Origin of the sequence: Luteibacter jiangsuensis (assembly GCF_011742555.1) — a bacterium.
Classification (GTDB): Bacteria; Pseudomonadota; Gammaproteobacteria; order Xanthomonadales; family Rhodanobacteraceae; genus Luteibacter; species Luteibacter jiangsuensis.
In genome coordinates this window covers 1-56,183 of the sequence record NZ_JAAQQR010000006.1, presented here as the reverse complement: position 1 = coordinate 56,183, position 56,183 = coordinate 1, and the positions used below count along the sequence as shown (strand labels likewise).

Here is a 56,183-nt window from a genome sequence, read left to right as displayed (position 1 = left end):
GCTGGCCGATTTCGGCATCGACCCGCAGGGGCTGGAGCGCGACGACTGGCTCGACCTGCTCATGACCCATCGCATCCAGCCGGCGTTCCCGCCCGACCGCATCACCGTGGTGTCCGACTACCCGGCAAGCCAGTGCGCGCTGGCACGCATCCGCCCGGGAGAACCGCCGGTGGCGAAGCGCTTCGAGGTATATGTCGGTCCCTACGAACTGGCCAACGGCTATCACGAACTCAACGATGCGGCCGAGCAGCGCGAGCGGTTCGAACGGGACAACGCGAAGCGTCGTGCGCGCGGCATGCCGGCGATGCCGATCGACGAAAACCTGCTGGCCGTGCTGGATCGCATGCCCGATTGCGCGGGCGTCGCGCTTGGCGTGGAACGGTTGCTCATGGTGCTGGCACGCACGGACGCCATTGCCGACGTGCTCGCCTTTCCATTCGCGGAGGCCTGACCTGGTGCTCGAAGCCATCCATCATGTGGCGCTGATCTGCTCCGATTACGAGCGGTCGAAAGCGTTCTATACGGAAGTGCTGGGGTTGAAGGTAATCCACGAGGCATACCGCGAGGCACGCGATTCGTGGAAGCTCGACCTCGAAGTGAGCCCCGGCGTGCAGCTGGAACTGTTCTCCTTCCCATCGCCGCCGAAGCGGCCGTCGCGACCGGAGGCACAGGGGTTGCGTCACCTGGCTTTTTCCGTGCGCGACATCGACGCTGTGGTGGCGAAACTGGCGGACCGTGGTGTCACCTGCGAGCCCATTCGTGTGGACGAGTACACGGGGCGACGGTTCACGTTCTTCGCAGACCCGGACGATTTGCCGATCGAGCTTTACGAACGGTAGGAGCGCGCCCTGCGCGCGACATGTGTTGAGGCCGTGACCTGGAGCTGGCGCGCAAGCGTGGAGACTGGCCCGAAAGGATGTCGTACCCGACGCGGGCATAAACGCGCAGGGCGCGCTCCTACGCTGGGCGTGCCCTCAAAACTCCAACTCCTGCGCCGCACACAGGTAATCCACCATCGGCGCCAAACGCTTGAAATTGTCCACCACGAACGGAAGCAACTCGGAAGAACACGCCAGAGCCTCGTCGAAATCCTGCCCGGCCGCGAAGTTCTTTCGCTTCAGATCCTCGATCAGCTCGTGGTTCGCGTCGAAACCGCGCGGCGGTCGCGACAGGCTCTCGCCCCAGAACGTGAAGCGCTCCACGAACGCCTTCGAATGCGTGGCGCGCTTCCACGCCCCCGGATTGTCGGCCAGGAACTCCCGCAGTTTCTTCAGCACGGGCGGCTCCGGATGCCACATGCCGCCACCCACGAAACATTCGCCCGGCTGGATGTGCAGGTAGAAGCCGGGCGCCTGGATCTCGTGGCGGCGCTCATGGAAGAAGCGCGAGCCCTGCCAGCCCTTGTACGGCTGCTTGTCGTTGGCGAAACGCGTGTCGCGGTGGATGCGGTAGAGCGATCCGCCCACCTTGCGCGTGTCGGCGCGGAAATGCGGGCTGATCTTCTGCAACGGCGCGGCCAGATCGCCGATCAGGGCCAGGAACGGCTCGCGCACGTGGCGCTCGTAATCGTCCTTGTGCGCCTGGAACCATTCGCGGTTGTTGTTGCGAACCAGCGACTTGAAGAAGCGGAAAGTGGAAGGCGTGAAATAGGTCTTGGGCATGGTCGGTCAGCGCAGTTCGCGGCCCCAGGCTTCCAGCTCGTCGAGCAGGGCGAGCGGGGCGCCCGGAAGGGCGCGCAGGGCGGCGAGTTCGTTGTCGTAGTCGTCGAGGGTGAGGGTGGTGAGGGGGCCGTGGCGGGTCAGGCGGTCCGTGCGGAAGGCTTCCCAGCGCTGCTGCTCTTCGAGGCTGAGCGTCTGCGGCCAGTTGCGTGCCCGGTAGCGGAACAGCAGTTCCGGATAGCGCGGATCGCGGAAAGGAAAGGCGCGGCTGCCCAGTTGCTCCGGCGGCGTGGCACGCACGTCGGCCAGCAGGCGGCGGTCGGCGTCGGGCAGGAAGCCACCGTAGAGCGCGAGTTCGGGATCTTCGGCCGGCGGCATGTCCCCGGCGCGCGCGTAGATCCGCCGCAGCTTCTCCGCAAGCCCGCTGGCATGCCGCAGCGCGCCCAGGTGCCGCTCCACAGCGTTCATGTCGAGGCCGAGCCGGGCATGGTCCACGTCCTTCAGTACCGACAACGGCGCCAGGGCCGGGGCGTGGTTCGCGCGGACGGTGCGCAGCGCGATGCGCTCCACGCCTTCCGGCAGATCGGCGCGCGAGGTGAAGACGCGATCCGCCACGTCCTCATCGTCCAGCGCCAGCAGATCGGCCGGATCGGCGGAGAGGTCGTAGACGATCACTTCCGCCGGACGCGAGGGGTGCGCGGCGAGCGGCACGATCACCGCGAGGCACTGCCGGCTGGCCGGGTAGCGCGAGGACACATGGACCACGGGCGTCATGGCCGCCACGTCGAGCAATTCGAACACCCGCTGCTTGCGGCGCAGGGCGAAATACCAGTCCCATAGCTTGGGCTGCCTGCCGCGGATCAGGCGGGCCAGGGCGATCAGGGCTTCGACGTCGGACAGCGCATCGTGCGCGCGCTCCTGCTTCAGGCCGTTGGCCGTGGCCAGGTGCTCCAGTTTGAAGCTGGGCGTGCCGTCTTCGCGCGTAGGCCAGACGATGCCTTCCGGCCGTAGCGCCTGGCACATGCGCACGAGGTCGATGAGGTCCCAGCGCGAATTGCCGTTCTCCCACTCCCGCCCATACGGATCGTAGAAATTGCGGTACAGCAGGTGACGGGTGAACTCGTCGTCGAAGCGAAGCGAGTTGTAGCCCACGGTGCAGGTGCCGGGGAGGGCGATCTGTTCGTGGATCGCGGCCGCGAAATCCGCTTCCCGAAGGCCCTCGCGCTCGGCCAGCTGCGGGGCGATGCCGGTGATCAGGCAGGCCGCCGGCTGCGGGGGCATGTCCCGCGGCGGCTTGCAGTAGATCATCAGCGGCTCGCCCACCACTTCCAGGTTGGCATCGGTGCGGATGCCGGCGAACTGGCTGGGACGGTCGCGGCGCGGGTCGGCACCGAAGGTTTCGTAGTCGTGCCAGAAGAATGTCGGTTCGGCCATCCCGCCATGTTCTCACGATACCCGGGCAGGTTAGACTCCCTTGACAGAAGGGAGTGCCCATGACGCCTGCGAACGACGACAACCTCATCTGGATCGATCTGGAAATGACCGGTCTGGACACCGACAACGATTCCATCCTCGAAATCGCCACCATCGTGACGGACAAGGATCTGAACGTGCTCGCCGAGGGGCCGGTCTTCGCCATATCGCACTCGGACGCCCGCCTGCAGCAGATGGATGCCTGGAACCGCAACCAGCACATGCGCTCGGGCCTGTGGGGCCGGGCCGTGGAGTCGGACACCTCGCCCGAACAGGCCGAGGAAGCCACCATCGCCTTCCTGCGCGAGTGGGTGCCCGTCGGCAAGTCGCCCATGTGCGGCAACTCCATCTGTCAGGACCGCCGCTTCATGCACCGCGAGATGCCGAAGCTCGAACGCTATTTCCACTACCGCAACCTGGACGTGTCCACGCTGAAGGAGCTCTCGCGGCGCTGGTCGCCGGAGATCGCCCGCGGGTTCGCGAAGGACTCGGCGCATACAGCGCTTTCCGATATCCGCGATTCCATCGACGAATTGCGCTATTACCGGCGTTTCATGGGCGCGATCGGCGGGCAGCAGCCGGGTTCGGCATGAATTTCGATCCGTTCGCCACGGTGCTGGACTGCAACGGCCGCTCGCTCGCCCTCGACCGTCCGCGCGTCGTCGGCATCGTCAACGCCACGCCCGACTCGTTCTCCGACGGCGGGCAGCACGCCTCGCTCGAAGCCGCCTATGCGCATGCGATGAGGCTGGCAGAAGAGGGAGCCGACATGCTCGACGTCGGCGGCGAATCCACGCGCCCGGGTGCCGAAGAGGTTCCGGTCGAAGAGGAGATCCGGCGGGTCGTTCCGCTCATCGAGCGCCTGGCGGCAGCCACCACCCTGCCGATCTCCGTCGACACGTCGAAGCCCGAGGTGATGCGGGCCGCTGTCGGCGCGGGCGCGGGCATGATCAACGACGTGTACGCGCTGCGCCGCGAAGGCGCGCTGGATGCCGCGGCCGAACTTCGCGTGCCGGTGTGCCTGGTGCACATGCTGGGCGAACCGCGCACGATGCAGCAGGCGCCCGAGTACGACGACGTGGTCGGCGAAGTCCATCGCTTCCTCACCGACCGCCTTTTCGCCTGCGAACTCGCCGGCATCGAGCGGCGACGGGTGCTGGTGGATCCGGGGCTGGGTTTCGGCAAGACGCTGGAACACAACCTCGCGCTGCTGCGCGCCACGGCGCGCTTCGCCGAGCTTGGCGCGGGGGCCTATGTGGGCGCCTCCCGCAAGGGCATGATCGGCACGCTCACGGGGCGGACCGAGCCGGCCGCCCGTGTCCACGGCTCCGTGGCGGCCGCCATGATCGCGGTGCAGCGCGGCGCGCTGATGGTTCGCGTCCACGACGTGGCCCCGACCGTCGACGCCCTGGCCGTCTGGGCCGCGGTGAAGGCGGGGGACACCGCCCCCCGCAACGACAAGCCGGCCATGCCCCGCTGGCCCGACGACGATTGAAATCCTTGTGTGGGAGCCGCTTCAGCGGCGATGGGTGCTCGCGCGACGTTGCCCGCTGCCGCGGGATCGCCGCTGAAGCGGCTCCCACAAGGCTGGCAATCGCACTTAGGCAGGCTAGCTAAGGCGTCGGACATATCCGGCCCGTTCACCGTGCCGGAGTATCCTCGGCGCACTCCGGAAGGAACGAATCAAGACCATGAGCGAACGCAAGTATTTCGGCACCGACGGCATCCGCGGGCATGTGGGCACCTATCCGATCAGTGCCGACTTCATCCTCCGCCTGGGCCGTGCCGCGGGTGCCGTGCTGGCGCGCAGGCGCGCCGCCGACCTTCGCGGTGCCGGCGCCGGCGTGGACCGCCGCGATCACACCCGCAAGGTCACGGTGGTGATCGGCAAGGACACCCGCGTGTCCGGTTACATGTTCGAATCCGCGCTGGAAGCCGGACTCGTCGCCTCCGGGGCGAACGTGCGCCTGCTCGGCCCGATGCCCACCCCCGGGGTGGCGTATCTCACCCGCTCCCTCCGCGCGGATGCGGGCATCGTCATCAGCGCCTCGCACAACCCGCACCAGGACAACGGCATCAAGTTCTTCTCCGGGCAGGGCGAGAAGCTGGACGACGCCCTGGAAGCCGAGATCGAGGCCGAACTCGACGCCGAATTCGCCACGGTGCCCTCCGAGGCGCTGGGCAAGGCCAGCCGCGTCGAGGACGCCGTGACGCGGTACGCCGAGTTCTGCAAGTCCACGGTGTCGGACGATTTCTCCCTCGCAGGCATGCGCCTCGTGCTGGACTGCGCCCATGGCGCCACCTATCAGGTCGCGCCCAAGGTCTTCCGCGACCTCGGCGCCGACGTGTCCACCATCGGCACCGAGCCGGACGGTCTCAACATCAACCGCGGCGTCGGTTCCACCGCTCCCGAGGCCCTGGCCCGCGCGGTGGTCGAGCGCGGCGCCGACCTCGGCATCGCCTTCGACGGCGACGGCGACCGCGTGCGGCTGGTGGACCGCGACGGCACCGTTACCGACGGCGACGACATGCTCTACGTGATCGCGCGCCACTGGAAGAAACGGGCCTCGCTTCCCGGGCCGGTGGTCGGCACGCTGATGAGCAACTACGGTCTCCAGCGCGCCCTGAAACAACTGGACATCCCGTTCGTGCGTGCCAACGTGGGCGACCGCTACGTGCTGCAGCAGCTCAAGGAATACGGCGGCGTGCTGGGCGGGGAAACCTCCGGCCACGTGCTGTGCCTGGACCGCTTCACTACCGGCGACGGTATCGTCGCGGCGCTGGCCCTGCTCGAAGTGTTGGCCGAGTCCGGCGAGACCTTCGCCGAGGCACGCGCGGGCCTGGTCAAACTGCCGCAGACGATGGTGAACGTCCGGGTCGAGGGCGCCAAGGCCGCGCTCGGCACGGAAACCGTCCGCCAGGCGCTGGCGGAGGTGGAAGCTGCCCTCGACGGGCGGGGTCGCGTGGTGCTGCGCGCCTCGGGCACGGAGCCCCTGGTGCGCGTGACCATCGAGGCCGCCGACGCGGCCGAAGTGGATCGGCTGGCGGGGCAGCTGGCCGACGCCGTAAAATCGGCGGCCCAGGCCGCGGCCTGAACCACCAGCGACGGGTTGCGGCGCGCCCCGCGCGCCTGCTCCGTCACGCCTCCCTGCAGGAAACGCCATGAAGAAGGTTCCCACCCTCGATATCCGCCGCTACGACACCGACCGCGAGGCCTTCGTGGCCGAGCTGGGCGCGGCCTATCGCGAATTCGGCTTCTGTTGCATCAGCGGCCATGGCATTCCGAAGGAAGCCATCGACGGCGCGTACGACGCTTTCCAGCGCTTCTTCGCGCTGCCGGACGAGGTGAAGCGCAAGTACCACGTTCCCGGTGGCGGCGGTGCGCGCGGGTATACGCCGTTCAAGGTGGAAACCGCTAAGGACAGCAAGTTCGCCGACCTGAAGGAGTTCTGGCACATCGGCCGCGAGATTCCGCGCGACTCGAAATTCGCCGACGTGATGCCGCCGAACGTGTGGCCCAGCGAAGTGCCCGATTTCAAGGAAAAGGGCTATGGCATCTACGAGGCGCTGGACCAGCTCGGCGCGCGCGTGCTGCGGGCGCTGGCCCTGCACATCGACCTGCCGGAGCACTTCTTCGACGACAAGATCGATTCGGGCAACTCCATCCTGCGTCCGATCCATTACCCGCCTATCGAGCAGGCCGACGTACCCAACGTGCGCGCCGGTGCGCACGAGGACATCAATTTCATCACGCTGCTGGTCGGCGCCAGTGCCGCGGGCCTCGAGGTGCTTACGCGCGAAGGCGAGTGGTTGCCGATCACCACCGAAGGCGATGCCATCGTGGTGAACATCGGCGACATGCTGCAGCGGCTCACGAACCACGTGTATCCGTCGACCACGCACCGCGTCACGAATCCGCAGGACGACAACGCCCGCAAGCCGCGCTACTCGGTGCCGTTCTTCCTGCACCCGAATCCCGATGTGGTGCTGGATGTGCTTCCGTCGTGCGTCACGCCGGACAATCCGAAGCGGTACCCCGAGCCGATCACGGCGCACGAGTACCTGCAGGAACGCCTGCGCGAAATCAAACTCATCTGACGCGCTTTTAGCGGGTTCTTCACCGGGAGGGTCGGAGCATCGACCCTCCCGGTTCCGTTTCCGGAGTTTCCCAGTGAATCCTTCCAGCCCGCCTTCGCGAGCCAGGCGCCCGTCGCCCGGCAAAAAGCCCGCCACCCGCTCCGCCGCCCAACGCGCCCGCCGCCAGCGCACGATGCGCGCCCGGGGTCGCGCCTGAGCTAAGAGTCGTCTCTGCAGGAGCCGCTCCCACACGGAGCAGCCTTGCTTTGTGTGGGAGCCGCTTCAGCGGCGATGGGTGCTCGCGGCGAGTTTGCCCGCTGCGCGGGATCGCCGGCATAGCCGGCTCCCACACAGAAGTTGGTCAGGGCGCGACCAGATCCGCCGGTTCCGCCTTCTCCCCGCGATGCAGCCAGGGATGCGCGAACACGGCGAGCAGGATGATCGTCACGCCCACATAAAACGTCCAGCCGAGTTCCCGCTGTTCCCCGAGTAACGGAATGGCGAGCACGATCGCGTAAACGGGTTCGAGGTTCGTCACCATCTGTGTCGCGAAGGCGGAGAGATGGCGCAGCGCCGCGAGGGCCAGCGCGAACGGCAGCAGCGTGCAGCCATAGGCCAGCACCAGCAACAGCGCACCGTCGTGGAGATCGGGCAGCGGAAACGCCGGGGACGCGAACAACGGCGCCAACAGGGTGAGAAAAAGCGTACCGCTGCCCAGTTCCACGCAGGTGACCGTGAGCGAATCGGCCCGGTCGACGAGCCGCTTGTTCAGCGCGCTGAAAAACGCCACGAACACCGCGGAAAGCACGCCCACGGCCAGGCCCAGGCGCATGTCGCCCGGAAGCCCGCCGGCCACGAGCGCCACGCCGGGAACCACGGCAGCGCCGATCAGGAGTTCGCGCGCATCGAAACGACGCCCGGCCACCCACGGTTCCACCAGGGCGAGGAAGGCGGGACACAGCGCGATGCAGGTGGCGGCGACGGATGCGTTCGCGAGCTTGATCGCGGCATAGAACGTGAGCCAGTGCAGCGACACCAGGACGCCGATACCCGCGTAGGCAACCAGCAGTCGCGGCGGCATGGCCCGCAGCCCGCGCCACACGCGCGGCACGCAGAGCAGGGTGGCCGACACCAGCAACATGCGCCACCACACCAGCGGCAACGCCGGCAAGGCGATGAGTTTGCCGAGAATGGCGGTGAAGCCCCAGAGCAGGACGCAGAAGTGGATATGCAGGTGGGCTTTGCGGGAAGGCGACATGCGGCGAAGCTTGCCCGAAGCGGCGCGGCTTGTGTACCGCCTGCGCGATCGGTCCGCGCTACTGTGGGGGCCGCTCTATGTGGGAGCCGCTTCAGCGGCGATGGGGGCTCGCGGCAAGATTGCCCGCTGCCGCGGGATCGCCGGCACAGCCGGCTCCCACACAGGCTCTCAGATGGGAAAGCTCTCTCAAGGCAAGCGTCAGCCCCGGCTCTTGCCGGCCGGCGGCGCCTTCGGCGGGTTCTTGCGCAGGTCGTCGAGCAGCGGCTTGCATTGCGTGGCGTCGGCCTTGCCGCTCTCCGGAACCGCCAGCGGGGCGAGCGCCGCGATGGGTGCCGCGAACACGGCCAGCGCCACCGCGCCGCCGCCGCGCAGGATCAACGGCCCGGCATGCACACCGACGGAGGGGTTCTTCATCGTCCCGTGGACGTACAACGGCGAGCGCAGCGAGAAGATGCGGAAGCCCTTGGTGTGCGGAACGATGTCCAGGTTGAGCTTCTCGCTGCGGAAGTCGATGTCGCCGTTCACGTTGATCAGCGCCTTTTCCGTGTCGAACGCGAACAGCTTCGACTCCATTACGCCGTTGGTGGTCACGAGATCCGCCGCCATGCAGTTGATCTTCACCACCTCGTCGCCGAACAGCTTGTTCACCGCGTAGCTGCCCACGTTGAGGCCTGCCAGTTCCAGCAGCGAACTGCTGATCGCGCCGTCGTTGATCAGCAGCTTTACTTCGCCATTCGAACTGCCGAGCAGCGCCGCGGGCGAGTTGCCCACGGCAGTGAGCGACGCATCGCCGTTCAGTTCGCCGAAGCTCGTCTGCATCGGCTCGAAGGTGGGGAACAGTTCCTTCAGTTTCAGGTGACGCGCGCCGAGATTGAAACCGCCTTTCATCGGGGTTTTCGAGCCGTCCAGGCGGATGTTGCTTCCGACCGTGCCGCCGGCCACACCGAACTTCAGGGGGTCGAGGGTGAGCACCGCGTCCTTCATGATCAGGTGCGTCGACAGGTTGTCGATCGGCAACCGTTCCCCGTGGACGATCTTCACGCCGGTGAAGCGCACATCCGCGTCCATGGCGTCCCAGCGGTCTGTCTTGAACGGTTCCACCGGCAGCACCTTGTCGGGCGGCTGCCGGGTGACGTCGCCGCGCTCGGCCTTCTCTTCGTTGGAGCCGCCGCCGACGAGCGGTGCGAGGTCGCTGAAAAGCAACCGGTTCGACTTCAGCGTGCCGGTGAGGCTCGGGCGCTGGCCATGCGTGTCGAAGACGAGGCTGCCGCCGAGGTCACTGCCGCCGACGCGCCCGGTGAAGTTCTCGTAGGTATAGACGCTGGCGCCCTTTTTCAGGTTCGCCTTGAGGTGGCCCTCGGTAGCGAACGGCGGCGTGTCGGGCAGAGTGACGCCCGTGAGGTCGTAGAGATGCGACATGCTCGTGCCGGAGAACCAGAGGCGAACGTCGAGCGCACCCATGTTCAGCGGGTCGGTAAGCGTGCCGACGAAAGCAATGTGCGTGTCGCCGAAGCGGGCGTCGGCCTGCACGGGGAACGGGCGGCCCGCATCGCGCAGCGCCAGCACGCCGCCTGTGCGGGCCTTGGCCGCTACGGTGGATTTCTTGTAAGTGCCCTTGGCATCCCAGGCGAAGTAGTACACCTGCTTCTTCTTGGTCTCGTCCTTGCGGTCGTTCTCGTCCGCGTCGCTCTTCGCGAGGGCCTTAGCGCTGGCCCCGGTGATCTTCTTCGCCTGAGCGCGTGCGTCCTTCTCCTGTTCGGCCATGATCTGATCGAACGGAATGCCCTTGCCCAGCGGCGTCACGTCGATGCCCATGGCGATCTGGGTCATCGCATCGGTGAGGTCGATGTGCCCTTTATCGAAGGCGATGGCGTTGAGTTCGAGCTGCCAGTCGGAGGGGCCGGTGCTTTCCGGAAGCTTGAACGTCCAGGTGTTGTCGCCGTTCTTCTGCCGTTGCAGCGCCACATGCGGCTGGCCCAGGCGAATCTCGGGTACCACGATGCGATGGGCGATCAAGGGAAAGGGCGAAAGCCGGAACTGGATCGAATCCAGCGTGGCGAAATGCTTGTCCTTGGCCCAGTCCGGATTTGCCACCGTGATGTCGCGCGCTGTGAAGTGCGGCCACGGGATCAGCCCGACCAGGCCACCTTCGCCCGGCTCGCGCGACCACTGCGCCGAAAGGTCGCCGTTGATCGCGAACGGCCGACCGATGGCTTCCGACACCTTCTCGTTGATGGTGGGCTTCAGCCGGTTCCAGTCGAAGAACGCGATGAACAACACGATCGCCACGATCAGCAGGACAAGGATGCCGAGGACCCAAGCCAGTATTTTCCTGCCACGCCGCATCATGTCGCCTCCGTCCGAGTCGCCCTAGGGGTATCGTGAACGGCGGCAAGGTTATGTGTTCATGACAACGGCCGCATTAAGGGACGTGCAGGAATCGTGATGCGCGCTCCTACAGGGCGTCTGCCTGCCAGTAGCCCGTGGCCTTTACCCAGTCCTTGTCGATGCCGCGTTGCTCCACGAGCAGCGAACGAAGCGCACGGGCACGCGAGGATTCGACCGCCACCCACCAGAAGGTGTCGCCTTCGGGGATGGGAAGCGAGGCGAGCGCCTCGTCCAGCCCCGGGGAGGTGCCGGTGACGAACCACTGCGCGTCACGGGCGAGCGCCTGGCGGTCGTCGAGCGAGGGAACCTCGACGAGCACGGTGGCCTTCGCGTCCGGCCTCATCTGCTCCAGCCAGCGGCCGATGGCGGGCAGGGCGGTGGCGTCCCCCACGAGCACGTAATGATCGTAGTCGTCGGGAACCACCATCGAGCCACGCGGACCGCCGACGCCGAGCATGTCGCCGGGCTTTGCGCGTTCCGCCCAGCTCGACGCCGGACCCTCCCCGTGCAGTACGAAGTCGATATCCAGTTCCCCCGCTGCCGCGTCGTACCGGCGCGGAGTGTAGTCGCGCGAGGGGGAGGGCTCGACGCCCTCCGGATAAACGGGGCCTTCGGGGCCCAGGGTCGGCAGGTTGAGCGCGCCGTCCGCCACGGGAAAGAACACTTTCACGTGGTCGTCCGGCGCGGCCGACACGAAGCCGTCGAGATCCGGGCCCACCAGGGTCACGCGAACCATGTGCGGCGTGAGTTGCCGCACGCGCGACACCTGGAGCCGGCGCATCCTCAACGCATGGCGCACGCGCACAATCGCGTGACGTTCGGTCATGCCTCGCGCTCCGCGACGGCACGCGCCGTGGCCTCGATGAGTTTTGCGACGCGCCGCACCTCGTCGTCGTCCCAGCCCTTGTGGTGGTTCATCAACTGGTGCTTGAGCACGTGCATGGCCTCGCGGATGGGGTTGGGCACGCTCATCCGGCGCATGTGGCGCGACATCACCTGCAGGCGCTCCGTCAGCGCATCCAGGCTGTCACGGTTTTCTTCGAGGAACGCGTGTCCGGCCTCGGTGATGGCGTAGAGCTTCTTGCCGCCGGTTTCGGCCTCGACGCGGGCATAGCCCAGTTCCTCGAGCATGGTGAGGGTGGGGTAGATGGCGCCGGGGCTGGGGCTGTACTGACCCTCGAACATCTCTTCGATGGTGCGGATCAATTCGTAACCGTGCCGGGGCTGTTCCTCGATCAGCGCGAGGAGAAGGAGGCGCAGGTCGCCGCTGCCGAACATACGACCGCCGAACCGGCCGCCGCCGCGGCCACCGCGCATGCCCTCACGATCGTCAAAGCCGAACGGCCCGCCGCCGAAGCGGCCACCGCCCCGGCCGATGGCGTGCAGCTGTTCGTCGTGGAACCGGCGGTGGGCGTGGTGATGGTGGTGGTGGAAGAAGTGCATGGGTGTTCTCCGATATATCGTACGTAGTGGTCGTACGATATATCTTAAGAAACACTCTTGCAAGACCTGCCGGCACCCTGACGTTTCGGGAGCCGCCTTGTGTGGGAGCCGGCTTTGCCGGCGATCCCGCGGCAGCGGGCAAGCCTGTCGCGAGCACCCATCGCCGCTGAAGCGGCTCCCACACAAAGCCTTGGGATCCTTACCCGAACGTGAAGGTAAACGCGTGGAAATTCGCCTTCGGGACGCGGATCGTCAGCACGTGGTCCTTGTAGTCCTCGCCGCTGTAGAGCGTGTAGAGCATCGATTTCTGCACGGTCACGGGCGCCTGGGGCTTGCCGTCGACCAGCACTTCGAGGGTGACCGGGTCGTTGGCGCTGGCCACGATGTGCACCTTCTTCGCCTTGAAGTGCAGACGGATCTCGCCGCTGGGCCCGACCAGGCTCGCGTTCTGGCGGCCGATTTCCCAGCGGCCCACGAGGGCGAAGCGATTGAGGTCGAGTCGGGACGGCGCGGTGAAATCACGGGTTCCGGTGCGGTCGCCGCCCGCGCTGGCATTGTTCTGGCTGCGGTCGGCGCCGAAATACATCTCCGGCGAGCCCAGTTGGGTGAAGTCGGGGGCGTCCTTGTCCGCGGTCGCGGCGTCCGTCAGTCGCGGAAGGCCCAGCAGGGTGCGGATGGCGTTCTCCATTTCCAGGTAATTTCCCTCGCCGAAGTGGTGGGCGATGACGTTGCCGCGCTGGTCCACGAGGTATTCCGCCGGCCAGTACTGGTTGCGCCAGGCGTCCCAGGTGGCCAGATCGTTGTCCTGCGCCACCGGGTAATGGATGCCGTAGCGCGCGATGGCGTCGCGGACGTTCCCCTCCTGCTTCTCGAACGGGAATTCCGGCGAATGCACGCCCACGACCACCAGGCCCTTGTCCTTGTACTGGTCGTACCAGCGGGTGACGTGCGGCAGGGTGCGCAGGCAGTTGATGCAGGAATACGCCCAGAAATCGATCAGGACCACCTTGCCGCGCAACTGGCGCATGGTCAGCGGCTTGGAGTTGTGCCAGGCGGCGATGTCGGCGAACTCCGGCGCGGTCTGGGCGGCGGCTGCCGGCCGCACCACGCCCAGCGCCGTGAGGGCGAGGACGCAGGCGAGAAGGGCGTGACGGAACGGGTGGCGCATGGAAACTCCGTGTTCTCGGGGGTATGGAAACAAGACCGGCCGTGGCACCGGCACCTTACATCGGCCCGGTGCGCTAAAATTGACGTTTGCCAGCCCCGCGAGCCAGCCGTAGCGCCATGACCTCGATCAAGCAGGACGACCTCATCACCAGCGTCGCCGACGCCCTCCAGTACATCTCGTACTACCACCCGGTGGACTACATCCGGAACCTCTCCGCCGCCTACGAGCGCGAGGAATCCCCGGCCGCGAAGGACGCCATCGCGCAGATCCTCATCAACTCGCGCATGTGCGCGGAAGGTCACCGTCCCATCTGCCAGGACACCGGCATCGTGACCGTCTTCCTGAAGATCGGCATGAACGTACGCTGGGACGATGCCACCATGGGCGTCGAAGACATGGTGAACGAAGGTGTGCGCCGGGCCTACAACCACCCGGACAACAAGCTGCGCGCCTCGGTGCTGGCCGATCCGGCGGGCAAGCGCATGAACACGCGAGACAACACGCCCGCGGTGGTCAATGTCTCCATCGTGCCGGGCGACAAGGTCGATGTGATCGTCGCTGCCAAGGGCGGCGGTTCGGAAGCGAAGTCGAAGTTCGCCATGCTCAACCCGTCCGACTCCATCGTGGACTGGGTGCTGAAGACCGTGCCGACCATGGGCGCCGGCTGGTGCCCGCCGGGCATGCTCGGCATCGGCATCGGCGGCACGGCCGAGAAGGCCATGCTGCTGGCGAAGGAAGCACTGATGGAGCCCATCGACATCGTGGACCTCATCGCGCGCGGCCCGTCGAACCGCGCCGAGGAACTGCGCCTGGAACTCTACGAGAAGGTGAACGCGCTCGGCATCGGTGCGCAGGGCCTGGGCGGTCTGACCACCGTGCTCGACATCAAGGTGAAGGATTACCCGACCCACGCCGCCAATCTCCCCGTGGCGATGATCCCCAACTGCGCCGCCACGCGTCATGCGCACTTCGTGCTCGACGGCTCCGGCCCGGTCGCGCTCGATCCGCCCTCGCTGGAAGACTGGCCGAAGCTCACCTACGACGCCTCCAAGGGGCGTCGCGTGAACCTCGACACGATCACGCGCGAGGAAGTGCAAGCCTGGAAGCCGGGCGAGACGATCCTGCTCAACGGCAAGCTGCTCACGGGCCGCGATGCCGCGCACAAGCGCATGATCGACATGTTGAACCGCGGCGAGACACTGCCGGTGGACTTCACCAACCGCTTCATCTACTACGTCGGCCCGGTGGACCCGGTGCGCGACGAGGTGGTGGGTCCGGCGGGCCCGACCACGGCCACGCGCATGGACAAGTTCACCCGGCAGATGCTGGAGTCCACCGGCCTGCTGGGCATGGTGGGCAAGTCCGAGCGCGGCCCGGCGGCCATCGATGCCATTCGCGACAACAAGGCCGTGTACCTCATGGCGGTGGGCGGGTCGGCGTACCTCGTATCGAAGGCGATCAAGGCCTCGCGCGTGCTGGCGTTCGAAGACCTCGGCATGGAAGCGATCTACGAATTCGAGGTGAAGGACATGCCCGTGACCGTGGCGGTGGACAGCGCCGGCACCTCGGTGCACGAAACCGGGCCGAAGGAATGGCGCTCGAAGATCGGGAAGATTCCGGTCGTCGTTGTCTGATCGCCCAGAGCTAGTGGCTTTGTGTGGGAGCCGCTTCAGCGGCGATGGGTGCTCGCGGCAAGATTGCCCGCTGCCGCGGGATCGCCGCTGAAGCGGCTCCCACAGAAGCGGCTCCCACAGAAGCGGCTGCCATGAAGCGGCTGCCATGAAGCGGCGCCCGACAAGCGGTCAGGGTGCGAGAGCGAGGCGCCACGTGTGCCTCGCGATCTGCTCGTCCTCTTCCGTGCGCATCGTGCGCACGTCGAAGGCCCCCATCCAGCGCAATCCGTCCACGATCGCGTCGCGCGTCACGGCATCGTTCTCCCCGATGCCGCCCGTGAACACCAGCAGGTCCATTCCGCCCAGCGAGGTCGCCATCGCCGCCACGTGCTTCCTTGCCACATGCACGAACACGTCTTGCGCAAGATGCGAAGCCTCGTTGTCCATCGCATGCAGCTTGCGCATGTCGCTGGTGCCTCCTGAAAGGCCTTTCAGTCCGGATTCGCGATCCACCAGCGTTTCCAGCCGCTTCACGTCGTAACCGCGTTCGCGCATCAGGTACAGCAACACGCCCGGATCGAGGTCGCCGGGGCGCGTGCCCATGACGATGCCGCCGGTTGGCGTGAGGCCCATCGTCGTATCCACCGATTTGCCCGCGTGCACCGCGCAAAGGCTGGCGCCATTGCCCAGGTGCGCGATCACCATGCGCTCCGGTATCGCCTTGCCCAGCTGCCGGACGATGGACTCGTACGAGAGGCCGTGGAACCCGTAACGCTCGATGCCGCCGCGACGGAGATCCTCGGGAAGGGGCAGGGTCCTGGCGACGGCGGGCAGGGTGGCGTGGAACGCCGTGTCGAAGCACGCCACCTGCGGCACCCGCGGGAAGGCGCGTTGCGCGTGCTTCACGATATCCACGGCAATGGGCACATGCAGCGGCGCGAATGCCTTTGCCTCATCCAGGTGCTTCATGAGGCTCTGGTCGATGAGCGCATGTGCGCGCACGTTCGGGCCGCCGTGCACGAGGCGATGGCCGATGGCGTCCGGCACCGGAAGCGAGCGCTCGCGCAGCGCCGCCACGATGGCTCCGACCGGGTCCTCTCCCGCGTGGCCGGCTTCCGTCTGCGCGGCCAGCCTTTCCTCGCAGCGGTCGCCTTCGACGTGGTAGAGCCCGTACTTCAACGACGACGAGCCGGCGTTGAGCGCCAGCACGTGACCCGACGCCGTCATGCGGCGTCCTCGGCCTTCCACTGCCAGTTGCGCACGTCGGGCAGATCCTGACCATGCTCGCTCACGTAGAGCTTGTGCCGCTCAATGTCGGCCCAGTAGCGCTGCTCGGCCTTCGCGCGTTCGCCCGCGAAACGGGGGATGCGGTTGATGGCGTCGAGCGCGAGCTGGAAGCGGTCCATGTTGTTCAGCACCATCATGTCCAGCGCGGTGGTGGTCGTGCCTTCTTCCTTGTAGCCGCGCACGTGGATGTTGTCGTGGTTGTGGCGGCGGTAGGTGAGCTTGTGCACGATGCCGGGGTAGCCGTGAAAGGCGAAGATTACCGGGCGGTCCTTGGTGAACAGGTCGTCGAAGCGATCGTCGTCCATGCCGTGCGGGTGCTCTTCCGGTGGCTCCAGCGTCATCAGGTCCACCACGTTCACCACGCGGATGCGGATATCCGGCACGTACTCGCGCAGGAGCATCACAGCGGCCAGCGTTTCCACGGTGGGTGCGTCGCCTGCGCAGGCCATCACCACGTCCGGATCGTCGCCGCCCCGGCCCGCCCACTCCCAGATCCCCGCGCCCGCGGCGCAGTGGCGCGTGGCGCTTTCCATGTCCAGCCACTGCCAGTCCGGCTGCTTGCCCGCGACGATCACGTTCACGTAGTGGCGGCTGCGCAGGCAATGGTCGGCCACCGAGAGCAGGCAGTTGGCATCCGGCGGCAGATAGATGCGCACGATCTCGGACTTCTTGTTGGCCACGTGGTCGATGAAGCCAGGGTCCTGGTGCGAGAAGCCGTTGTGGTCCTGATGCCACACGTGCGAGCTGAGCAGGTAGTTCAGCGACGCGATGGGCGGGCGCCACGACATCTTCCGCGTCACCTTCAGCCACTTGGCGTGCTGGTTGAACATCGAGTCGATGATGTGGATGAAGGCTTCGTAGCAGGAGAAGAAGCCGTGTCGGCCGGTGAGCAGGTAACCCTCCAGCCAGCCCTGGCACTGGTGCTCGCTCAGCACTTCCATCACGCGCCCGGCCGGCGAGAGGTCTTCGTCCACGGCTTCCGTGCGTGCCAGCCAGGTCTTGCCGCTGGCCTCGTACACGGCCTGGAGACGGTTCGACGCCGTTTCGTCCGGGCCGAAGAGGCGGAAGGTTTCCATGTTCTGCCGCATCACTTCGCGCAGGAAGCGGCCCAGCACCCGGGTGGCTTCTGCCTTGTGGTCGCCGGGCGAAGTCACTTCCTCGGCGAAATCGCAGTAATGCGGCATGTGCAACTGCTTCAGCAGCAGCCCGCCGTTCGCGTGCGGGTTCATGCCCATGCGCCGGCGCCCCTTCGGCGCCAGCGAGGCGAATTCCTCGCGGAAGCGTCCGCTCTCGTCGAACAGTTCTTCCGGATCGTAGCTCTTCATCCAGCGCTCGAGGATGGCCACGTGCTCGTCGCTGTCGAAGTTGGCGATGGGCACCTGATGCGCACGCCAGGTGCCTTCCACCGGCTTGCCGTCCACTTCCTTCGGACCCGTCCAGCCCTTGGGGCTTCGGAACACGATCATCGGCCAGCGCGGCCGCGAGGCCTGCTCGGCAGTGCCCTCGCGCGCCGCCTTCTGGATACGCGCGATGTCGTCGAGGCAACGGTCGAGCGCGGCGGCGAACGCCTGGTGCATGGGTTCGAACTCGTGCCCCTCGACGAAGTGCGGCTCGTAGCCGTAGCCGCGCATGAGGTCGCGCAGCTCTTCCGGCTCGATGCGGGCGAGCACGGTGGGATTGGCGATCTTGAAGCCGTTGAGGTGCAGGATGGGCAGCACGGCGCCGTCGCGTTCCGGGTTGAGGAACTTGTTCGAATGCCAGCTCGTGGCCAGTGCACCGGTTTCCGCCTCGCCGTCGCCCACGATGCAGGCCACCACCAGATCGGGATTGTCGAACGCCGCGCCGAAGGCATGCGACAGCGAATAACCCAGTTCGCCGCCTTCGTGGATGGAGCCGGGGGTTTCCGGGGCCACATGGCTCGGGATGCCGTAAGGCCACGAGAACTGGCGGAACAGTTCGCGCATGCCGGCGACGCTGCGATCGATGTGCGGGTACACCTCGGTATACGAGCCTTCGAGATAGGTGTGCGCCACCGCGCCGGGGCCGCCGTGGCCCGGACCCATCACGTAGATCATGTCGAGGTCGCGCTCGACGATCGCGCGGTTGAGATGGGTGTAGATGAAGTTCAGGCCGGTGGTGGTGCCCCAGTGCCCGAGCAGGCGATGCTTGATGTGCTCGCGGCGTAGCGGTTCTTCGAGCAGCGGGTTGTCGCGAAGGTAGATCTGCCCGACGGTGAGGTAGTTGGCGGCGCGCCAATAGGCGTGCATGCGGCGAAGGAGGTCGGGCGCGAGTGTCTCTGACATGGGGAGCTTCCAGGCGACAGGGTCGCCCTTCAGGGTAGAACGTCGGGGACTTGGCGTGCGTGAAAAATTCGGTCGCGATTTGGGCGGGTTATTCCGCCGAGCCGACTTCGCGCGTGTTGCGTTCCATCACCTTGATGGCGTCTTCGGCCTTCCGGCGCGATTCATGGGAAGGCGCGGACTCGGACGTGCCGCGCAGGCGGGCGCGTTCCTCGAGTTCACGCGTGGCTGAGGGCACGCCGCGCGGAACGGCCGCCGGCGCTGTCGCGGTCGGTGGTGGCGGGGGCGGCTGCGTGGGCACGGCCACGACCGGCGGTGACGCCGACGAGGCGCTGCTGCTCGTATCGGCTGGCATGGGCGCGGGCTCGGCACGACGCGACATGGCGCGCCAGATGAAGATACCGAGCAGCACGGCGATGACGACCACGAGCAATAGCGGCAGCAGCCGCGAACCCGTGCCGTCCGATGCGCGGCGCACCTTGCCGGATTTGCGCGCCTCCACCGTGGGAAGCGCCACGCCTGGAATCGACGTATCGCGCTGGTCCTGCAGCTTCAGCATGACGCGGAGAATGTCGCCGTCGATAAGCTGGAGGCGCGGCTGGCGCCGCGGCACGGCGCGGGCCTCGGCGCTGTATCCGCCGCGCGTGACCAGGATGCCGCGTGTGGCGGCCTCGTGCAGCATGGTGCCGAGGAGTTCGTTGACTTCCTGCAGTTCCACCTGCACGGCGTCCCAGTGCTTGCACTGGACGATGACGGTTTCGTTGCCGCGATGCAGGCGCAGGTCGAAGGCGCCATCGAGTTGTTTCAGCGAGGCCGGAGGCGCGTGGTATTCCACGCGCCAGCCCTGGTCACGGTAGTACTCGGCCAGCAGGTGCTCGAAGTCGTGCCAGCTCAGCCGCGCGAGTGCGTCCGTACCAGCGGGCGAGGGCGGTCGCGCCGAGAACATCGATCAGTGATACCTGCCAGGGCGAAAACGCCATGATAACCGCTCGCGCCTCCGATTCGTGCGCCGGTTCATATACGTGACGATTGCCGGTGCACGTGGCCTGCGGCTACATTGGGCGTTTGTGTTCGGGGAATCCGGGGGAACGACGTGGGCAAGAAAGTGTGGGCTGTGGCTGCGGCCCTGGTGCTGTCGGGCTGCGGTGGCAAGGCGGTGATCGAGAGCGACATGAGCCGCGTGGTGGCGACCAGTCCGTCCTCGCCGTGGCTTACCGTGGAAGGCAACGGCGGCGCGGTGCTCACGGTGACCGGCCTGGAGCAGAAGGCCCATGTGCAGGTGAGCCCCGATGTCGCTTCGGTGGTGCAGGCCCGCGTGCGGACACTGCTGCAGCCGCGCTATTTCACCGACCTGCTGATCAACTGCACCGGGCTGGAGGTGCAGGTGTCCGCGAAAGCGGACGACGAGGCCGCGCCACCGACCGCGAACCTCGACCTTGCTGTGAACTGCCGCATCGTTGCGCGCGGCCCGGCGGTGGCGAAGTCGTACCGCCTTCGCCAGTCGGCGACGATCGATCCGGCGGCGCCGCATCTCGACACCGCGGTGCCGAAGCTGCTGGTGACCGCGTCGAAAGAGCTGGCGGAAAAGCTCTGGGCCGATGTGCCGGTGCCCGCACGACGCTGACCCAGACCGGTGTAGGAGCGCGCCTTGCGCGCGACATCTTTTCGGGCCAGTCCCCAAGCTTGCGCGCCAGCTCCGGGCCACGGCCTCAACACATGTCGCGCGCAGGGCGCGCTCCTACCGGTCTTCGAGTTCGGTCGCGAGGTGGGTGGAACGCAGATCGTCCCGACACGCCAGCAGCCGCTCCTGGCTGAAACCCTGCGCCGGCGTGGCCAGCAACACCGCCTCCGGATCGGCCTTGCCGCGTGCCACCAGCACGTCGAGCATCGCCACGCGGCTCGCCGCGAGCAGCGCGCGCCCCAGCGGCGTGCGTGCGCCGGCATCTGCCGGGTCGGCGCGCTCGGCCAGGGCCTGCACCACGCGCGACGGAAAATTCCAATGCCGCGCCGCATGCAGCGACAGGCGCTCGATCTGCTGTCCCAGCGCCGCCACGAAGGGGCGGCTGAACGGCAGCGCCACGGGCTCGGGCACGCGTTCGACCTCCCGCAGGATCGCCTGCGCACCGGTCTGGCTCGCTATGCCGGCCAGAAACGCCTCGAACGGATCGCACACGCCCTGGCTCAGGAACGCGCAGGCGCGGGCGCAACGCTCGGCATGTTCCCAGAGACGCTCGCCCGCCTGCTTGCCGGCTTCGCTGTGATCGGTCCGCAGGATCGGCCGCATCACCATCTGCATCACCACGCGACGCAGGCCGTCGTGGCCCAGCAGCGTGATGGCCTGCGGCAGGCCCGAAACAGGACGCGCGGTGCGGAAATAGGCGCTGTTGGCGACGCGGATCACTTCGCCCACCAGCACGGGGTCGCGCGATATCTGCTCGGCCAGCGCGCGGGTGTCGGTGTCGTCGTTGCGCAGCGAGCGCATAAGCTGCGGCACCACCGCCGGGAGACGGGGCAGGGAACCGACGTCGAACCGTTCGCTGCCGAAGGCGTCGCGCACGCGGCGTAGCGTGGCCTGCTCCGCGGGCGTCAGGCCCTGATCGTGCGGCGGCCCGATGCCGAAGACGAGGCGGTAGAAGGCGTCTTCGATGTCGTCGCCCGGCATGGCGCCGGGGATCGCCCGGTCGACGGCGACGGGCGGCAAGGCCATGGGTGGCTGGATGCGCTCCTGCGCGCCGGCGGCCTTGCGGCCTGCGCCGAACCACTTCCTGAAGAACCGGCCGATCACGCGGGAGCTCCCGGCAGAGGGTTGGGGACGATGGCCTCAGTATATGCCGGACGCCCGGTGGAGATTGCAGCGGTCGCTCACGTGGAGCAGGGGATCTTTCAGCTGCGAACGTCTGTCGCGCCCATCCGTGGCGCACGTTTCGCCGTTCCATGAGCGTGCTGAGAACTGCACAATACGGCATGGCCTCCCACTTGCCCACGAGCCGCGTCGCACTGCCGCCCGGTAATTGGCCGTCGGTGCTCGATTTCCTCTGCGAGCGCTTCCCGGCGGTCGGCAGGGAGGCATGGCTCGGACGGATGGCGCGTGGGGCAGTGACGGTGGACGGGATCGCGGTGCACCGGCTGGCGCCTTACCGGCCGGGTGCTGTGGTGGCGTATCGCCGCGAGGTCGAGGACGAGGAACGCATCCCATTCGAGGCATCGATCGTCCACATCGACGACGACCTGGTGGTGGCCGACAAGCCGCATTTCCTTCCCGTGATGCCCGCGGGCCGGTACGTGGAAGAGACGCTCTCGGTGCGACTGGTACGGCGCTTGGGAAATCCGGACCTGGTGGCGCTGCACCGGCTCGACCGGGCCACGGCGGGGCTTGTGGTCTTCTCCGCCCGGCTTTCCAGTCGCGATGCCTATACGCGTTTGTTCCGCGAACGCGCCATCGCAAAGATCTACGAGGCCGTGGCGCCCCCGCTGCCCGAGCGCACGTTTCCATTCGTGTACGAGAGCCGCCTCGAACGCGGCGAGCCTTTCTTCCGCATGCGCGAGGTGCCGGGATCGCCCAACGCCTGCACGCGAATCGACGTGATCGAGCGCGGCGAGGGTCTCTGGCGCTATCGGCTCGAGCCGGTCACGGGGCGGAAGCACCAGCTTCGCGTGCACATGGCCGCGCTGGGCGCCCCGATCGACGGCGACACGGTGTATCCGGAGGTGCGTGAAGAGCCTTCAGGCTTCGCCCATCCCCTGCGCCTGCTGGCGCGCGAGCTTCGCTTCGAGGATCCGTTCACCGGCAAGCCGCGAACGTTCCGCAGCGAACGCCAGGTGTAAACGCGCGCCGACGGGGATCGACCTTTCACACGGACGGGCGCAAACTATGCGCTTCTTCGTTGCCCGTCCCCGGATGAACGCCGCCCCAGGCTTCCGCACCGTTGCCCTGATCATCGCGAGCGCGATGTTCATGGAACAGTTGGACGGCACCATTCTCGCCACCGCCTTGCCGGCCATGGCGGAATCCTTCGACGTGTCGCCACTGCACATGAGCGTGGCGCTCACGTCGTACATGCTCAGCCTCGCCGTCTTCATTCCCGCCAGTGGCGCCATCGCCGACCGCTACGGCTCGCGTAACGTCTTTCGCGCCGCCATAGCGCTTTTCACGCTGGGTTCCGTGCTGTGCGGCGTCTCCGGAAACCTGCCCCTGCTGGTGCTTTCGCGCCTGCTGCAAGGTATCGGCGGCGCGATGATGGTGCCGGTGGGGCGACTGGTGCTGCTCCGTTCGGTGCCGAAATCAGAGCTGGTGGCGGCCATGTCGTGGCTGCTGGTGCCGGCGCTGATCGGGCCCGTGGTGGGGCCGCCGCTGGGCGGCTTCATCGTCACCTGGGCATCGTGGCGGTGGATCTTCTACATCAATGTACCCATCGGCATCGCCGGCATGTGGCTCGCTTCGCGCTATGTGCCCGACATCCGCCTGCCGGAGAAGGTGCGCTTCGACAAGCTGGGTTTCGTGCTGTCGGGTGCGTCGCTTTCCTGCCTGGTGTTCGGCCTGGAAATGGCGAGCCACGGTGCCACGTCGCTCTATGGTTCCACCGGCCTCGTCGTGACGGGTATCGTCACCGGTGCGCTGTATGTCTGGCACGCGCGGCGCGTGGAAAATCCCATTCTCGACCTGTCGCTGATGCGTTTCACCACGTTCCGCCTCTCGGTGGTGGCCGGCTCGCTCACCCGTATTACAGCCGGCGGCATGCCGTTCCTCCTGCCGTTGATGATGCAGCTGGGGTTTGGTCTGTCCGCCGCCCACAGCGGCGTGGTCACCTTCGTTTCGGCGGTCGGGGCAATGCTGATGAAGGCCACCGCTTCGCCGGTGCTGCGGAAGTGGGGTTTTCGCAACACGATGGTGTGGAACGGCGTGTTGTCGATGATCTGCGTGGCATTGTGCGCGGCGTTCAGGCCGGACTGGCCGCTGTGGACGATCTACGCGGTGCTGTTGCTGAGCGGCTTCTTCCAGTCGCTGCAGTTCAGCGCGTACAACACGGTGGCGTACGCCGATGTGCCGAGCGAGCGCTTCTCCGCCGCCACCAGTTTCTATTCCACATTCCAGCAGCTGATGCTTTCGCTCGGGATCTGCGTGGCCGCCGCGTCGTTGCACGCCTCGGTGGCGTGGCATGGCCACGAAAGCTCGCAGCTGGCGGACTTCAGCGCGGCCTTCCTGGTGATCACGCTCATCTCTCTGATCGCGGCGCCGGTGTGCGCGCTGTTCCCGCGCAATGCGGGTGCGGAGATGAGCGGGCATCGTTCGCGCTGAGCCGAACGACGTATGGGCCCACGGCATCGGGTCCCATCGTAGGAGCGCGCCCTGCGCGCGACATGTTTTCGCGCCAGTTACCAAGTCTGCGCGCCAGCTCCGGGACACGGCCTCAAAACATGTCGTACCCGACGCGGGCATAAACGCGCAGGGCGCGCTCCTACAGGTCACCGGGCAGGGCAAGGGGGTGTCTTATCCACGGCCCGACGACGCCCGGCATGGCCGCCAGACGCCGCGCCTGCGCCACGAATTCGCGACGCGGGATTTCGATCGCGCCCATGCTGAGCAGGTGGTCGTTCGTCACCTGCGCGTCGAGCAACGGGAAGCCCCAGTCATGCAGCAGGCCGCATAGCGCGGCGAGGGCCGCCTTCGAGCCGCCGGTGCGGGCGCTGAACATGGATTCGCCACAGAACAGGCGACCCACCGCCACGCCGTAGATGCCGCCGACCAGCGAGCCCCGGTCCCACACTTCCACGCTGTGCGCATGGCCGCGTCGATGCAGTTCCTCGTAGGCCGCGATCATGTCGTTGCCGATCCACGTGCCGGGCTGGCCGGCGCGCGGGGCGGCGCATGCGCGCATTACGCGGCCGAACGAGGTATCGGCGGTGACGCGCCAGCCCGAGCGGCGCAGCTGCTTGCGCAGGCTGCGGCTGATGTGCACGCCGTCGGTGCGGAAGACACAGCGCGGGTCCGGCGACCACCAGAGGATCGGCTCGTCCGCGTTGAACCACGGGAAGATGCCCTGGCTGTACGCCGCAAGCAGGCGCTCGGGCGACAGATCGCCGCCCCATGCCAGCAGGCCGTTCGGCTCCGCGAGCGCGGACTCGGGGTCCGGAAACAGCCCCACGCGAGTGCGATGCAGTTGCGGCAGCTTGATCATCGTTCGGCGTAGGGCGAGTGGGCCATGAGTTCCTGCCGGTAGGCCTCGCGATGCGCGGCCTCTTGCCGGAGCGCATCCGCCACCGCACGGCGAAAGCCTTCATGGGCGATGTAATGGCGCGAATGCGTGAGCGTGGGCAGGAAGCCGCGGGCCAGCTTGTGTTCGCCCTGGGCGCCGGGTTCGAATCGGCTGAGCCCCTCGCGGATGGCGTAATCGATGCCGCGGTAATAGCACAGCTCGAAGTGCAGCCCCGAAACCTCGACGCTCGCGCCCCAGTAGCGACCGTACAACGCCTCACCGCTGCGCAGGAACAGCGCCATGGCGACGATGTCGTCGCCGTCGCGCGCGAGCGCCACCTGCACGCCGGGGCCCATCGTCCGGCCCAGATACTGGAAGAAGCGCGCGGTCAGCGCTGCGTGGTTGCCCTTCATGTCGAAGGTGAGTTCGTAAAGGGCGTGGATCTGCCGCCATTCGGCGTCGGAGAACGTATCGCCGCCACGCATCTCCAGCGTGAGGCCGGCCGCATGCGCATGCGCGCGTTCGTGCCGGATGTTCTTCCGCTTCTTTGCGGTGAGCGCGGCGAGGAACGCGTCGAAGTCGGCGTATCCGCGGTTATGCCAGTGGAACTGAACATCCGAGCGTGCCAGCCAGCGGTCGTCGAAGGCGTCGAGATCGGCCTCGGGCAGGAAGTTCGCGTGCACCGACGACAGGCCGAGCCGGTCGGCCTCGTCGACCAGCGCAGCGGTGAGGCGGTTGCGCGTGACTTCGGCCTCGACGCCGTCGCGCACCAGCAGACGCGGACCCGGCACGGGCGAGTAGGGCGAAGCGACCAGCAGCTTCGGGTAATAGTCGCCGCCGGCGCGCTCCCAGACGGCCGCCCAGCTCCAGTCGAACACGAACTCGCCGTGCGAATTGCCCTTGAGGTAGGTCGGGGCGGCTCCTATCAGCCGGCCACCCTCGAACAGCCCCAGATGGTAGGGCCGCCAGCCGTAGTCCTCACGGAGACACCCCTTCGCCTCCATGCCGTGGAGGAAGGCATGCGACACGAAGGGGTTGCCGTCGGGTACGAGCGCATCCCAGTCGGCGGCCGGCATGCCGGCGAGGCTGTCGAGGAAGCGTATTCCGTTCATGCGGCGAGAGCCCCGCGCAGGGCGCGGGGCGATGCCGTCAGGCGAGCAGGTGCTGCTGGTCCAGCCAGCGTTCGGCATCCAGGGCGGCCATGCAGCCGAAGCCGGCCGAGGTGATGGCCTGGCGGTAGACGTGGTCGGCCACGTCGCCCGCCGCGAACACGCCGGGTACCGAGGTGGCGGTGGCCATGCCGTTCAGGCCGGACTGGATCTGGATGTAGCCGTCCTTCATCTCGAGCTGGCCTTCGAAGATACCGGTGGCCGGGGTATGGCCGATGGCGACGAAGAAGCCCTGGACGTCCAGGTCGCGCTTGGCGCCGGTGTTCACGTCCTTCACCCGCACGCCGTTCACGCCGGAGTCGTCGCCCAGCACCTCGTCCACCTGGTGATTCCAGAGGAGCTCGATCTTGCCGGCGGCGGCCTTCTCGAACACCTTGTCCTGCATGATCTTCTCGGCGCGCAGCTTGTCGCGGCGGTGCACCAGGTAGACCTTGCGGCAGATGTTGGAGAGGTACAGCGCCTCTTCCACCGCCGTGTTGCCGCCACCGACCACCACCACGTCCTGGTCGCGGAAGAAGAAGCCGTCGCAGGTGGCGCAGGCGGAGACGCCGCGGCCCTTGAACTTCTCTTCCGAAGCGATGCCCAGGTACTTGGCGGTGGCGCCGGTGGTGATGATGAGCGCATCGGTGGTGTATTCGCCGCTGTCGCCCTTGAGGCGGAAGGGGCGATTGGAAAGATCCACGCTATGGATGTGGTCGAAGACCATCTCCGTCTCGAAGCGCTCGGCGTGCTCGGCCATGCGGCGCATCAGCTCCGGACCCTGCACGCCCTTCTCGTCGCCCGGCCAGTTGTCCACCTCGGTGGTGGTCATCAGCTGGCCGCCCTGCTGCAGGCCGGTGATCATCGTCGGCTTCAGATTGGCACGGGCGGCGTACACCGCGGCGGTGTAGCCGGCGGGGCCCGAGCCGAGGATCAGCAGGCGGCTGTGCTTGGGGGTGCTCATGTATAATCCTTGGGTTTACTGCGGCGCGTTAAGTCGTATCGGTCCGAGAGGGACGTTGTCGACCCGGGAGAATGGGGAAGACGCGGGTGCGATTCAAGACGTGCGCCTCAACGACGGCGGCCGGTCCGTCCCCACGGGCCGGCTTTATTCTGTACTTTCAGGATCCTCCATAAGATGCGCATCGGTATTCCCTCCGAAACCAAGACCCTCGAAGGCCGCGTTGCCCTCATCCCGGCCGCCGCCGCCGATCTCGTTCGCCGCGGGCACGACGTGTTCATCCAGGCCGGTGCCGGCACCAAGAGCGGCTACGCGGATGCCGACTACGCCGCGCTGGGCGTCACCGTGGTGCCCGACGCCGCCGCCGTCTACGAGAAGGGCGAGCTCATCGTCAAGGTCAAGGAGCCGATCGCGGGCGACCTCGCGCTGCTGAAGAAGCACCACCTCCTGTTCTGCTACCTGCACCTGGCCGCCGAGCCGGCGCTCACCAAGAGCCTGCTCGACATCGGCCTCACCGGCGTGGCTTTCGAGTCCGTCGACGAGAACGGCGCGCTGCCGCTGCTGCTGCCCATGTCCGTCATCGCCGGCCGCATCGCCACCCAGATCGGCACCACGCTGCTGCATCAGCCGAACGGCGGCAAGGGCAAGCTGCTGGGCGGCATGGCGTCCACGCCGCGCGGCAAGGTGGTGGTGCTGGGCGCCGGCGCCGCCGGCGGCAACGCTGCCGCACTGGCCGCGTCGGCCGGTGCCAACGTGGTGGTGTTCGACAAGCGTCCTGACCGCATGGCCGAAATGATGGCCCTGGGCCCGAACGTCACCGCCCTGTATGCCTACGAGTCGTCGGTGGCCGAGGAAGTGCGCAACGCCGACATCGTGGTCGGTGCCGTGCTGATCCCAAGCGCCAAGGCGCCGCGCGTGGTCACCGAAGACATGGTGAAGACGATGGAGAAGGGCTCCGTGCTCGTCGATATCTCGATCGACCAGGGCGGCTGCTTCGAGACCTCGCGTCCCACCACCTGGAAGGAGCCGACCTACGACGTGCACGGCGTGACGCATTTCTGCGTCACCAACATGCCGGGCGCCGTGCCGCAGACCTCCTCCACCGCCATTTCCGCCGCCATCCTGCCGTACGTGCAGCGCCTGGCCGGCGGCAACGAGTGGCGCGACTACGCCCCGCTGGCCGCGGGCATCAACATCGAGAACGGCAAGATCGTGCACCCGGCCCTCCAGGGCATGGCATGATGCCGAAAACCGGGACCGAGGTCGTTCGTTAGTGGCGCGAAGCGCGAAAGTCGTAAAGAAGCAGGCGAGGGCGCAGGTCAAGGCCCAGCGGGAGGGCCTGAGCGACGAGCTCAAGCGCCGCCTGCGCGAAGCAGGGGCCTTGCTCCTGCTCCCGCTCGCCCTTTACCTCCTCGTCTGCCTGCTCAGCTACAACGACCAGGACCCGAGCTGGGGCCACATGGGCGTCGCCGACCACGCCACCAATTTCGGTGGCGCAGTCGGCGCGAACATCGCCAACCTGCTCAGGTACATCTTCGGCCTGGTGTCGTACGGCTTCCCGTTGCTGCTCCTCGCGCTGGGCATCCAGGTGATCCGCCACCGCGGCGAGCGCAACGTGCAACCCTGGGAGCCGTCGCTGCGGCTCATCGGTTTCGTCTTCTTCTTCATCACCGCGCCGGCGCTGGTCTACCTGAACGTCGATTCGGTGGTGCTTCCGGAAGGTCCCGGCGGCATCGTGGGCAAGTGGGTGGGCCACGGCCTGCACAACGCCTTCGGCGACAAGGGCGCGCCGCTGCTGCTGCTGGCGGTGTGCCTCATCGCCATCACCCTCGCCACGGGGCTTTCGTGGTTCCGCCTGATGGACGCCACGGGCGAACTGGTCATGCGCTTCGGTGGCTGGTTCGGCGGCAAGCTGCGCCGCGCTCCGGACGTCATGGCCGCACGGTCCGCCCGCGCCGAGCGCGAGGTGGTGAAGAAGGCCGAGGCGGTCAAGCAGGCCAAGCGCGAGCCCGTGCGCATCGAAACCCCCACGCCTATGGTGGTCAAGAGCGAACGCGCCACGCGCGAGAACCAGATTCCGTTGTTCACGGGCGCATCGATGGACGGCGAGATTCCGCCGTTGTCGCTACTTGACGAAGCGCCGCCGCAGGGGCCGGGTTATTCCGAGGAAACCCTCGAAGTCCTTTCCCGGCAGGTGGAGCTGAAGCTCAAGGATTTCCGTGTCGAGGCGCGCGTGGTCGGCGTCTATCCGGGCCCGGTCATCACCCGTTTCGAACTCGAACCCGCCGCGGGCGTGCGCGGCAGCCAGGTGTCCAGCCTGGACAAGGACATCGCACGCGGCCTTTCCGTGGTCAGCGTGCGCGTGGTCGACGTCATTCCGGGCAAGAACGTCATCGGCCTGGAAATCCCGAACACCAAGAAGCAGATCGTCTACCTTTCCGAGATCCTGCGTTCCGAGCGCTACGACCAGGTGAAGTCGCCGCTGGCGCTCGCCCTGGGCAAGGACATCGGCGGCAAGGCCGTAGTCACCGATCTCGCGAAGATGCCCCACCTGCTGGTGGCGGGTACCACCGGCTCCGGTAAATCGGTGGCGGTGAACGCCATGGTGCTGAGCCTGCTGTACAAGTCCAGCCCCAAAGACGTCCGGATGATCATGATCGATCCGAAGATGCTGGAGCTCTCGGTTTACGAAGGCATCCCGCATCTGCTGGCACCGGTGGTCACCGACATGAAGGAAGCCGCCAACGCGCTACGCTGGTGCGTGGCCGAGATGGAACGGCGCTACAAGCTCATGGCGGCGGTGGGCGTGCGCAACCTCGGCGGCTTCAACAAGAAGGTGAAGGACGCCGAGAACAACGGCCAGCCGCTGCTCGATCCGCTGTTCCGCGCCAACCCCGACATGCCGGGCATGGTGGCCGAGCCACTGGAAGCGCTGCCGCACATCGTCATCATCATCGACGAATTCGCCGACATGATGATGATCGTCGGCAAGAAGGTGGAAGAACTGATCGCGCGTCTCGCGCAGAAGGCGCGCGCCGCGGGTGTGCATCTCATCCTCGCCACGCAGCGACCCTCGGTGGACGTCATCACCGGTCTCATCAAGGCCAACATCCCGACGCGTATCGCCTTCCAGGTGTCCTCGAAGATCGATTCGCGCACCATTCTCGACCAGTCCGGCGCCGAAGCGCTGCTGGGCCACGGCGACATGCTCTACCTGCCGCCGGGCACCGCCACGCCCGAACGCGTGCACGGCGCCTTCGTGGACGACCACGAGGTGCACAACGTCGTGGAATGGCTGCGCGCGCAGGGCTCGCCGAATTACATCGAAGGCGTGCTCGAAGAAGTGCAGTCCACCGCCGACGGCAAGATCATCAACGACGCCGGCCTGCCGCAGGATGCCGACGGCGATGGCGACAGCGACAACGCGCTCTACGATCGCGCCGTGCGCGTGGTCACCGAAACGCGCCGCGCATCCATCTCCGGCGTGCAGCGCCACCTGCGCATCGGCTACAACCGCGCCGCCCGCCTCGTCGAGCAGATGGAGCAGGACGGCATCGTCAGCGCGCCGCAGCACAACGGCAACCGCGAAGTGCTTGCGCCGCCGCCCCCGAAGGACTGATTCCGCATGAACGCCATGAAGCCGGGCGCGCTCCGTCAGCGCCCCTGGGGCCTGCTCGTCACCGGCGACCTCGCGCCCAACCCCGAGGTGCTGGACGAAGTCGAAAGTATCTTCGAGCTCAATCCTTCGATCCCCGGGCTGGAACTGCGCGCCGACGATGGCCGCGCCTGCTTCGTCACCCGCGATTATCCCAGCGGCCATACGGCCGGCGTGGACGACGCGCTGGAAGTGATCTTCGCCGAGCAGCCGGAAATCGCGGAGATCGCCGTGCTGGGGCAGGACGTCCGGCCCGTGCATACCGCCACCCGCGACGCGCCGTTCTGGCACAAGGACGGCAAGGCCATCGCCGACATCAGCGAGAAAATGGAATCCGGCGAGATCACGCCCTCCGAAGCCATCGACATGCTTAAGTCTTTGTTCGAAACCGATCGCTGACAATCGCGCCGAACCCAACGGAACCCGCCCATGAAACGCTTCCTGCTTGCCGCGACGCTTTCCCTGCTCAGCCTGCCTGCCTTCGCCGCCGGCCCGGCGCGCGACCGGCTCGACGCGTTCGCCAAGGGCATGCATTCGCTCACGGGCCGTTTCAGCCAGACCATGTCCAACGCCAATGGCGACCCGGGCAAGACCAGCACCGGCACGATGGCGTTGCAGGCGCCGCGGCAGTTCCGCTGGGAAACCACCGCGCCGTACAAGCAGACCATCGTGGCCGACGGCAGTCGCGTGTGGCTCTACGATCCGGACCTTGAGCAGGTCACCGTTCGCAAGCAGAGCAGCGAGGAAGCGCAAAGCCCGCTCACCGTGCTTACCGACCTCTCGCTGCTCGACAAGGACTTCAAGGTGTCGGAGCAGGGCGAGCGCGACGGCCTGCAATGGCTGCGCCTCACCTCCACCGGCAAGGACCCGCAGTTCGAATACGCCGATCTCGGCTTCGACGCCGGCGGGCTCGCGCGCATGGTGTTCCGCGACCAGCTGGGCAACACCACGCGGATCGATTTCGCGGGCTGGAAGCGTAATGCCGATCTGCCAGCGGACACGTTCACCTTCGTGCCGCCGCAGGGCACGGATGTGATCGGCGACGCGCCCGTGCTCCAGACGCAGCCGGCGAAGTAATCGTCGGTAGGACAGACGGCGAGAAGCGAACTTGCCGTAACGACGCTGCGACGGCCCTTGAGGGGCGGTGCCACGCGCTCTATGGTCGGCGCAACGACTTCAGGGACGAGGTTCGCCGTGGCAACGCAGGTCGCCCAGGTTCCGGCATCCGATCCGGCCCGCACGGCGACGTTCGCGCGAAACGGCGCCGACCTGCTCTACGTTGAGCAGGCGATTCCCATCCAGGGCGACGTCACCCATATTTTCTGGTTGGGGCGCGATGCCCCGACCGAAACGCGCGTTGATCGCCCGGGTTTGCATCCTCAGGCGCGGATGGTCATCGGCGGTGTCGTTTTCGATCCCGACCGGATCGCTTCCATCTGGAAGCTTGCGTGTCCATCGCTTCCGCCCGAGGTCGAGCTCGAATACGGTGCTCCGCAGCTGCGCTGCTCGCCCTTCGGAGGCGAGGGCTTCGGCGTGTACGCGTCTCTTGCGATGCCATGGACACCTGGCCAATGGTATGGGCTGGCAGTCAGGCGATGGCATGCGCCGTGGGAAGACGTTACCCGCGGCGCGATCTTCATCTATTCCCACGCACAGGCTCTGTGGATGCACTGGCTGACGGTCGCCGTGCGCGGTGCGAACCTCAAGCTTACGGGCACCTGTTGCAGGCATTTCCGGATGCTCTCGGGGCAAGGCTGGGAAAAACCGCTGGATCGATCGGAAGCCAAGCCCGAACCCGCCGACGCGAACGCGACGGTCACCCACGTGACGGCGATTATCAACGAGGGCGCACTCACGGTGGGCTGGACGATCCTCGCTTCCGCGCCACCGCAACTCGGCGCTCGCATCTGGATCGAAGACGAGGACAGGCGGATCTGGGCGACGGAGCGGGTGAGGGTGCCGCACGTCCGCGAAGTCACGATGGATATCTCAGGCCTGCGCGGTAGTTACCGGGCGCACGTGGTCGTCGAGGACATCTTCGACCAGGACTCGAACGACGGCTATGCCGGCTTCGTCTGCTGACGCCGTGCGAACGCGATGCGGCCGGGAATCCTCAGCCGCACCGCCACGCCTTTCTGCGGCATCGAGACGACCCGAAGGCGGCCCCCGATGCGTGCGGCACGCTCGCGCATCCCCACGAGACCGAAGTGATTGCCGCCCGCTGCCACGGCGGTGTCGAATCCATCGCCGTCGTCGCGCACCCAGACCTGCAGGTGGCGGAACGCGTACTCGACCGTAACGCGAACCGAGCTGGCGCGGCCGTGCTTCGCGGCATTGAGCACGGCCTCGCGCACGATGGCATGCACTTCATCCACGACGACCGGATTCAGCGCACGCCGTAGGCCCGAAGGCGGCGAAAGGTGCAGCGGCAGATCCATGTCTTCGCCGAGTGTGGCGAGCCGTTGTTCGAGCGAACCTTCGTCCACGGCATGGTCGCGCAGCCCCTTCACCCGGTCGCGCCCCTCGACCAGCAGCGCTTCCGCGCGTTCGATAGTTCGTTCCAGCGTCGCACGGTGGCGGTCCTCTTTCGCGAGGGCATCGGCGAAGGCCTGGAACCGCAGGATCAGGCCCTGCACACCTTGCAGCAGGGTGTCGTGGAGTTCGCGGGCGATGCGCTCGCGCTCGCGGTGGCGTTCGTGCAGGCGCCAACGCAGACGTCGCGTGAGCAGTCGCACCCGCCAACGGTGCGCAAGCCAGACGAGTACGGCGACCATCGCCGCGCAGAACACCTTGAAGCCGGTGCGCTCGAAAAGGCGGGGGGCCACCGTCACCGCGAGCGAATCCGAACGGCTCCAGTGCGTGCCGTCGTAAGAAGCCTCCGCACGGAAGGTGTATTGGCCCGGCGGTAGGTCGGTGTAGATGGCTTCGCGCCGCGTGCCGGCATCCTGGTAGACCGGATCGCTGCCTTCGAGGCGGTAACGGAAGAGAAGGCCGCGAGGCTGGCCCGGCGCGAGCGCCGTGTAGGCCACGCGCAGGTCGCGGTTATGGCGCAGTTTCACGGGGGCACCCGGCTGGAACACGGTGCCGCCCGCTGCCGCCCAGTGGATGACCACGGGCGGTGGCGACGGTGGTGGCGGTTGCCGCCGCGGATCGAGCCATGCGAGTCCTTGCGATCCCGCGAACCACAGGCGGCCATCGCTGGCGGCAAGGACGGTTGGCAACGGGCGCACCAGCTGCACGGGGCCGGGCGCACCGTCCTCCATCGTGAGCAGGCGCGTGGTGACCGGCACGGACGGGTCGCGCAGCACGGCGGCCCAGGCCTCTTCGCTGAAGCGAACGACGCCGGCGATGCCGTACGCCCAGACGCAACCGTCCTGGCTTTGCACGATGCCTCCGATGGAATCGAGGCGCCCGCCCGGCTGCGCCGCCACTGGCAGGAACCGTTCGCCGTCGAAGATCGTCAGACCGCGTTCGGAGCCCACGACGGTGCGTCCGCCGATCGTGGCGATGGAAACGATCGGGCCCTGGCGCAAGCCTTCGGCGGTACCGAAGCGGCGCAGCGTCGTGCCGTTGAGCATCGCGATCGTGCCGTCGAGGTAGCCGAACCATGCCCTGCCGGCAGGATCGATGTGGATCGTCGCGGGGGCGAGGGGAGGGAATGCCGCCACCGTGGAGGCAGGAATCCAGCCCTTGTCGGCTTGCATGTAAAGCCCGCGAAGGCGCAGCGATATCCAGAGGCGGCCCGCGCCGTCGCGCGCGATCGCCTGGACGATGGTGCCGCGCGCCTCGACGTCGGCCGGGAGCGGGACGCGGGTGGGAACGCCGTCGCGCATGTGCCAGAGCGTGCCGTTGCCGCCGAGCCACACATTGCCATCTGTGTCGCGGTAAGCCGAGGTCACGGTACCTTCGAACCCCGGCAGGGGCACCGGGGTGGGCGTAAGCTGCCAGAGTCTGTCGGGGTTGGCACTGCGCGCGGCCGTGCCTGTCCAGGTGCGACCCTGGCCGTCCTCCACCAGAGCGAAGTACACCTCCAGCTTGGGGAAGCGCACGCGCGACATCCAGCTGTCGCGGAACGTGTCGAGGCCGACCTTCGTGCTGACCCACATGTGACCGTCGCGATCTTCCATCAGGCTCATGGTCGCCTGCGAGGTCATGCCCAGGGTGTCGCTGTATTCCTGCACCCCCGGATCGCCCACCTCGCCGCTCGTGGTGGCGGTCACGTCCTTGCCCGCCAAACGGCACAGGTTCGCCCGGCAGGCCACCGTCCACAGATTGCCGTCGCGGTCGAATGCGGTAGTGCTGCTGTTGGCGCGGCGGGGCGCGTCGTGCGGGAAGGGCTGGCCCCACTCGTTCGGGAGCGGACGGACGCCTGTCTCCGTTCGCAGCCACACGCTGCCGTCAGGGTGGTTGAACAGGTGTTCCGGGGAGACGTTCGTTACCCCGATGTCCTCGAAGCGCGCGGCGCCCTTGCGCAGGACGTAGAGCGCTTTTTCCGTTGCCACCCACAGGTTCCCCCGTGCGTCTTCCAGGAACTCGCCCACTTCGTCCGGTATGCCCGACGCCGCGGATACGTTGTCCCAGTGCCTGCCGTCGAACCTGTACAGGCCGGTTTCCGTCGCAGCCCACAAACGACCCTCGCCGTCGCTGGCGAACCCCTCGACGGCGACATGGTCGGGCAGTCCCTCGGCAGCGCCGTACAGCGTGACCTCGCCCCCGTGCCGAACCCGCGCGGCACCGCCGTCGGCGCGGCTCACCCACAGGTCGCCGCCTGGTGCGGCGTAGAGGGCCCAGGTGGCCTCGGTGCCGTTGTCGCCCGGAGGCAGCAGGCCGATCTTCTCGAAGACGAAGCCGTCGTAGCGATAGAGGCCCATCCGCGTGCTCAGCCAGAGCCAGCCGTCTTCCGTCTGCGCCATGTGAGTCGCGCCCCCGGGCGCACCGTCTTCGGCGCGCAAGGCGGTGTGGTGCAGTTGCGCGAGCGTGCGCTGCGGGTCGGTCGCGCGTACCGTCGCGCTCCAGCAGACCAGCGCAACGATGAAGAACGCGAAGCGGCAGACGAAGGGCATGACGCATGATCGCGTGTTCGCTCGTCGTTGGCGAGGAACCTGACGCGGCTGCTACGTCGCGGCGGTTCATGCCAGACTCTGCCACGACAACGGACGTATCGGGGAGCAAGGGCATGTATCTGGTGTGGGCTATCGTCGGAGCGGTGATCGGCGCCTTCGTGGGGGAGGGCATCGCGGGCGGCATCGCCGGTTTCGCCATTGGCTTCCTTTGGGGGCGCACATCGCAGCTGCGGCGCGACCTCGACGACACGCGGCGCCTGCTCGATGGGCTACGCCCCGCGGCCGTCGCGCCGCCGCCGTCGCCGCAGCGCGTGGTGGAGCCCGAGCCCGAAGCGGCGACGCCTGAGGTGCCGGCCCCGCCTGTTCCCGTTTCTCCCATGCCTCCCCTGCCGGCAGCCGCGCGGGTCAGCATCCCGGCAGCCCCGCCACAGCCGGTGGTACCTGCAGGCCCGACGTTCGCGGAGCGACTGGCGGCCGGCATCAAGCGCTGGTTCACCGAGGGCAACGTGCCGGTGAAGGTGGGCATGCTGGTGCTGTTCGCCGGCATCGCCGCGTTCCTCAAGTACGCAGCGGATACCGGACTTCTGCGTGTGCCGATCTCCGTGCGCCTGGCCCTCGTGGCCCTGGCAGCCACCGCCGGCGTCGCCTTCGGCTGGTGGCAGCGCGACACGCGGCGCGCCTTCGCGCTGTCGTTGCAGGGCGGTGCGATCGGCATTCTCGTGATGACGGTTTTCGCCGCCTATCGCATGTACGGCCTGCTGCCGGCCGGGTGGACCTTCGCCCTCCTGATCGTCTTCGTCGGCGCGCTCGGCGTGCTGGCGGTGCTGCAGGATGCGATGGCGCTCGCCGTTCTCGGACTGGTGGCCGGGTTCGCCGCGCCGATCATCGCCTCCACCGGCGAAGGCAACCATGTGGCGTTGTTCTCGTATTACGCCGTGCTCAATCTCGGCATTCTCGGCATCGCGTGGAAGCGCGCATGGCGAGTGCTCAACGTGCTCGGGTTCGTGGCGACGTTCGGTGTCGGCACCGCATGGGGCGTACTCCGCTACCGCTCGGAATTGTTCGCCAGCACCGAGCCCTTCCTCGTCCTGCATTTCCTCCTGTACCTCGCCGTGCCCTGGTTGCACGTGCTGCGCTCGCCGAAGCGGGGGGCCGCGATCCTCGACGGCTGCCTGATGTTTGGCAATCCGATCGCCTGCCTGTTGCTGCAAGGTGCGCTGCTCGACTGGCGGCCGCTTCCGCTCGCGTTCTCCGCACTGGTAGCCGCCGTGATCTACGTGGCCGTGGCGTTCGCCGTGCGCCGGTGCGACGACATGTCGCTGCTGCGCGAAACGTGGGCGGTGTTGGCCGTGGCGTTCGCCACCATCGCCGTGCCGCTTGCCTTGAGCGCAAGCGTCACTGCCAGCGTGTTCGCGCTGGAGGGTGCCGGCCTCATCTGGCTCGGATTCCGCCAGGGCCGTCGTCTGCCGCGTTGGGCCGGCGTGTTCCTGCAACTGGCCGCCGGCGTGGCGTGGGTGATTGCCGCGGTGTTCGATGTGCATCGACAGGATACGCCGCTGCTCAATGCGTCCTTCATCGGTGCATTGCTGCTTGTGGCTGGCGCCAGCGCGGGCGTGTGGCAGTTCGACAAACATGGCACCTCGCGCGGCGTGTCCAGCGTGGCGCGCATCGGCCTGCTGGCGTGGGCCGTGCTCTGGTGGCTGGTGGCGTTCGCGAACGAGATCGATGCCTTCGTCTTCCAGCCTGCGCCGGAAGCGGCATACTGGCTCGCCTTGCTATCAGTGACGGCGGTGCCGCTCGCCCTGGCGTGTCCGGCGGCGCGCAAGCTGGACCTCGGCGTGGTGCTGGCCTTCGGCGTGCCGGCCTTCCTGTTCGGCGGATTGATCGTGATCCTTCAGGCCGCGAACGCGGGCGTCCAGTGGATGACGGGCTGGCCGCTCGCCAGCGTGGCGGTCATGGCGGCCGCCGGTTGGCTGGCCTTGCGCGGCGTGGCTGCGCACCGTCTCGCGGCGGTGGCGTCCAGCACGCTGTGGTGGGGACGCTGGCTGGCCGTGTTCACGGTGTCCATCGCCCTTGCGCTGGACGCGTCGGCTCGGCTCGGCGACGGCTGGCACCTGCTGGCGCAGTCGTTGCCGACCCTCGTGCTGGCGGCGCTGGTGTTCTGGGGCGTGCGCGTGCTGGTGTCGTCGCTGGCGGTGCATGCGCGCGACATTCGTTATGCCGTCGGCGCGCTGGCCGCACTGGCCATGCTGGTGGTGGCTGTCATCGCGCTCGGCGCGGCGGGAAGTGCCGCGCCGCTTGCCTTCATTCCCGTACTCAATCCCGTGGATCTTCTGCTGGTGGCGGTGCTGCTCTTCGTGGCACGCGCGCTGTCGGACGATGCCCTGCCGCGAGGCCTTCGCTCGGCGCGCCCGGCGGCGCTGGCCGCGATCTTCTTCGTTCTGGCGACCAGCACGACCTTGCGCGCCGTGCACCATCTCGGCGGCGTACCGTGGAACGGCGCGATGGCGGGATCGAGCCTCGCCGAGCTGTCGCTTACCGTGGTGTGGAGCGCGATCGGCGTGGTGGCGTGGGTACTGGGTTCGAAGCGTGGCCAGCGACTGCTCTGGCTGGCCGGTGCCGCGACCATGGCGCTGGTGCTGCTGAAGCTTCTGCTGGTGGATCGCGAGCACCTGGGCAATCTGTTCGGCATCGGTTCGTTCATGGCCTATGGCCTGCTTTGCACCGTCATCGGTTATCTCGCACCCGCGCCGCCCCGGCAGGCGACGGCGCAACCCACGGAGTCTTCGCATGCGTCGTGAATGGCGTGCCTGCCTGCTGATCGTCGGCCTCGGTGTCTTCACTGCGCGGGCGGACACACCGCCGTCGTTCGCCGTGGCCTATTCGCTCGACGCGCGGCCGGGCGCAAAGGCATACGTCGTGGAGTTGCCACAGGACGCCTACGCCTGGGCAAGCATCGATGCAGGCTTGGGCGACGTCGTGGTGGTGGACGCCCATGACCGCCAGGTGGCCGCGGGTTTGTACGTTCCCGCCACGCCCACGGCGCATCCCACGACCCTGGATGCGCCTTTGCTTGCCGTGCCGCCGAGTGCCGGCGGCGTGGCCGGCGCGCGCATCCAGCGAAGCACCAACGGCGACATCCTGATCGAACCCGGCGCCGCAGCCGTCGCGGGGGCACCGAGCGACTGGTTGTTCGATGCCCGCCAGCCTGTCGCCGCCGAACGGCTGGAGTTCGCGCCCTTCGACCGCGACGCGGATCTGCGCATCGACATCGACGCCAGCTCCGACCTCCAGGATTGGATGCCCCTGGTTCGCGGCGCCACCGTCGTCACGCTGGGCAAGGGCGACGGCGCGGTGGATGCGCGCGTGGTGAAACTGCAAGGTGCACCGGCGCGCTATTACCGCGTGCACGTGGCCCGCGGCGAGGCGCCGTGGGTGGCCGGCGCGACACCGAAGGTGACCCTCTCCGGCACGGTGGAAGACGCCGCCGCCAAGGACGAAGCGCCGCACCGCTGGCTCGAACTGTCCGCAGCGAACACGACGCAGAGCGGGCAGGGCGTCGATTACGACTACCGGTTGCCGGCGGCACTGCCGGTGACGGCGCTGCGCGCGAAGCTGGGCAACGGCGATGCCGTGGCACGCTTCGATGCCATCGCCATCGAGGGCGCGATGACCGGGCGGCAACTGGGCACCCTGGTGGTCACCTCGCAGGGCGGCGATGGCCGTCCGCTGGAGGTGGCGCGCGCCCGGCGCGAGGTTCTGCGCCTGCACTCCGCCACGCCGCTGCGCGAGCCGCCCCACCTGCTGGTGGAATGGCAGGCGGACCGCATGGTTTTCCTTCCGGAAGGCGACGCGCCTTACCGCTTGCTGGTGGGCAGCCACCTGGGCCGGCGCGCGGCGTGGCCGATCGCGGACGCCATCGCGGCGTTGCGCAAGGAGGGTGGCCCGGCCTGGCGCCCCGAACCGGCGTCCACCGCCAGCGTGCGCATCCTCGACGGCAGCAAGGCGCTGGATGCGGCCGCGGCGCCGTTCGACTGGACCCGCCCGCTGCTCTGGGTGGTGCTGTTGCTGGGCGCGGCCGCGGTGGCGGCCATGGCCGTGAGTCTGCTGCGGAAACCGAAGGCCTGAGGGCCGTTGAGGCACCCTGCACGCCGGAAGGGCGATAATGGCCGCTTGTCGACTGATCCTGGCGCCATGTCCTTCCAGCCCCCCGGTCTCTTTGCCGAACCCGAAGCCCTGAAACCCCTGGCCGAGCGCATGCGTCCGCGTGCGCTCGACGAGATCGTGGGCCAGCAGCGCGTGGTGGGCGAAGGCAAACCGTTACGCCGCGCGCTCGAAGCCGGGCGGGTGCATTCGATGATCCTGTGGGGGCCGCCGGGTTGCGGCAAGACCACGCTCGCCTTGCTTGTCGCGCGCTATGCCGATGCCGACTTCCGGGCCATTTCCGCGGTGATGAGCGGCCTGCCGGATGTGCGCAAGGCGCTGGCGGAAGCGGAAGGCAACTTCGCGCAAGGACGGCGGACGGTGCTGTTCGTGGACGAGGTGCACCGCTTCAACAAGGCGCAGCAGGACGCCTTCCTGCCCTATATCGAACGCGGCGTCATCATCTTTGTCGGCGCCACCACCGAAAACCCGTCGTTCGAACTCAACTCCGCGCTGTTGTCGCGCTGTCGCGTGCACGTGCTCGACGCGGTGGGTGCCGACGACATCGTGGCCGCGCTGCATCGCGCGCTTGCCGACAGCGAACGCGGCCTGGGCGATCTTGGCCTTTCCGTGGATGAGGGGTCGTTGAAGCTCATTGCGAGCGCCGCCGACGGCGACGTGCGCCGCGCGCTCACGTTGCTGGAAATCGCCGCCGAGCTGGCGGAAGACGGACGCATCGACGACGCCACCCTCGAACAGGTTCTGGCGGACCGCACCCGCCGCTTCGACAAGAGCGGCGAACAGTTCTACGACCAGATATCCGCGCTGCACAAGTCGGTGCGTTCGTCCGACCCCGATGCCGCCGTGTACTGGCTCACGCGCATGCTGGACGGCGGTTGCGATCCGCTTTACCTCGCCCGCCGCATGACCCGCATGGCCGTGGAAGACGTGGGCCTTGCCGAGCCGCGCGCATGGCGCATGGCCCTCGACGCCTGGGACACCTACGAGCGCCTCGGCAGCCCGGAAGGCGAACTCGGCCTTGCGCAGTTGGCGATCTGGCTGGCCATCTCGCCGAAGAGCAATGCCGCGTACATGGCCTACAACAAGGCGCGCGCCACCGTGAAGCAGATGGGGAGCCTGGACGTTCCCATGCACCTGCGCAATGCGCCCACCAAGCTCATGAAGGGGCTGGGTTACGGCAGCGGATATCAGTACGACCACGACGTGGACGGCGGGGTGGCGCTCGACCAGCAGTGCCTGCCCGACGAACTGGTGGGCACGACGTTCTACGAGCCCGTGGATCGCGGCCTGGAACTGAAGCTGCGCGAGAAGCTCGATGCGCTGCGTGCCGCCCGCGCGGCCGCCCGCGATCGGAAAGCGTGAGAACGCGCAGGATGTGAAGGCTGCCGGGCGCACGACAGGCGTGTGTCCTCACCGCGGGGCGTGACGTTCACCGCACTACGCGAGGCCAGCGCCAAGAATCAGGATTTAGCCGATACGGTACGGCCGGGCGCCGACATAACGTGGCACCTCCATTCGAGGAGGAGCGACCACCATGTCAAAGACACTGATTACCTGGCCCCACGGTTCGGCCGACGGCGAACGTGAAGCGAGGAAACTGCACAAGCTTTACGAGCCCGTTTCCCACTGTGTAGACGGCGCCGCGCTGGGCGGCGAGACGTCCAAGGATTTCGGCATGCTCATCGTCGTCGGGCACCGCGACGAGATCGAGGCAAAGGACACACTGAAAGCCCTGGCCGGTTGCGTCACCAGCCTCGGTATCCATTTCGTGATCCTGGCCAACTGCCACAGCGGCGCAACGAAGACCGGCGGCACGCTCAGCGATCACAACGAGCTTTGGTCTCCGGCACAGCGGCTCGCCAATGCGACCGGTGCCGCGGTGCTGGCCACGACCCGTGTCCTCACCTTCGACGAGGTGGGCCAAGGGTACGGATTTACCGGGGGCGATCACGGCATCACCGGGATCAATCCCTCGAACAATCCCAGCCCCCTGTGGAGGGAATACAGGAAGCAGGACGACGTGGACGAGATTACCCAGGGCATCGGGAACCTCTGACGGACGGGACGCCTTGAGGCGGCCGCCGGGGGAGCCCGGCGGCCGGGGGGCCGGCGCGGGCTGCCGGCTTGGGAGCAGACAAGGGTAGGGGGTCCAGGATGCATGCCCAAGACCACACCACCGCCATCCGTGGCGGTGGCTTCCGTTTTGTATCGGCGACGCAGCTCGCAGAGGGCGCCGCATGATGCGGGTGACCGTCCTTCTGGCCGACGAACAGGCCTTGTTGCGCGAAGGCGTGGCCTCGCTGCTGGCAGGCTCGGGACGCTATGAAGTGATCGGCAGCACGGCCGACGGACGCGATTGTGTGCGCAGTGCACTGCGCTGCCAGCCGGGGCTTATCGTGTTCGACTGTGCCATGCGCGGCCTGAGCGGCCTCGAGGCCATCCGCCGCATCGCGCCGCGATGTCCGCATACACGGTTGTTGTGCCTCTCCGCTTACGAAGACGCGCGCTGGGTGAAGGCGGCCTTCGACGCCGGCGCACATGCCTATGTGCTGAAGCGCGACGGCTTCGGCGTGCTCAACGAGGCCATTGAGGCCGTGATGCGCTCACGCTACTTCATAAGCCCCGACATCGCCCATCTCCTGGTGGGCGGGCTGCGTCGCAACGACGGGCCGGCGTTCGCGCAAGGTGAAGCCTTGAGCGCCCGGGAGCGGGAAGTCACCCAGCTGTTCGCCGAAGGCTTGAGTGCACGGGATATTGCGGAACGCCTGCACGTGAGCGTGAAGACGGTGGGCACGCACCGGGAACACATCATGGCGAAGCTGGGCATCAGCGGTATCGCCCAACTCACGCGCTACGCCCTGCGTGAAGGCCTGACGACGCTGGAACCCTGACGCGTAGCGCGACGTCATCCCTGCGAAAGCAGGGATCCAGTGCCTCGTTCCCCACCGCGGCCGTGAGTCACTGGATTCCCGCCTTCGCGGGAATGACGAGGCTCTTTTGTGGCACGCGGGAAACCTCGTTACCAATCAGCAAGCCAAAGCAACCTAATCAGCATTTCACCGATCTTCCGAACTCAGCAACAAGCGGAAAGTACACCGGCCGGCGCCACCGCGCCGAACCAGGAGTGCACCGCAATGGCCGACTTCAACAGCTTCTTTCCCACACTGCTCAAGCACGAAGGTGGTTTCGTCAACGACCCCGTCGATCCCGGTGGCGCGACCAACAAGGGCGTGACGCTTGCCACGTTCAAGCAGTGCGCGCAAAGCCTGCTGGGCATCGCGCCCACGCTCGACAACCTGCGCAACCTCACCGACGCGCAGGCCGGCACCATCTATAAGGCGCTCTACTGGGACAAGGTGTGCGGCGACAAGTTGGAGCCGCAGGAACTTGCGAACATCGTGTTCGATTTCCAGGTGAATGCGGGCGCCAATGCCTCGCGCCTGCTGCAACGCGTACTCAACAGCCTGGGCGCGAAACCGCAGATCGCGGTAGACGGCGCCATCGGGCCCGGCACACTCGCGGCCGTCGCCAGTGCCGATCCGCAGAAGTTGTACAGCGCCTATAAGCAGGGCCGGAAGGACTACTACAACAACCTCGTGGCACAGCGCCCACCGCTGGGCAAGTTCCTGAAGGGCTGGCTCGCGCGGGTGGATTCCTTTCCGGACACCGTGTCCGCACCGAAGGGAGGCGCGTGACCCATGGCCGCGCAGACCTCACTCAACACCCTGATCGAAGCCATCGCAGGCGCCGTGGTGGATGCCCAGGATCGCATCGAGCAGCACCAGATGTCTCGCTTGAGCGATTTCTTCGACGAGGACAACCGGCCGAAGAGCGTGGTGATCCGCATGCCTTCGCTGCACCCCAAGGCGGGGGAGGCCGACGAAGACCTCTACCGCGCGCCATTGCTGCCCCTGGTATCGACCAACGTGCTGCGCATCAAGGACGTGGAGATCACCTTCGACGCGGACATTGGCCCGCTGGTGGAAGGCGAGGTGCCCGCCGAGGAGCACATCGATCCCAACTGGAAGGGCAAGCCACCCGCCGCGCGTCCGCACCTGAGCGTGGACCCCAGCGCGGGCGGGAAGGACCGCCGCACCGGCAACGTGCACGTGGTGCTGCGCGTGGAAGGGAGTGAGCCCACCGACGGCGCCACCCGCCTCATGAACCACCTTGCGCAGACGCAAGGGGTCTTCAAGACGTTCACACCGGGCGACTGAGGGGTCGACCGCACTGAACCGCGGCGTGCATGTCGCAAGTCGCGTCAAACATCGCAAGGAGTCACATCATGGCTGACGAACTCGTCAATCTATCCAGCCAGTTCAAGGGTCTGCCCATGGGCGACCTGATCGGCTCGCCACTCACCGCCGCGTGCGAAGCGCAGGTGAAGCTGGCCCAGGCCACCGCGGATTTCATCAAGGTCATCGGCTTCATGCCGCCGGCCGCGAACGATCCCAACGGTGTGGGTGCCACCCGTACCGCGCAGTTCCGCTTCAAGCGCCCCGTCGACGATCCCACCAATGCCGGTGGCATCGCGGAAGAAGACGTGGAACTGGAAGTGCCGCTGCTCGCCATCGTGAAGGTGCCCAATCTCAGCGTCACGAAGGTGGACATCACCTTCGACATGGAAGTGAAGTCGTCCTTCAGCCAAGTGGAAAGCGAAGACAAGAAGGGCGAATTCGGTGCCGAGATGTCCATCGGCTGGGGCATCTTCAAGGCCACCGCGCACGTGTCCGGTTCGGTCGCGACCCACAAGGAAAACACGCGCACGTCCGACAACTCGGCCAAGTACCACGTGGAAGTTCACGCCGAGGACAACGGCATGCCGGAAGGCCTTGCCCGCGTCATGGACATCCTGCAGACCGCCTGCGCACCCCGTCGGGTCAGCCCGCCGAAGGCGGTGCCGGCCGAAGATACGCCGCCTCCCCCGAACGGAGCCGGTAACGGCGGTTAATCCGCGCTTCGCTCCACGCACCTGTCGCGGCGTCCATCCGGCCGTCGCGATTCTTTCCGGGAGAAGAGGATGTTCGACCTGACGGATGTGAAATTCGTGAAACGCGTGGTGGTCGGCAGCGACAACCCGAACCAGATGAGCAGCGAGGCGCAGATCGAGGATGCGCGCAAGCTGCTCAATCGCTGCCTTACCGACACGCCGAAGGGCTGCATCATCGGTATCGAAAAGTGCTTCAACGTGCTGCAGCTGGGCGAACACCAGGTGGTGATGCAGTGGCTCTGCTACCACGTGGGATTCCCGCGCAAGCCCGTGTGGCTGGCGGAGGGCTAGGCGGCCATGGCGACCTGCACCTTCGACCAGTTGCTGTACGCGCTGCGCGTGTCCGTTGAGGCGGCCAACGAGGCATTGCGCCGGCGCCGCCTCATGCACTACGCGGCGAGCGACGCAGGCGATCGGGCCCTGCACGTGGATGTGCCGCGCGATTCCGCCTTCGACGCACCGCTGGAATCGGTGGTGATTCCGCTGAACTGGTTCCGCGATCCGCACGTGCCGCTGGTGACCGAGCTGTCCGTGGAATTCGATTGCCGCCTGCGCTACGAGCGCGGCAGCACCGGCACCGGCGGCCTCGTGATCGACCTGTCGCCGTCGCGCCGCACGTGGTTCCGGAGGAGGGCGCTGCATCGCATGCGCGTGGCCTTCCGCGCCAGTGACGCGTGGCAGCCGGACGTATCGATCGACGGGCGCGTCGTGCCGTTGCCCTTGGCGGGGAACGGCTGATGGAACGCCTGTCGCGCCTGCGCGTATCGCCGGAATGGGAGCGCGCGCTCATCGCCTGTCTGGACGAACCGCCGAAACGGCCGGGCCGCCTCCGTCCGTGGATTCTCGGCTTCGTGCTGCTTCTTCTCGTTTTCGCCGGCCTTGCCGGCATCGCGGTGTGGCTGCGCCTTCCGGTGTAGCCGTGCCATCCACAACGTAAGGGAGACCACCATGTATACGCGTAACCTAAAGGCCCTGGGCGCCGCCGCCCTGATCTGCCTGCTTTTGCCTGCCGCGGCCTTCGCCAAGGACCCGGAGGGTGTCTGGGCGGGCACGCTCAAGCGCGAGAACCTCAACACCGTGGACGCGGAAGTTCGATTCAGCGACTCGAGCGTGCATTTCGGGTCGCCGTACCGCTGCAGTGTGCCCATCGTCCGCGGCGCCGACGCGTCCAGTCTGGCCTACACCTTCGGCACCTCGTCCGGCGGCGGCATGTTCTGCCAGGGCCTGGAGGATGTGACCTTCGTGCTCACGCCGGACGCCGACGGCAAGGTTCTCGCCATTGCGTTTGCCACCAACGGCACGATTGGCAAGGGCAAGTGGGCCGGCAAGCTGCGTCCCGCGTCGAAGCCGAGCCCCTGAGGCCGCCGCCATGGACACCGTGCTGCTCTTCACCCGCTTCTGGCTACTGCTGGCGGCAATCGGCGGCGCCATCCTTCCGGTGGCGCTCGGCAACGAGCCTTCGCGCAAGCGCGCCGTGGTGCAAGTGGTGTGCGGCGCCATGCTGGCGATCTTCCTCGCGCCCGCGCTGGAAGAACGCTTCCTTCCGGACTCGCCGGCGGAAATACACGCCGGCGTTTCCTTCCTCATCGGCTGCTTCGGCCTGCGGGTGACGATGATCGTGCAGCGGCTCATCGACACGCAGGGCGAATCCCTGGCCAACCGTGTGATCGATCGTTTTACCGGAGGAAATCGCCCATGAATGATGGCGCGTTCTATCTGTACAGCAATCTGGCGTGCAACGTGGTGGTGGCCATCAGCGCCGTCTGGTTGCTCACCGACCGCCGCTTCCACCGCCTGATGCGCGCCTGCCATGCGTTGCTGGCCGCCGGTGCGCTGGTGAACGTGGCGGGCATGCTCGGCGCCATCTTCGGCTTCCAGAACATCGACTACGGCCATGTGTGGCCCGGTGAACTGGTGGCGAATTTCGGAACGGGCGGGCTGCTGGTGTTCCGGATCTGGCAAACCTCTCGCAGCCGGCGCGCAGCGGCCCCGCCCGAAGGGCAGGAAGAACCGTCGGCCTCCTGAGCCCCCTGCCAAAAGGCCGATACCGATGGCAGCGGCCCGGACGTACGCTCGGGCCACCATCCTGGGAGGAGAGGAGCCATGCGTATCGCCATTGCGACACTCATCGGTGGTCTGGTGATGTTCTTCTGGGGCGCGTTCGCGCACATGGTGCTGCCGCTGGGCGAGCTGTCCATGCGCGCACCCACGAACGAGGACAGCGTGCTGGCCGCCCTGCGCGAAGGCCTGCCGCCCGAGCACGGGATCTACGTGCTGCCGCACTTCGATCCATCCATGCACGGCAGCGAGCAGGCGATGAAAGCCTATTCGGAAAAGGCGAAGGCCAATCCATACGCCTTCATCGTCTACACCCCGAACGGCAAGGACCCGCTGGCGATGGGCGGCAATCTATTCCACCAATGGCTCTCCGACACCCTGGCCGCCTTGCTCGTCGCCCTGGTGCTGGTCCGCGCCGCGGGCCTCGGCCTGGTACGCGGCCTGTGCATCGGCCTGGCCTTCGGCGTGTTCTCCTGGCTGGCCCTGAGCGTGCCGTTCTGGAACTGGTACCGCTTCCCCGGCGCCTTCACGGCAGGGTATCTGGTGGAGCAGGCGTTCGGCTGGCTGCTGGCCGGCGCGGCCATGGGATGGTGGCTTGGCCGTCAAACGCCCCGCTCTCCGTAGGAGCGCGCCCTGCGCGCGACATGTTTTGAGGCCGTGCCCCGGAGCTGGCGCGCCAGTTTGAAGGCTGGCGCAAAAACACGTCGCGCACAGAGCGCCCACCCACGGCTTGTGGAAGGCATCCCCACCGAAATGCCCCCCAGCGACTTCCGCCCCGTTTTGCGATAATCCCGCATTCGACACCCACGGAAGCCTAGAACATGCTGGATCCCGCCCTCCTGCGCGGCCGCCTCGCCGAAACGGCAGAACGCCTCCGCGCCGCCCGGAACTTCGACCTCGACGTGGCCACGATCGAGCGCCTCGAATCCGAGCGCAAGGCGCTTTCCACGGAGACGCAGGAGTTGCAGAACCTGCGCAACACCCGTTCCAAGGCCATCGGCCAGGCCAAGGCCAAGGGCGAAGACGTGGCGCCGCTGATGGCCGAGGTGGCCGGCATCGGCGACAAGCTGAAGGCCAACGAACACGCCCTGGCCGAAGTGCAGGCCAAGCTCGCCGACATCGCCCTCGGTATCCCCAACCTCCCCGACGAGTCCGTGCCCTTCGGCAAGGACGAGAACGACAACGTGGAACTGCTCCGCTGGGGCCACCCGCGTCCGTTCGACTTCGCGGTGAAGGACCACGTGGACCTCGGTGCCCGTCACGGCTGGCTCGACGCCGAAGCAGGTTCCAAGCTTTCCGGCGCCCGCTTCACGGTGCTGCGCGGCCAGCTTGCGCACCTGCACCGGGCGCTGGCGCAGTTCATGCTCGACCTGCACACCACGCAGCACGGTTACCTGGAACACAACGTGCCGCTGATCGTGAACTCGGACGCGATGCAAGGCACCAGCCAGCTGCCCAAGTTCGAGGAAGACCTCTTCGGCACGCAGGTGGGCGATACCAAGCGTTACCTCATCCCCACGGCGGAAGTGGCGCTGACCAACCTTGTGCGCGAGAGCATCGTCGAAGCCGACGACCTGCCCATGCGCATGACTGCCCACTCCATGTGCTTCCGCGCCGAGGCCGGCAGCTACGGCCGCGACACGCGCGGCATGATCCGCCAGCACCAGTTCGAAAAGGTGGAAATGGTGCAGATCGCCACCGCCGACACCAGCATGGCGCAGCTGGAGGAAATGGTGGGCCACGCCGAAGCCGTGCTCCAGGCCCTGAAGCTACCCTACCGCAAGGTGCAGCTGTGCTCCGGCGACATGGGCTTCGCCGCCGCCAAGACCTACGACCTCGAGGTATGGCTGCCCAGCCAGAACACCTACCGCGAGATCAGCAGCTGCTCCAACTGCACGGATTTCCAGGCGCGGCGCATGCAGGCGCGCTGGCGGAATCCGGCTACCGGGAAGCCGGAGCTGGTGCATACGCTCAATGGGTCTGGGCTTGCCGTGGGCCGCACCCTGGTCGCGGTGATGGAGAATTTCCAGCAGGCGGATGGGTCGATCGAGGTGCCGGAGGTGCTGCGGCCGTATATGGCGGGGATCGAGGCCATCGCCTGAGGTACAATCGGGCGCGCTGGGGCCGGGGCCCCGGCGCGTTCGACGCGGGAAGCCGGGTGGGTGCAATGCGCAGCCGGTGCGGTAAATACGGAGAGATGGCCGAGTGGTTTAAGGCAGCAGTCTTGAAAACTGCCGTAGGTGTAAGCCTACCGTGGGTTCGAATCCCACTCTCTCCGCCAGTAGCCTGAAAACCCAGTTCCTCCAAGGGTTTGAACGCTGGCCGGGGACAGCGTCACCGGGTCACAAATCGGGTCACACGAGACCCCGATGCGACTTCCCCATTACCTGCACTGTTCGCCCACCGGCATCTGGCATTTTCGACAAAGGGTGCCTTCCGACCTCATGCCGTTTTAGGAAAACAGTTCCTCAAGAAGTCCCTGCACATGCGCGACGTCTTATCGGCACAGCGTCTCGCGCTGACCCTCGCTGACAGTCGTGCTCAGGTGGCCGAAGCCCTCGACCGTCCCCAGACCTATGTGTCCGATATCGAGAAGAACCGTCGGGGCGTCGACATGCTCCAGGTCATGGAGTTCTGCGACGTGTTTGAGGTTCCGTTCGATGAGTTCGCCAAGGAAACCATAAAGCGCATCCGCAAAGCCAAGGCCTGACTTACCGGTGGGTGATGTTCTGCACCCGGTAAGTCTGCGCGTGACCCCGTGCTGACCCTGCTACGGTCCCGTTCCTATATGTCCGTCCACGGACTTCAAGCGGGATACGACGGGCACGGCGACGGATTTCCATCTGGGGCAGCGAAAGCCTGACCGGCAAGAGTGGTTCGAAGGTATGGAGCAATTGGGAGCTTGTTCCGTCGGGCCGCGCTGCCGGTTCTGTTTCAACAAGGGCTATCCGTCCGCCGACACGCTTGCCGACCATGGCTTCGCAAATACCCTGAAAGGCTTCTGTTGGCTCGCCTTTGTAGTAGACGTTCTCCACGGCATTGAGAAATTGGAGTTCGTTGATTTGCCGCACGTGGCGGACATCCGTGAGCGTCGAGGCCGTTGAGCCCTGGCGGGTACCGGCAACCTTGTAGACGGTTTGGTCGTAGAGCACCAACACTGCGTTTGGAGACAGCGGCAAGAACGCTTGGAGTCCGGTGTTGAGCCAGCCGAGGACGCCATGATGGTCAATCCCTTCGCAGTACTGGTTATGGAATACCACGGGGTCATCGCAGGTGATGAAGCCTTCAGTGGTCCCGTTGACCAAGAGGTGCATGCCGAGGTCTGTCGCATGGCCGAGCACCTCTCCCAGAAACTGGAAGAGAAGCGCCAAGGGATGGCCCATCGCCGCTTTCAGTTGTTCCCGGTCAGGTCCCTCGACTGCCGCGCCGGGCTCAGGGGCATGAGCGAGCATGAAGTCGGCGAGGGTATCGACTGACTGCATCGAGCGGGCGGTACGCATCTTTTGGAGAACCAGAAATCCTAGCGCATCCTGCCATGTTTCACTTCGTGCCACCGGCGCCGCCCCCTCGTCCAGGATTGAGCGGATGGCATTTGCCGCCGCCCCTTCGAGAACAGAGAGCTTCTGCTCCAACCCCGGACTGAAGGCGTGGAGCTTGTGCCTCGCACACTGGCTTTTGATGGGTGCTCCAGGGATGTGTCTCCGCCGTTCGAAATTGAAGAGCCGGATAGACTTTCCCTCGCCGAATTTCTTCAGGTAGAACTGGGGGACGAAATGGTGTTCCTTCGGTTCGGTCATGGGTCATCCCTGCGTGGATACGGCGATACCCTACCAGCGCAGGTACTCCTTGTGATGGCCCAATTAGAGGGCACCGTCATGACCTTGGACCTCGTTTTTCCTACCTTGCCCACCACCGCCCCCCGCCGTCGGCTTATACGTCCCCCGCTTGGGCACCGGGCCCTTCCTCGGGATGCGCTCCTCACCCCGGCTTCCCGGACATCGTTGTCCAGGATGTCGCAGCGGGGCTTTTTTGCCCGGCACCGACTCGGGCAAGGAGGCCCAATCCATGAATCATGAACTTCAACGTCAGCTCCAGGATGCTGCCTGGGACGGCGACCACCTGTCAGTCGCCGCGCTCATCGACCATCCGGAGGTCGACCCGGCGGGGCAACACTCCGCCGCCTTGCTCCATACCGCGCATAGAGGCCATCTGCGGTGTGTCGAGCTGCTCCTGCCGGTCAGTGACCCCAATGCGCGCCGTTCCGAGGCGCTTCAACGTGCAGCCAAGGGCCGCAAGCCCGGGCATCTCCGGTGTCTACGACTCCTTGCTCGATGGTCTGACACAACCTCGTGGGAGACGTGGGAGTGGGATGCGTTGCCGAACTGGTCAAGAGAGGCGCTTGCTCATAGACGGGCAGACGCGGTTGCGGGGGCTGCCGCAGGGCCATAAGCCAGTGGTATTGTTGCGGCAAAGCCAGAAGGTATTCGGCTGCCTTGCCGTCAGGGGGACGGCAAGGATGACAGGGGAACAAATATGCAGCCCAGGTTTCTCGCCGCCCTGGTTATCTTCATCGGCTCATACCTGCCGTTGTCACTGGTCCTTCTGGTCCAGGATATCAAACCGGCTGTCTGGCAGACGTCGTTCTGCCGCCCGTGGTCCCACGGCATCGGAAGTTGTTCGTTTTCTGTCTTCGCTCATCCCGGCGTTGCCTTGTCGATGGTCGGGCTGACGATGTTTGCCGTTCTGTTCTCCGCCTTGGTCATGCGCCATCTCCGGTTCCGTTATTCCCTTGAGGTGCTTGAGTCCAAACCCGTCCCCAACGACCTCATCAACTATGTTTTTCCCTACGTCGTTTCCTTTATGGGTTTGTCGTACGGAGAGGACCAGAAACTCGCCGGTTTTGCCGTATTCCTCGCATGGCTTTTTGCCATCACCTACCGCTCCGGACAGATAGTGTTGAACCCTTTACTTCTTCTCTTCGGATGGCAGCTCTACGAGGCGAAAATCCGCACGTCCGGTCAGGAGAGAACCGTCCGGATACTGAGACAGGGGGCGCTGCACCATGGGCCGGTGAGGGGAGAGCTTGTGCAGGACTTCTATTTTGTGGAGAGGGACAATGAAGGACAAGTTTGACGCGTTCCGGGCTTTCGATTTCGGCGCTGCCAATGTGCAGCTATGGGTTTTCCGCCAGTCGACAACCGACCGCAAATTCAAGGCGTTGTCGGTCCGCACCGATGCGGAACTCGATGGCCTCCTTAAAGAGTTTGCAATGTCGGAAATCGAGCGCATCACGGAATTCTTGCCCTACAGCTATCTATCCCAGGTCAACGAGAACGGATGTCTTGCCGTCAGCGTGGACGAGACCAATTTCGCTTTCCTGCAAGCGGCGGTTGACCTGCCCCCGCAGGAGCACCAGGCCACCCAGCGCAAGCATCTGGTCGGCGTGACTGGGTACGTTGTCCGGTTTGAACACGACGGGCAAACCGTCTACGCAACCCGTCGGTCACCGCAGTCCTGGAAGACAAAACATCAAAAGGGCCGGGTCATCAACATGGCTTTCAGGAATGGGGAGCTGTCTGCCGTAGAGGAGAAGGATTTTTCGCTCGACCCTCATTTCGACCTGTTTTGCTACGACGGGATGGCGTTCATCGCCAACAAGAAAGGCTTCGAGTCTGTGATGCAGTACAAGACGGGGTACGTCGAAGCGTTTTCGCAGATGCAAAACAAACCGGAATTCATCGCCCTATTTTCGGACATGCAGATTCTGGTCGACGCTGTCGGCGCGAACTCCACCCAGCTCAGGCGGATGGCGGTCATCCAGGAAAAGAACCTCTACGGAGATGACAAGTTCATGCCATCGGTCCGGGAGGTGTGCAAGAAGCGGAACTGGCCTATTAAGTTTAGCGATGACGGCAAGATTATCCCGGAGCCCGAAACTGTCGGGGTCATCCTAAAGATTCTTCTGGACCAGCGGCTGCTCAGCGAGGTTACTCTCAAAATGTATGACGTGCCGGACGGGCAGGTCGTGGTTTAAGGAACTTGCAGGCAGCGCAGCGTCTATATCATTCGGCGTAGGTGAAAGCTGACAGACAAACGGTCCTTCCCGGGCCCATCCTCTTTCCCGCTGTCAGACCGGTGACCCTTGCGGCGAATGCCGCTCCGAGGGTTGCCGGATGGCGAGCGCAAATCCGACAGGGGGAGTACAACATGACCGAATACCAGGTGACCTGTATCACCAAGCCACACCCGGAAAGCCGCTACGAGCACATTACCCATGTGGGCAATTCACAGGGGAACTGGCGGAGGACCCGCGAGGCCGTCATCCGGCGGATAGAAAGTGGGCAAGACACCTTCGTTGTCGTCGACCGGAACACTGGAAAAAGGGCGCTGATTGGTGTCCGGCACGACACAGGCAAAGCCCCCTATCTGCAAACCCACGCGGATGGGTACTGGAACGACAATCTGCTGGCGCTTCCCCAGTGCGGGGCGCTTCCAGTCATCGAGTGACGGAGGAAGCCCAATGGCCATCCGCCGACCGCAGCCACCGCGTCCACCCCGGCCTCCGAAGCCACCGGACCGCATCCAGAACATCCAGACCGTTCGCCCCATCGGCAAAACCAAGTGGGTCCGGGCCCACTGGCGGTGGGACTACGGGACCCATCGTTGGGAGTGGGTCCTAGGACACTGGAGTAAATAACGACGGGTTTGCCGGCGGACCGGGGTAAACTGACCCCGCCGCCGGCTCTGGGCGGATACAGGGGAAAACCATGCATTCGAGACTTCGCCAGGGAGCGGCGGTTCTGCTGCCCCTTTTTCTGTCGTCCTGCGCCACGGCACCGAGTGGCCCGCCCCCGCCATCTTCGCTCATCTTCCCCGGGGGACAGGCGTCCTATATCGCGCCCCGCATGGCCACCGCCTGTGCAGCCGGAGGTGGCCGGCTGGTGACCAACACGGTGACTCTGGTCGAGTGCACCATGCCAATGGGCGATTCGTTCAAGGAAAACATGTACCGGGCGCTTCTTGTCGAGCAGCGGGGCGCGTCGAACCCGGATTTCCATTACCAGTGGACCTTCATCGATTCGCCGGAAGGTACCTTGGCTACGGCCCACACCTGGATTGAGCACCAGAACGCCTTCGGGAAAACCACCCGGGACGATGTCGGCCCCGGTATGGCCGGCAACATCCTCCGAGCGGCCGTGGATGCCTGGAACACCAAGCATCCCCAGGGCGGGGCGGTGGCGGCGGCCGGTCCGGCGACTAGCAAGAGCGTAGATAGCCCGACTCGGGTATCAGCGACCCAGCCCCCTGTCTCTGCACCGCCTGTTCCAGCAGGTCCGGCAGCTGCCCAGACCATGGATGGAGACCCGGCGGAACTCATGAGCGCGAAGGCCGTGGCGGCCAAGCAGCAGTGCTCCAACGTCCGCCGGTATGGCACGGGCTACCGGGCCACCTGCAATTCCTTTGACCTTGTCATGGAATGTGTCGGGGGAAGCTGCCAGCCTGTCCATACGATGCGCTCGGACCAGCCGTGAAGGTTGAACCGGTCACGCCAGCTCCTTCCATCTTGGACCCCATCTTTGACCGGGCCGGCGACACGCTCAGGTATGCCGAACACCTTCTTGTCAAGCGGGTGAAGGTGCACTCCCCTGAAGCCCTCGTGGTCATGGACTCGGTTTGGCATGTGCCGGGGTTTCTGTTCCTCGGGCTTGGTCTCAATGCCAAGCGCCTGGCCCTGACTGAAGTGCCGAGAATTATTACGCATGCTTTAGACAGAATTATGGTCTCAGGCATTCGGCGAGGGGGCGAGGAGGGAAGGTCGTCCCACCATAGGGGGAAAGCCATGACGAAGAAAGACATCCATGTGGTTCCGCACAAGGATGGTTGGGCGGTAATTAAAGAGGGTAATCAGAAGGCCCGTTCTGTCCACCGTACGCAAGCCGAAGCGCTTGTTCAGGGGCGTGACCAGGCGAAACGCGATAAGGTCGAGCTCGTCACACATGGCCGTGACGGTCGCATTCGCGATTCCGACTGCTATGGGAACGATCCGAACCCGCCGAAGGACAAGGTTCCCTGAGCTGCTTGGCGTTTTTCAGGTTCAGCTGATAGCACACGGTGATGGGCCAACGGGCCCCGCAGACGAGTGGCCACGGGGGAGCACGTCACCGACATTCGCTTTGGACTGACAGCACGGCATTTTCGTAGTCTCGCTGAGCATTTTTCTCCCGGCGGAACTCGCTACTGCAGTCTTCGCTCAGTTCCCATTTGCAAAGACATAGCATGTAGCGTTTGGCGTATCCAAAGCTTCGCGCGCTGCTCCTCGAGAGAGAGGCTGTCGAGTCTCTTTCGAGCGAGATTCGACGGCCATAAATGACGGGCCGAAGGCGTATAAGGCTATTATGCTAGAGGCAAATCCAGTCCTTTTCTGGGATGACTCCCTTGATGCTCAGCACGAGGGAAATGCGGGCGCCGGTGGCTTAGACGTGCGCGTATGCGTTGTCGACCTATGTCTGCATCAGTTTCAGCCGAAGACGGAGGGCTTGTGATGGGTAATCAGGATGGCAAGCCGCTGGATACAGGTGACCGGCCTGTCAATGGCCCCCCGGGGTGCCAGCCTTGATGTCAACAGCAGCCAATGCCCGTACAGCAATGTTGCTTTGCGGACTACTCGTAGCGGGCTGTGAGTCGGCACCTCAGGGAGTTGTCGATGATCGGGCCACCACGGCGACCGTGGGATTCACAATCGATTCCAGCCAGACGCCGAGTCAGGCGCTAGTGACATCGACTCTCACTGATCAGACTTACAGGAACTGGAGCAGTCTTCAGCCGTATCTGGCGAACTCCGGCAAGCCTCAGGTCACCTACAAAGACTTTGAAGTCATCAATGGACCTGAGCATCTTGTCATCCTGATCCCGCCTGCATCGTGGGAGACCAAGGGATGGGTGATGGTGTGTGAGGAGGCCACGTACAGGAAAAGCCACGGGGCCTGCGATACGGAAGGCATGGTGGGTAAAGCGGTTGTACACGTGACCGGATGGAGCACCGACATAGAAAGATTTAGAGCCATTGTGAGGAGTGCGTCGCGCGCCGTCACCGAGGCTCGGCTCGGAGAGCCAGTAAAATAGGCGGCAGCTTCATTGTAGGGGTCCTTCACGTCGGGCTTCACCGACGTCCCCCCAGTTTTGAGTAGCACGGCGATTTGGAGTCCAATCCCCCAACTGACGGAGATTGGACGTGAAGAAGCGCTTTTCCGAAGAGCAGATCATCGGCTTCCTGCGTGAGGCCGA

The 56,183-nt window shown here is 66.2% G+C and carries 54 protein-coding genes and 1 tRNA gene (1 of these 55 running past the window's edge); 39 read left to right on the top strand and 16 right to left on the bottom strand.

Annotated features, from left to right (window positions below):
* Window positions 1-451 carry the end of an EF-P lysine aminoacylase EpmA gene (gene epmA / locus HBF26_RS13650; protein ID WP_167127500.1) on the top strand. 500 nt of this gene lie to the left of the window's left edge, so only the last 451 of its 951 coding nucleotides appear in the window; the start codon falls outside the window, past its left edge; it ends in the stop codon at window positions 449-451.
* Window position 452: 1 nt separating this feature from the next.
* A complete protein-coding gene (gloA2, locus tag HBF26_RS13645; protein ID WP_167128033.1) occupies window positions 453-839 on the top strand; it encodes an SMU1112c/YaeR family gloxylase I-like metalloprotein in 387 nt (128 codons plus the stop codon).
* A 135-nt stretch (window positions 840-974) separates the two neighbouring features.
* Here gloA2 and HBF26_RS13640 read toward each other — a convergent pair whose 3' ends face one another.
* Both HBF26_RS13640 and sbcB read right to left on the bottom strand, forming a co-directional pair.
* The gene (locus HBF26_RS13640) at window positions 975-1,661 is read right to left on the bottom strand and encodes a DUF2461 domain-containing protein (RefSeq protein WP_167127497.1); all 687 of its coding nucleotides are present in this window, start codon (window positions 1,659-1,661) and stop codon (window positions 975-977) included.
* 6 nt (window positions 1,662-1,667) lie between these two features.
* The gene (gene sbcB / locus HBF26_RS13635) at window positions 1,668-3,092 is read right to left on the bottom strand and encodes an exodeoxyribonuclease I (protein WP_167127494.1); all 1,425 of its coding nucleotides are present in this window, start codon (window positions 3,090-3,092) and stop codon (window positions 1,668-1,670) included.
* Window positions 3,093-3,151: 59 nt separating this feature from the next.
* On the opposite strand from sbcB, the gene orn reads away from it, so the two are divergent.
* From orn to HBF26_RS13615, 4 genes are all read left to right on the top strand, one after another.
* A complete protein-coding gene (gene orn, locus HBF26_RS13630; protein ID WP_167127491.1) occupies window positions 3,152-3,724 on the top strand; it encodes an oligoribonuclease in 573 nt (190 codons plus the stop codon).
* The gene (folP, locus tag HBF26_RS13625) at window positions 3,721-4,626 is read left to right on the top strand and encodes a dihydropteroate synthase (protein WP_167127488.1); all 906 of its coding nucleotides are present in this window, start codon (window positions 3,721-3,723) and stop codon (window positions 4,624-4,626) included. Before orn ends, folP begins: the two co-directional genes overlap by 4 nt.
* A 196-nt stretch (window positions 4,627-4,822) precedes the next feature.
* Window positions 4,823-6,226: a phosphoglucosamine mutase gene (glmM, locus tag HBF26_RS13620; protein ID WP_167127485.1), complete on the top strand. Its 1,404-nt coding sequence runs from the start codon at window positions 4,823-4,825 to the stop codon at window positions 6,224-6,226.
* Window positions 6,227-6,293: 67 nt separating this feature from the next.
* Window positions 6,294-7,229 carry an isopenicillin N synthase family dioxygenase gene (locus HBF26_RS13615; protein ID WP_167024013.1) on the top strand — a complete coding sequence of 312 codons (936 nt, stop codon included), beginning with the start codon at window positions 6,294-6,296 and terminating at the stop codon, window positions 7,227-7,229.
* 340 nt (window positions 7,230-7,569) lie between these two features.
* On the opposite strand, the gene HBF26_RS13610 is transcribed toward HBF26_RS13615, so the two are convergent.
* The 5 genes from HBF26_RS13610 to HBF26_RS13590 form a co-directional block, all read right to left on the bottom strand.
* Complete coding sequence (locus HBF26_RS13610) at window positions 7,570-8,466, bottom strand: DMT family transporter (protein WP_167127482.1); 897 nt, start codon at window positions 8,464-8,466, stop codon at window positions 7,570-7,572.
* Window positions 8,467-8,664: 198 nt separating this feature from the next.
* Window positions 8,665-10,815, bottom strand: coding sequence for an AsmA family protein (locus HBF26_RS13605; protein ID WP_240151357.1), 2,151 nt, complete (start codon window positions 10,813-10,815; stop codon window positions 8,665-8,667).
* 106 nt (window positions 10,816-10,921) lie between these two features.
* Window positions 10,922-11,680, bottom strand: coding sequence for a siderophore-interacting protein (locus HBF26_RS13600; protein ID WP_167127479.1), 759 nt, complete (start codon window positions 11,678-11,680; stop codon window positions 10,922-10,924).
* A complete protein-coding gene (locus tag HBF26_RS13595) occupies window positions 11,677-12,297 on the bottom strand; it encodes a PadR family transcriptional regulator (RefSeq protein WP_167127476.1) in 621 nt (206 codons plus the stop codon). Before HBF26_RS13595 ends, HBF26_RS13600 begins: the two co-directional genes overlap by 4 nt.
* Before the next feature lie 199 nt (window positions 12,298-12,496).
* Window positions 12,497-13,465: a thioredoxin family protein gene (locus HBF26_RS13590; protein WP_167127474.1), complete on the bottom strand. Its 969-nt coding sequence runs from the start codon at window positions 13,463-13,465 to the stop codon at window positions 12,497-12,499.
* A 116-nt stretch (window positions 13,466-13,581) separates the two neighbouring features.
* Here HBF26_RS13590 and HBF26_RS13585 point away from each other — a divergent pair, with 116 nt between their 5' ends.
* Window positions 13,582-15,099 (top strand): fumarate hydratase, encoded by a 1,518-nt coding sequence (locus HBF26_RS13585; protein ID WP_167127471.1) that lies wholly within the window; start codon window positions 13,582-13,584, stop codon window positions 15,097-15,099.
* A 168-nt stretch (window positions 15,100-15,267) separates the two neighbouring features.
* Here the strand turns inward: HBF26_RS13585 and HBF26_RS13580 are convergent, their stop codons facing one another.
* The 3 genes from HBF26_RS13580 to HBF26_RS13570 form a co-directional block, all read right to left on the bottom strand.
* Window positions 15,268-16,305 (bottom strand): acetate/propionate family kinase, encoded by a 1,038-nt coding sequence (locus tag HBF26_RS13580; protein WP_167127469.1) that lies wholly within the window; start codon window positions 16,303-16,305, stop codon window positions 15,268-15,270.
* Window positions 16,302-18,668 (bottom strand): phosphoketolase family protein, encoded by a 2,367-nt coding sequence (locus HBF26_RS13575; RefSeq protein ID WP_167127467.1) that lies wholly within the window; start codon window positions 18,666-18,668, stop codon window positions 16,302-16,304. Before HBF26_RS13575 ends, HBF26_RS13580 begins: the two co-directional genes overlap by 4 nt.
* Before the next feature lie 88 nt (window positions 18,669-18,756).
* Window positions 18,757-19,611, bottom strand: a complete 855-nt coding sequence (locus HBF26_RS13570) for a restriction endonuclease (protein WP_167127464.1) — start codon at window positions 19,609-19,611, stop codon at window positions 18,757-18,759.
* Window positions 19,612-19,758: 147 nt separating this feature from the next.
* Between HBF26_RS13570 and HBF26_RS13565 the strand changes: the two genes are divergently transcribed.
* Complete coding sequence (locus HBF26_RS13565; RefSeq protein WP_167127461.1) at window positions 19,759-20,289, top strand: hypothetical protein; 531 nt, start codon at window positions 19,759-19,761, stop codon at window positions 20,287-20,289.
* 114 nt (window positions 20,290-20,403) lie between these two features.
* Here HBF26_RS13565 and HBF26_RS13560 read toward each other — a convergent pair whose 3' ends face one another.
* Complete coding sequence (locus tag HBF26_RS13560; RefSeq protein WP_167127458.1) at window positions 20,404-21,450, bottom strand: HDOD domain-containing protein; 1,047 nt, start codon at window positions 21,448-21,450, stop codon at window positions 20,404-20,406.
* Between the two features lie 179 nt (window positions 21,451-21,629).
* Here HBF26_RS13560 and HBF26_RS13555 point away from each other — a divergent pair, with 179 nt between their 5' ends.
* Both HBF26_RS13555 and HBF26_RS13550 read left to right on the top strand, forming a co-directional pair.
* Window positions 21,630-22,490, top strand: a complete 861-nt coding sequence (locus HBF26_RS13555; RefSeq protein WP_167127455.1) for a pseudouridine synthase — start codon at window positions 21,630-21,632, stop codon at window positions 22,488-22,490.
* Window positions 22,491-22,536: 46 nt separating this feature from the next.
* Window positions 22,537-23,961 (top strand): DHA2 family efflux MFS transporter permease subunit, encoded by a 1,425-nt coding sequence (locus HBF26_RS13550; RefSeq protein WP_167127452.1) that lies wholly within the window; start codon window positions 22,537-22,539, stop codon window positions 23,959-23,961.
* Window positions 23,962-24,121: 160 nt separating this feature from the next.
* Here the strand turns inward: HBF26_RS13550 and aat are convergent, their stop codons facing one another.
* From aat to trxB, 3 genes are read right to left on the bottom strand one after another with little or no spacing between them, the layout of a single operon-like run.
* Window positions 24,122-24,841 (bottom strand): leucyl/phenylalanyl-tRNA--protein transferase, encoded by a 720-nt coding sequence (gene aat, locus HBF26_RS13545; protein ID WP_167127449.1) that lies wholly within the window; start codon window positions 24,839-24,841, stop codon window positions 24,122-24,124.
* Window positions 24,838-25,971 (bottom strand): GNAT family N-acetyltransferase, encoded by a 1,134-nt coding sequence (locus tag HBF26_RS13540; RefSeq protein WP_167127447.1) that lies wholly within the window; start codon window positions 25,969-25,971, stop codon window positions 24,838-24,840. The genes aat and HBF26_RS13540 overlap by 4 nt, the downstream gene beginning before the upstream one ends.
* A gap of 37 nt (window positions 25,972-26,008) precedes the next feature.
* The gene (trxB, locus tag HBF26_RS13535; protein WP_167127444.1) at window positions 26,009-26,971 is read right to left on the bottom strand and encodes a thioredoxin-disulfide reductase; all 963 of its coding nucleotides are present in this window, start codon (window positions 26,969-26,971) and stop codon (window positions 26,009-26,011) included.
* Between the two features lie 174 nt (window positions 26,972-27,145).
* Between trxB and HBF26_RS13530 the strand changes: the two genes are divergently transcribed.
* From HBF26_RS13530 to HBF26_RS13510, 5 genes are all read left to right on the top strand, one after another.
* The gene (locus HBF26_RS13530; protein WP_167127441.1) at window positions 27,146-28,210 is read left to right on the top strand and encodes an alanine dehydrogenase; all 1,065 of its coding nucleotides are present in this window, start codon (window positions 27,146-27,148) and stop codon (window positions 28,208-28,210) included.
* Between the two features lie 31 nt (window positions 28,211-28,241).
* The gene (locus HBF26_RS13525; protein ID WP_167127438.1) at window positions 28,242-30,587 is read left to right on the top strand and encodes a DNA translocase FtsK; all 2,346 of its coding nucleotides are present in this window, start codon (window positions 28,242-28,244) and stop codon (window positions 30,585-30,587) included.
* Window positions 30,588-30,593: 6 nt separating this feature from the next.
* A complete protein-coding gene (locus tag HBF26_RS13520; RefSeq protein WP_167127435.1) occupies window positions 30,594-31,022 on the top strand; it encodes a hypothetical protein in 429 nt (142 codons plus the stop codon).
* 30 nt (window positions 31,023-31,052) lie between these two features.
* Window positions 31,053-31,700: an outer membrane lipoprotein periplasmic chaperone LolA gene (gene lolA / locus HBF26_RS13515; protein WP_167127432.1), complete on the top strand. Its 648-nt coding sequence runs from the start codon at window positions 31,053-31,055 to the stop codon at window positions 31,698-31,700.
* 117 nt (window positions 31,701-31,817) lie between these two features.
* Window positions 31,818-32,705: a DUF3472 domain-containing protein gene (locus HBF26_RS13510; protein ID WP_167127429.1), complete on the top strand. Its 888-nt coding sequence runs from the start codon at window positions 31,818-31,820 to the stop codon at window positions 32,703-32,705.
* Here the strand turns inward: HBF26_RS13510 and HBF26_RS13505 are convergent.
* Window positions 32,684-35,686 carry a sensor histidine kinase gene (locus HBF26_RS13505; protein ID WP_167127426.1) on the bottom strand — a complete coding sequence of 1,001 codons (3,003 nt, stop codon included), beginning with the start codon at window positions 35,684-35,686 and terminating at the stop codon, window positions 32,684-32,686. The two genes, HBF26_RS13510 and HBF26_RS13505, sit on opposite strands and share 22 nt — an antisense overlap.
* A 113-nt stretch (window positions 35,687-35,799) precedes the next feature.
* Here HBF26_RS13505 and HBF26_RS13500 point away from each other — a divergent pair, with 113 nt between their 5' ends.
* From HBF26_RS13500 to HBF26_RS13415, 18 genes are all read left to right on the top strand, one after another.
* Window positions 35,800-38,487 carry a DUF2339 domain-containing protein gene (locus HBF26_RS13500; RefSeq protein ID WP_240151356.1) on the top strand — a complete coding sequence of 896 codons (2,688 nt, stop codon included), beginning with the start codon at window positions 35,800-35,802 and terminating at the stop codon, window positions 38,485-38,487.
* Window positions 38,477-39,814 (top strand): DUF3999 family protein, encoded by a 1,338-nt coding sequence (locus HBF26_RS13495; protein WP_167127420.1) that lies wholly within the window; start codon window positions 38,477-38,479, stop codon window positions 39,812-39,814. The genes HBF26_RS13500 and HBF26_RS13495 overlap by 11 nt, the downstream gene beginning before the upstream one ends.
* Before the next feature lie 66 nt (window positions 39,815-39,880).
* Window positions 39,881-41,212: a replication-associated recombination protein A gene (locus tag HBF26_RS13490; RefSeq protein WP_167127417.1), complete on the top strand. Its 1,332-nt coding sequence runs from the start codon at window positions 39,881-39,883 to the stop codon at window positions 41,210-41,212.
* Between the two features lie 172 nt (window positions 41,213-41,384).
* Complete coding sequence (locus tag HBF26_RS13485) at window positions 41,385-41,906, top strand: hypothetical protein (RefSeq protein WP_167127414.1); 522 nt, start codon at window positions 41,385-41,387, stop codon at window positions 41,904-41,906.
* 184 nt (window positions 41,907-42,090) lie between these two features.
* Window positions 42,091-42,741 carry a LuxR C-terminal-related transcriptional regulator gene (locus HBF26_RS13480; RefSeq protein WP_205287650.1) on the top strand — a complete coding sequence of 217 codons (651 nt, stop codon included), beginning with the start codon at window positions 42,091-42,093 and terminating at the stop codon, window positions 42,739-42,741.
* A 243-nt stretch (window positions 42,742-42,984) separates the two neighbouring features.
* The gene (locus HBF26_RS13475; protein WP_167127408.1) at window positions 42,985-43,545 is read left to right on the top strand and encodes a glycoside hydrolase family 108 protein; all 561 of its coding nucleotides are present in this window, start codon (window positions 42,985-42,987) and stop codon (window positions 43,543-43,545) included.
* 3 nt (window positions 43,546-43,548) lie between these two features.
* Window positions 43,549-44,067 carry a DUF2589 domain-containing protein gene (locus HBF26_RS13470; RefSeq protein WP_167127405.1) on the top strand — a complete coding sequence of 173 codons (519 nt, stop codon included), beginning with the start codon at window positions 43,549-43,551 and terminating at the stop codon, window positions 44,065-44,067.
* Between the two features lie 68 nt (window positions 44,068-44,135).
* Window positions 44,136-44,801, top strand: a complete 666-nt coding sequence (locus tag HBF26_RS13465) for a DUF2589 domain-containing protein (RefSeq protein ID WP_167127402.1) — start codon at window positions 44,136-44,138, stop codon at window positions 44,799-44,801.
* A gap of 69 nt (window positions 44,802-44,870) precedes the next feature.
* A complete protein-coding gene (locus tag HBF26_RS13460) occupies window positions 44,871-45,131 on the top strand; it encodes a hypothetical protein (protein ID WP_167024090.1) in 261 nt (86 codons plus the stop codon).
* Window positions 45,132-45,137: 6 nt separating this feature from the next.
* Window positions 45,138-45,578: a hypothetical protein gene (locus HBF26_RS13455; protein WP_167127399.1), complete on the top strand. Its 441-nt coding sequence runs from the start codon at window positions 45,138-45,140 to the stop codon at window positions 45,576-45,578.
* The gene (locus tag HBF26_RS13450; protein ID WP_167127396.1) at window positions 45,578-45,757 is read left to right on the top strand and encodes a hypothetical protein; all 180 of its coding nucleotides are present in this window, start codon (window positions 45,578-45,580) and stop codon (window positions 45,755-45,757) included. Before HBF26_RS13455 ends, HBF26_RS13450 begins: the two co-directional genes overlap by 1 nt.
* A 31-nt stretch (window positions 45,758-45,788) precedes the next feature.
* Window positions 45,789-46,199 (top strand): hypothetical protein, encoded by a 411-nt coding sequence (locus tag HBF26_RS13445; RefSeq protein ID WP_167127393.1) that lies wholly within the window; start codon window positions 45,789-45,791, stop codon window positions 46,197-46,199.
* Between the two features lie 10 nt (window positions 46,200-46,209).
* On the top strand, window positions 46,210-46,539 hold the full coding sequence (locus tag HBF26_RS13440) for a hypothetical protein (protein WP_167024101.1): 330 nt from the start codon (window positions 46,210-46,212) through the stop codon (window positions 46,537-46,539).
* Window positions 46,536-46,865, top strand: a complete 330-nt coding sequence (locus HBF26_RS13435; protein WP_167127390.1) for a hypothetical protein — start codon at window positions 46,536-46,538, stop codon at window positions 46,863-46,865. The genes HBF26_RS13440 and HBF26_RS13435 overlap by 4 nt, the downstream gene beginning before the upstream one ends.
* Window positions 46,866-46,943: 78 nt before the next feature.
* Window positions 46,944-47,522: a hypothetical protein gene (locus HBF26_RS13430; protein ID WP_167127388.1), complete on the top strand. Its 579-nt coding sequence runs from the start codon at window positions 46,944-46,946 to the stop codon at window positions 47,520-47,522.
* 197 nt (window positions 47,523-47,719) lie between these two features.
* A complete protein-coding gene (gene serS / locus HBF26_RS13425; protein WP_167127385.1) occupies window positions 47,720-49,000 on the top strand; it encodes a serine--tRNA ligase in 1,281 nt (426 codons plus the stop codon).
* 89 nt (window positions 49,001-49,089) lie between these two features.
* A tRNA-Ser gene (locus HBF26_RS13420) sits at window positions 49,090-49,179 on the top strand.
* Between the two features lie 204 nt (window positions 49,180-49,383).
* Window positions 49,384-49,608, top strand: a complete 225-nt coding sequence (locus tag HBF26_RS13415) for a helix-turn-helix domain-containing protein (protein WP_167127382.1) — start codon at window positions 49,384-49,386, stop codon at window positions 49,606-49,608.
* Window position 49,609: 1 nt separating this feature from the next.
* Here the strand turns inward: HBF26_RS13415 and HBF26_RS13410 are convergent, their stop codons facing one another.
* Window positions 49,610-50,695, bottom strand: a complete 1,086-nt coding sequence (locus tag HBF26_RS13410; protein ID WP_167127379.1) for a DUF4238 domain-containing protein — start codon at window positions 50,693-50,695, stop codon at window positions 49,610-49,612.
* Between the two features lie 172 nt (window positions 50,696-50,867).
* On the opposite strand from HBF26_RS13410, the gene HBF26_RS19960 reads away from it, so the two are divergent.
* The 6 genes from HBF26_RS19960 to HBF26_RS19895 all read left to right on the top strand — a co-directional run bounded on the left by HBF26_RS19960 (window position 50,868) and on the right by HBF26_RS19895 (window position 54,972).
* The gene (locus HBF26_RS19960; protein ID WP_425482997.1) at window positions 50,868-51,347 is read left to right on the top strand and encodes a hypothetical protein; all 480 of its coding nucleotides are present in this window, start codon (window positions 50,868-50,870) and stop codon (window positions 51,345-51,347) included.
* 84 nt (window positions 51,348-51,431) lie between these two features.
* Window positions 51,432-52,031 (top strand): KwaA family protein, encoded by a 600-nt coding sequence (locus HBF26_RS13405; protein ID WP_167127376.1) that lies wholly within the window; start codon window positions 51,432-51,434, stop codon window positions 52,029-52,031.
* The gene (locus HBF26_RS13400; RefSeq protein WP_167127374.1) at window positions 52,015-52,932 is read left to right on the top strand and encodes a Kiwa anti-phage protein KwaB-like domain-containing protein; all 918 of its coding nucleotides are present in this window, start codon (window positions 52,015-52,017) and stop codon (window positions 52,930-52,932) included. The genes HBF26_RS13405 and HBF26_RS13400 overlap by 17 nt, the downstream gene beginning before the upstream one ends.
* Window positions 52,933-53,105: 173 nt before the next feature.
* Window positions 53,106-53,405 (top strand): DUF3892 domain-containing protein, encoded by a 300-nt coding sequence (locus tag HBF26_RS13395; RefSeq protein WP_167127371.1) that lies wholly within the window; start codon window positions 53,106-53,108, stop codon window positions 53,403-53,405.
* 398 nt (window positions 53,406-53,803) lie between these two features.
* Complete coding sequence (locus HBF26_RS13390) at window positions 53,804-54,430, top strand: hypothetical protein (protein WP_167127368.1); 627 nt, start codon at window positions 53,804-53,806, stop codon at window positions 54,428-54,430.
* A complete protein-coding gene (locus HBF26_RS19895) occupies window positions 54,427-54,972 on the top strand; it encodes a DUF2188 domain-containing protein (RefSeq protein ID WP_338039676.1) in 546 nt (181 codons plus the stop codon). Before HBF26_RS13390 ends, HBF26_RS19895 begins: the two co-directional genes overlap by 4 nt.
* Window positions 54,973-56,183: the final 1,211 nt, after the last annotated feature.

Bases quoted from the DNA above. Each gene is read 5' to 3' on its own strand.
- HBF26_RS13640 (WP_167127497.1), bottom strand. From the start codon at position 1,661: ATGCCCAAGACCTATTTCACGCCTTCCACTTTCCGCTTCTTCAAGTCG.
- sbcB (WP_167127494.1), bottom strand. From the start codon at position 3,092: ATGGCCGAACCGACATTCTTCTGGCACGACTACGAAACCTTCGGTGCC.
- orn (WP_167127491.1), top strand. From the start codon at position 3,152: ATGACGCCTGCGAACGACGACAACCTCATCTGGATCGATCTGGAAATG.
- folP (WP_167127488.1), top strand. From the start codon at position 3,721: ATGAATTTCGATCCGTTCGCCACGGTGCTGGACTGCAACGGCCGCTCG.
- glmM (WP_167127485.1), top strand. From the start codon at position 4,823: ATGAGCGAACGCAAGTATTTCGGCACCGACGGCATCCGCGGGCATGTG.
- HBF26_RS13615 (WP_167024013.1), top strand. From the start codon at position 6,294: ATGAAGAAGGTTCCCACCCTCGATATCCGCCGCTACGACACCGACCGC.
- HBF26_RS13610 (WP_167127482.1), bottom strand. From the start codon at position 8,466: ATGTCGCCTTCCCGCAAAGCCCACCTGCATATCCACTTCTGCGTCCTG.
- HBF26_RS13605 (WP_240151357.1), bottom strand. From the start codon at position 10,815: ATGATGCGGCGTGGCAGGAAAATACTGGCTTGGGTCCTCGGCATCCTT.
- HBF26_RS13600 (WP_167127479.1), bottom strand. From the start codon at position 11,680: ATGACCGAACGTCACGCGATTGTGCGCGTGCGCCATGCGTTGAGGATG.
- HBF26_RS13595 (WP_167127476.1), bottom strand. From the start codon at position 12,297: ATGCACTTCTTCCACCACCACCATCACCACGCCCACCGCCGGTTCCAC.
- HBF26_RS13590 (WP_167127474.1), bottom strand. From the start codon at position 13,465: ATGCGCCACCCGTTCCGTCACGCCCTTCTCGCCTGCGTCCTCGCCCTC.
- HBF26_RS13585 (WP_167127471.1), top strand. From the start codon at position 13,582: ATGACCTCGATCAAGCAGGACGACCTCATCACCAGCGTCGCCGACGCC.
- HBF26_RS13580 (WP_167127469.1), bottom strand. From the start codon at position 16,305: ATGACGGCGTCGGGTCACGTGCTGGCGCTCAACGCCGGCTCGTCGTCG.
- HBF26_RS13575 (WP_167127467.1), bottom strand. From the start codon at position 18,668: ATGTCAGAGACACTCGCGCCCGACCTCCTTCGCCGCATGCACGCCTAT.
- HBF26_RS13570 (WP_167127464.1), bottom strand. From the start codon at position 19,611: ATGTTCTCGGCGCGACCGCCCTCGCCCGCTGGTACGGACGCACTCGCG.
- HBF26_RS13555 (WP_167127455.1), top strand. From the start codon at position 21,630: ATGGCCTCCCACTTGCCCACGAGCCGCGTCGCACTGCCGCCCGGTAAT.
- HBF26_RS13550 (WP_167127452.1), top strand. From the start codon at position 22,537: ATGCGCTTCTTCGTTGCCCGTCCCCGGATGAACGCCGCCCCAGGCTTC.
- aat (WP_167127449.1), bottom strand. From the start codon at position 24,841: ATGATCAAGCTGCCGCAACTGCATCGCACTCGCGTGGGGCTGTTTCCG.
- HBF26_RS13540 (WP_167127447.1), bottom strand. From the start codon at position 25,971: ATGAACGGAATACGCTTCCTCGACAGCCTCGCCGGCATGCCGGCCGCC.
- trxB (WP_167127444.1), bottom strand. From the start codon at position 26,971: ATGAGCACCCCCAAGCACAGCCGCCTGCTGATCCTCGGCTCGGGCCCC.
- HBF26_RS13530 (WP_167127441.1), top strand. From the start codon at position 27,146: ATGCGCATCGGTATTCCCTCCGAAACCAAGACCCTCGAAGGCCGCGTT.
- HBF26_RS13520 (WP_167127435.1), top strand. From the start codon at position 30,594: ATGAACGCCATGAAGCCGGGCGCGCTCCGTCAGCGCCCCTGGGGCCTG.
- lolA (WP_167127432.1), top strand. From the start codon at position 31,053: ATGAAACGCTTCCTGCTTGCCGCGACGCTTTCCCTGCTCAGCCTGCCT.
- HBF26_RS13505 (WP_167127426.1), bottom strand. From the start codon at position 35,686: ATGCCCTTCGTCTGCCGCTTCGCGTTCTTCATCGTTGCGCTGGTCTGC.
- HBF26_RS13500 (WP_240151356.1), top strand. From the start codon at position 35,800: ATGTATCTGGTGTGGGCTATCGTCGGAGCGGTGATCGGCGCCTTCGTG.
- HBF26_RS13495 (WP_167127420.1), top strand. From the start codon at position 38,477: ATGCGTCGTGAATGGCGTGCCTGCCTGCTGATCGTCGGCCTCGGTGTC.
- HBF26_RS13490 (WP_167127417.1), top strand. From the start codon at position 39,881: ATGTCCTTCCAGCCCCCCGGTCTCTTTGCCGAACCCGAAGCCCTGAAA.
- HBF26_RS13485 (WP_167127414.1), top strand. From the start codon at position 41,385: ATGTCAAAGACACTGATTACCTGGCCCCACGGTTCGGCCGACGGCGAA.
- HBF26_RS13480 (WP_205287650.1), top strand. From the start codon at position 42,091: ATGCGGGTGACCGTCCTTCTGGCCGACGAACAGGCCTTGTTGCGCGAA.
- HBF26_RS13475 (WP_167127408.1), top strand. From the start codon at position 42,985: ATGGCCGACTTCAACAGCTTCTTTCCCACACTGCTCAAGCACGAAGGT.
- HBF26_RS13470 (WP_167127405.1), top strand. From the start codon at position 43,549: ATGGCCGCGCAGACCTCACTCAACACCCTGATCGAAGCCATCGCAGGC.
- HBF26_RS13465 (WP_167127402.1), top strand. From the start codon at position 44,136: ATGGCTGACGAACTCGTCAATCTATCCAGCCAGTTCAAGGGTCTGCCC.
- HBF26_RS13460 (WP_167024090.1), top strand. From the start codon at position 44,871: ATGTTCGACCTGACGGATGTGAAATTCGTGAAACGCGTGGTGGTCGGC.
- HBF26_RS13455 (WP_167127399.1), top strand. From the start codon at position 45,138: ATGGCGACCTGCACCTTCGACCAGTTGCTGTACGCGCTGCGCGTGTCC.
- HBF26_RS13450 (WP_167127396.1), top strand. From the start codon at position 45,578: ATGGAACGCCTGTCGCGCCTGCGCGTATCGCCGGAATGGGAGCGCGCG.
- HBF26_RS13445 (WP_167127393.1), top strand. From the start codon at position 45,789: ATGTATACGCGTAACCTAAAGGCCCTGGGCGCCGCCGCCCTGATCTGC.
- HBF26_RS13440 (WP_167024101.1), top strand. From the start codon at position 46,210: ATGGACACCGTGCTGCTCTTCACCCGCTTCTGGCTACTGCTGGCGGCA.
- HBF26_RS13435 (WP_167127390.1), top strand. From the start codon at position 46,536: ATGAATGATGGCGCGTTCTATCTGTACAGCAATCTGGCGTGCAACGTG.
- HBF26_RS13430 (WP_167127388.1), top strand. From the start codon at position 46,944: ATGCGTATCGCCATTGCGACACTCATCGGTGGTCTGGTGATGTTCTTC.
- serS (WP_167127385.1), top strand. From the start codon at position 47,720: ATGCTGGATCCCGCCCTCCTGCGCGGCCGCCTCGCCGAAACGGCAGAA.
- HBF26_RS13415 (WP_167127382.1), top strand. From the start codon at position 49,384: ATGCGCGACGTCTTATCGGCACAGCGTCTCGCGCTGACCCTCGCTGAC.
- HBF26_RS13410 (WP_167127379.1), bottom strand. From the start codon at position 50,695: ATGACCGAACCGAAGGAACACCATTTCGTCCCCCAGTTCTACCTGAAG.
- HBF26_RS19960 (WP_425482997.1), top strand. From the start codon at position 50,868: ATGCGCTCCTCACCCCGGCTTCCCGGACATCGTTGTCCAGGATGTCGC.
- HBF26_RS13405 (WP_167127376.1), top strand. From the start codon at position 51,432: ATGCAGCCCAGGTTTCTCGCCGCCCTGGTTATCTTCATCGGCTCATAC.
- HBF26_RS13400 (WP_167127374.1), top strand. From the start codon at position 52,015: ATGAAGGACAAGTTTGACGCGTTCCGGGCTTTCGATTTCGGCGCTGCC.
- HBF26_RS13395 (WP_167127371.1), top strand. From the start codon at position 53,106: ATGACCGAATACCAGGTGACCTGTATCACCAAGCCACACCCGGAAAGC.
- HBF26_RS13390 (WP_167127368.1), top strand. From the start codon at position 53,804: ATGGCCACCGCCTGTGCAGCCGGAGGTGGCCGGCTGGTGACCAACACG.